This window comes from Pseudarthrobacter sp. SL88, assembly GCF_026672455.1.
Classification (GTDB): Bacteria; Actinomycetota; Actinomycetes; order Actinomycetales; family Micrococcaceae; genus Arthrobacter.
The window spans coordinates 2,281,430-2,338,973 of record NZ_JAPPRD010000001.1; the positions used below are offsets into that span (position 1 = coordinate 2,281,430).

A 57,544-nucleotide genomic window follows, 5' to 3' on the forward strand; every position below is an offset into this window, starting at 1 on the left:
CAGCGGCGGATCAGCAGGGTGTTCATCGCTTTGTCGTGCAGGCCGCGCTGGTCGGGATCAAAGATCACGGCCGGGATCACCAGGCACAGCAGTACGGCCCGCACCAAGGCGGCCAACGGCCCGGGCGTCCCGCCGCCGGGGCGCACCACCGAAATACCCACCACGCGGTGGCCGATGCTGTATCCGAGCGTGCCCACCAGGAGGATCTGCTCAAGGGCGAAGATTCCCAAGGTTGCCCATGCGTCGCCGGCGAAGGCGAAGTTGCTGATCAGCAGGGCGATGCCCCAATCGATCATGATGGCAACGATCCGCCGGCCCGCCCGGGCAATGGACCCCGGCCCCGATTCGGGCAAGCCCAGGCGCTCACCGGGGTACTTGGAAATGCCGGACGTGTCCGGCCCGGTGAGCCAGGAGCCAAGGTCTTTGCGATCTACCACCGTCCAAGTTTACCGGCCTCGACCCCCCGCGCCGGCCCGGTGCACGGCGCCCACATCGCGGATGGGGTTAGACCACAGTGTGGACACCCGATAGCGTGGTCATAACAGGGCATTCTGTAACCTGCCCGAAACAATGTGGACACGGACGGGAAATGCCGCGTCCATAGGCTGTTAGCAGTTTCAAGCAATCTCCCCGGCAGGTATCTGCGGCAGGGCCACAGCACGGAAAACCTTGCGTCTTCCCTGCTTTCGGATTGCGCTGGATCATATGGCTGAGGCCAGATATTTACATATGCGTTAGGAGCATAGATGTTCAAGACTGCGGACGAAGTCCTCAAGTTCATCAAGGACGAAGATGTAAAGTTCGTCGATATCCGCTTCACCGACCTTCCCGGCGTCCAGCAGCACTTCAACGTTCCGGCTAAGAGCGTTGATGCTGACTTCTTCGTCAACGGCCAGCTCTTCGACGGTTCTTCCATCCGTGGCTTCCAGGGCATCGCCGAATCGGACATGCAGCTGATCCCCGATGTGACCACCGCGTTCCTGGACACCTTCCGCATGGAAAAGACCCTCGCGCTGAACTTCTCCATCGTGAACCCGCGCACCGGCGATCCCTACCACCGGGACCCCCGCGGCGTGGCCGAGAAGGCCGAGGCGTACCTGGCTTCCACCGGCATCGCTGACACCGCGTTCTTCGCTCCCGAGGCCGAGTTCTTCGTCTTCGACAACGTCCAGTACCAGTCCTCCCCGCAGGGCAGCTTCTACAAGATCGACTCCGAAGAAGCGCACTGGAACACCGGCCGTGAGGAAGAGGGTGGAAACCTCGGTTACAAGACCCCCGTCAAGGGCGGCTACTTCCCGGTTTCCCCCACGGATAAGCAGGCCGACCTGCGCGACGCCATGTGTGTTGCCCTGGATGAGGCCGGACTTGAGGTCGAGCGCAGCCACCACGAAGTTGGATCCGCCGGCCAGGCCGAGATCAACTACAAGTTCACTACCCTGACCCACGCTGCCGATGACCTGCAGAAGTTCAAGTACGTCATCAAGAACACCGCTGACGCTTGGGGCAAGTCGGTCACCTTCATGCCGAAGCCGGTCTTCGGTGACAACGGCTCGGGCATGCACTGCCACCAGTCGCTGTGGAGCAACGGCGATCCGCTGTTCTACGACGAGAAGGGCTACGCCGGCCTGTCCGACACTGCCCGCTGGTACATCGGCGGCCTGCTGAAGCACGCCGACGCCGTCCTGGCCTTCACCAACCCGACGGTGAACTCCTACCGCCGCCTGGTCAAGGGCTTCGAAGCTCCGGTCAACATGGTGTACTCGCAGGGCAACCGCTCCGCCGGTATCCGCATCCCGATCACCGGTTCCAACCCGAAGGCCAAGCGCATCGAATTCCGCGCTCCGGACCCCTCCTCGAACCCGTACCTGGCGTTCGCTGCCCAGCTGATGGCCGGCATTGACGGCATCCGCAACCGCATCGAGCCCCCGGCACCGATCGACAAGGACCTCTACGAACTGCCCGCCGAGGAAGCCAAGGACATCCCCAAGGCGCCGGGCACCCTGGAAGAAGCCCTGGAAGCACTGCGCGAGGACAACGAGTTCCTGCAGGCCGGCGGCGTCTTCACCCAGGACCTGATCGACACCTGGATCGAGTACAAGTACGAGAACGAGATCCGCCCGCTGTCCCTGCGCCCGAACCCCTACGAGTTCGAGCTCTACTACGGCGTCTAGTCTCCACTCCGCCTGGCAGTACCGCCAGGCCCGCTGAGACAGCGAAAGGCGGCCACCGGTGATCCGGTGGCCGCCTTTCGCGTTCCCGGGCCGAATGCCCGGAGTGGTTAAAAGGTGGAGGCCCGGCTCCAGACGTGCTGAGACCGGGAGCCAGACCTCCTGACGAATGCCCCCCGAGACGAAGACTGTTCGAGCCTTCCCCCCAACAAGGTTGAAGAACACCGCCATTCCACATCATCGAATAAACGCTTTCCCAACGCAATAACGGCCCGCGGGTGTTACCTCATTGTGGCCTGGGCGAACGGCATGAACAGGGTCCGCTGCGGCCCCGCAGATCCGCCGGTGTACCGGCCGTGGTCCACGAAGCCGGCCTTCAGGTATGCGGCCAGCCCCGGGCCATTGGCCTCGTTGACGGAGAGTACGACGCCGGAAGCACCCGTTGGGTGCCGGCGCTCGAGTTTTCCTGCCGCCACCACGGCGGCGGCAGCTCCCAGCGTTCCCAGGCCTTTGCCCTGGTGGCGCCGGTCCACAAGGAATCCCCGGAGCAGCCAGGCGGAGCCGTCCTCCGGCCAGCCGGCCAGGGTGGCTGCTCCTGACTGCAGGGTGAGTACGCCTATGGCCCGCCCGCCGGCCTCCATCACGAAGGGGTGCCGCCCCTCTTCGGCCAGGCCCGTGAGGGCCATCCGCAAAGGATCACCCACGAATCTCTCCTGGCCGGGCCCGAGCTGGAGCCTTGCCACAGCGTCCAGCTGGATTGCCTGGGCGTCCGCATCCAGGTCCCGCAGCGGGATGATCCAAACTGACCCGAAGAATCCGTCAGTGCCCATAGAAAATGCGCTCAAAGACTCCACGTGCCCGCCGGCTGACCCGCAGGTAGTCCTCCTCCAGGGCTGCGGCGTGGCCGGGCTCGTAGCCGCACCACCGGGCCACCGCTTCCAGGTCGCGCCGGGATGAGGGCAGAAGGTCGGAGGCCTTGCCGTTCCAGATGACGTTCGCGGACCTGATCCTGCTGGCGAGCCGCCAGGCCTGCGCCAGCGTCCCGGCGTCGTCCCGGGACAGCAGCCCAAGCGCAGCCGCGGCCTCCAGCGCCGGAAGGGTGGACGTGGTCCGCAGCTCCGGGTGTTCTCCGGCGTGCTGGAGCTGGAGCAGCTGGACCAGCCATTCGACGTCGCTCAGGCCGCCGCGGCCCAGCTTCAGGTGCCGGGCGGGATCGGCGCCGCGGGGCAGCCGTTCCGACTCCACCCGGGCCTTGACCCTGCGGATCTCCCGGATGTCCTGCCCCGCGACGGACTCGGGATAGCGAATGGGGTCGATCAGGGCCAGGAAGTCGGCGGCGAGGCCGTCGTCACCGGCCATCGGACGCGCACGGAGCAGCGCCTGGGCTTCCCAGATCAGTGACCACCGCCGGTAGTACTCGGCGAAGGATTCCAGGGAGCGGACCATGGCCCCGTTCTTGCCTTCCGGCCGAAGGTCAGCGTCCATCTGCAGGACGCGTTCGGCCATAATGGCCGGTTTCAACGGCTGGGTCAGCAGGCTGGACACCTTGGCGACGATCCTTCCCGCCTGTTCCTGGGCCTCAGCCTCGGAAAAGCCCGGCAGGGCCCGGTGGACGTACATGACATCGGCGTCGGAGCCGTACCCGATTTCCCGCCCGCCCTGCCGGCCCATGGCAACCACCAGCACCGCGGTTTTCAGGGGGCCACCGGCGGACACGATCCCCTCGGCCACGCGCAGGGCGCCCAGGACGGCGGCCCTGTCCGTATCCGCGAGAGCAGAGCCCACCTGGTCCTGGTCCAGCAGCCCGGCCGAATCAGCCACGGCGATGCGGAGGATTTCCCTCCGGCGGATGAGCCGGATCAGGCGCATGGCGCTTTCCGGATCCGAGTGCCGTGACATCTTGGACGTAATTTCCTGCCACTGCGCATCGAAGGACACCGGAACAAGGTCCTTGTCCTGCCCCAGCCAGGCAACCGATTCCGGGGACACTTCCAACAGGTCGGCAATCAGCCGCGAGTTGGAAAGCATGTGGCAGAGCCGTTCGGCGGCGGCGTTCGAGTCGCGGAGCAGGCCAAGGTACCAGTGGGTGGTTCCCAGGGCCTCGCTGACCCGGCGGAAGGCCAGCAGGCCGGCGTCGGGATCCACCCCCTCGGCGAGCCAGTCGAGGAGGATGGGTAGCAGTTGGCGCTGCAGGGCAGCACGCCGGCTGACACCGGCCGTCAGGGCTTCGATGTGCCGCATGGCGCCCTGCGGGTCACTGTATCCCAGCGCCGCCAACCGGGCCTGCGCTGCCTCAGGGGTGAGCCTGGCATCCTCACTGCTGAGTTTGGCCGCCGTGTTGAGCAGTGGCCTGTAGAAGATCCGTTCGTGCAGTTCCCGGACGGACCGTTTGGTCTTTTGCCAGGCGGCCAGCAGGGCATCGGGGTGCGGCCGCTCATTGGAGAACGGGCCAAGAACCGCCTTCGCCAGGGCACGCAATGCCGGTTCGGCCACCGGCATCAGGTGGGTGCGGCGCAGCTGGAACAGCTGGATCCGGTGCTCCAGGAGCCGAAGGTACCGGTAGGCGTTGTCGAAGGCTGCGGCGTCCGTGCGTCCGATGTAGCCGCCCGCCGACAGTGCCGCAATCGCCGATGTGGTGTCCCGGCGTCGTAAAGTCTCGTCCGCCTTGCCGTGGACCAGCTGCAGCAACTGGACGGTGAACTCCACATCGCGCAGGCCGCCGCGGCCCAACTTGATCTGCCGCTGCTCCTCGGCAGCGGGGATGTGCTCGGTCACCCGGCGGCGCATGGCCTGCACGGACTCGACGAACCCGTCGCGGCTGGCGGAATTCCAGATCAGCGGGGCCACCGCTTCCTCATACCGGCGGCCCAGCCGGGCATCCCCTGCGATGGTGCGCGCCTTCAGCAGCGCCTGGAACTCCCAGCTTTCAGCCCAGCGCGCATAGTAGGCCTCGTGGGAAGCCAAGGTGCGAACCAGCGGCCCGGACTTGCCCTCCGGCCTCAGGTTCGCGTCGACCTCCCAGAGGCCGGGTTCGCGGGCCACGGAGGAGATGGCGCGGGAGATCCCACTGGCCAGCGCTGTTCCGATGGTGTTGGCTTGCGCGTCCTCCAGCTGCCCGGCATCAATGACGTAGATGACGTCGACGTCGGAGATGTAGTTCAGCTCGCGGGCGCCGCACTTGCCCATCCCGATGACCGCCAAACCCACGTCGGCGACGTCGGCGGCGGCGAACTGTTCTGCCGCCTCGGCCCGCGACACGGCAAGGCCGGCTTCGATGGCCGCGCCGGCGAGGTCGGCCAGCTCGCCTCCCACGGAGGGCAGGAAGTCCAGCGGGTCCGCTGCGCAGAGATCCTTGATGGCCAGGTCCACCACCCCCCTGCGGTACGCCGTGCGCAGGGCAGCGTACGCGTCAGGACCGGTGGTCGACGCCACCGGCCGTGATGCGCGCGGGTCGGCGCCCACGGCCTGCAGCAGTGTGGCCCGCAGGTCCGCGGGATCGGCCGGCAAGGGCTCCGGGCTGGTCCGGACGTCGAAAGCCGCCAGGTGCTCCGGGTGCCTGATGAGGAACTCGCCCAGCGCCTCGGAAGCGCCGAGCACCCGGTACAGCGGCTCGCTGGTCTCAAGGTCAGCTCCCGCGGTGGCCCGCAGGTCAGGATATTTCTCGATCAACCTGACCAGGGACTGCAGCGCGGCGTCAGGACTCGCCGCAATGTGCAGCCCGGCAAACAGCCGGTCCTGGTCCAGCCCCTCCAGCTCACGGGCCGCCAGGAAGCGTTCGCCTTTGTCCAGGTCGCTGAAACCGGCCGCGATGAGGCGGCGTGCCAGGCTCACGCCCGCCGCCTAGAGGATGCCGAGGTTGCGCTGCAGTTCGTAGGGCGTCACCTGCAGCCGGTAGTCCTGCCATTCCGCGCGCTTGTTGCGGAGGAAGTGCTCGAAGACCTGCTCGCCCAGGATTTGCGGCATGAGTTCCGAGTCCTCCATGGTGCGGATGGCGTCATGGAGGCTGGCCGGCAGGGGGTCGTGGCCCATGGCCCGGCGTTCGGCCGAGCTCAGCGACCAGACATCGTCCTCGGCTGCGGCGGGGAGGTCGTAGCCTTCCTCAATGCCCTTGAGCCCGGCGCCCAGGAGCACCGCATAGGCCAGGTAGGGGTTGGCGGCCGAATCGATGCCGCGGTATTCGATCCGGGCAGACTGGCCCTTGCCCGGCTTGTACAGCGGCACGCGGACCAGCGCGGAGCGGTTGTTGTGGCCCCAGCTGAGGTAGCTGGGCGCCTCGCCGCCGCCCCAGAGCCGCTTGTAGGAGTTGACGAACTGGTTGGTGACGGCTGTGAATTCCGGCGCGTGCTTGAGGATGCCGGCGATGAACTGTCGGGCGGTCTTGGAGAGCTGGTATTCCGCGCCGGCTTCGAAGAACGCGTTGCTGTCGCCTTCGAAAAGCGAGAAGTGGGTGTGCATGCCTGAGCCGGGGTGGGCGGTGAACGGCTTCGGCATAAAGGTGGCGTAGGTTCCCTGCTGGAGGGCGACCTCCTTGATGACCGTGCGGAACGTCATGATGTTGTCCGCCGTCTGCAGGGCGTCGGCGTAGCGGAGGTCGATTTCGTTCTGGCCCGGGCCGCCTTCGTGGTGGCTGAACTCCACCGAGATTCCCACCGACTCCAGCATGGTCACGGCCGTCCGGCGGAAGTCCTGGGCGACGCCCCCGGGCACATGGTCGAAATAGCCGCCCTCGTCCACCGGTACCGGCGCGCCGTCGGGGCCCGGTTCCTGGGACTTGAGCAGGTAGAACTCGATCTCAGGATGCGTATAACAGGTGAAGCCCATGTCCGCGGCTTTGGCAAGAGTCCGTTTGAGGACATTCCGTGGATCAGCGGTGGAAGGCTCGCCGTCAGGGGTCAGGATGTCGCAGAACATCCGTGAGGTCTGTTCCGTCTCGCCACGCCACGGCAGGATCTGGAAGGTTGCCGGGTCTGGCTGCAGCAGCATGTCCGATTCAAAGACCCTGGCCAGGCCTTCGATGGAGGAGCCGTCGAAGCCGAGGCCTTCCTCGAACGCCCCTTCAACCTCGGCCGGCGCCAGCGCCACAGACTTCAGCGATCCCACGACGTCGGTAAACCACAGGCGGACGAAACGTACGTCGCGCTCTTCGATTGTGCGCAGGACAAACTCTTGCTGGCGGTCCATGATGGCCTCTTCTCCGGTCAACGTCCATGCTCCGGGTCCACGCATGGGGAAAGCCGGCAGCAGTTCACAAACACTGTACTAAGCATTCGACGCCGATGCTTGAGCCTGCGCCGCACGTAACACAGCATTAACCTGCCGCACGGTCCACGGCAGCCCGCGGCGCCGGTTTTCCCGTTCCCCGGCAGCGGGCGGACGCCCTTGGGTATGACGGTTATCACCTTTGCCGCCCTCCCCCGCGGTAGCTTGGACGGCCGGTACCGCACTACGCTCGTCCCATGGCCTCCAACAGCTCCGATTCACGCGCGTCCGCCGAAGTACCCGCCCCCTACGGCAGCGGCCCTGCGCAGCCGGCGCCCGCAGCTGAGCGGAAGCCGGCCAAGGTACGCATCCACCACCTGCAGCAGGCCAAGCGGGACGGGACCCGGTTCGCGATGTTGACCGCCTACGAGCAGTACACTGCCGAAATCTTCGACGCCGCCGGGATCGAGGTCCTCCTGGTGGGTGACTCCGCTTCCAACAATGTCTTTGGGAACGAGACCTCCCTGCCCGTCACCGTTGACGAGCTCCTCCCCCTCTGCCGGGCGGTTGCGCGTACCGCCAAACGCGCACTGGTGGTGGCGGACCTGCCCTTCGGCAGCTACGAGGTTTCCGCGGAGCAGGCCGTGGCCACCGGCGTGCGCTTCCTGAAAGAGGGCCTGGCTCATGCGGTCAAGATCGAAGGCGGCGCCTACTACGCCCCCACCGTCCGGGCCATGGTCCAGGCCGGTGTACCTGTCATGGCCCACATCGGTTTCACCCCGCAGAGCGAACATGCCCTGGGCGGCTACCGGGTCCAGGGCCGCGGCGACGATGCACAGCGCCTGATTGACGACGCCGTCGCTTTGGCCGGGGCGGGCGCGTTCTGTGTCCTGATGGAGATGGTCCCGGCGGAGACGGCAGCCGCCGTGGACGCCGCCGTCGACGTTCCCACAGTGGGCATCGGGGCCGGCAAGGAAACCACCGGCCAGGTGCTCGTCTGGCAGGACATGGCCGGACTCCGCGGTGGCCGGATGGCCAAGTTCGTCAAGCAGTACGCGGACCTGCGCAGCACGCTGCTCGACGCAGCCACGCAGTACGGCGACGACGTCCGGACCGGGCAGTTCCCTGGACCCGAGCACTCCTTCTAGGCCGGCACCTGCTTCCGGGCGGGCACCTGCCCGTCAGTCGTCGTCGCCCTTTTCCCAGGTCTCGTTCCGGGCGCGGACCTTCTCGATCGCGTGCTCGGCCTCTTCCCTCGTCTTGTAGGGCCCGATCAGCTGGCTCCAGTCGGAAAGCCTGTCCTCTTCGACCTCGTGGGTATTGACGTTGTACCAGTACTCAGGCATTGCTGCTCCTCGGGTTCGGCCGGCGCGTCCGGAACGTGATCCGCGTAACGTTGATTCGTACGGCGGCATACCCGGCTTCGCGGTTGTTGGGCGTTCTGTGGTGCCTTATATGATCAATCTATGCCTTCCCTTGCCTCGACTGCACCCATCGGCACCCTCACCCCCGGTACCGTCAGCCCGCAGCGTCCCGTCCCGGCGTCCATCCCCCGCCCGGAGTATGTGGGCAAACCCGCCCCGGCCAAGTTCACCGGCTCCGAGGTGAAATCCGCCGAGACCATCGAAAAGATCCGCATCGCGGGGAAGATCGCGGCGCAGGCCATCGTCGAGGTGGGAAAACACATTCAGCCCGGTGTCACCACCGACCAGCTGGACAAGGTGGGCCATGAGTTCCTCCTCGACCACAACGCCTACCCCTCCACCCTCGGCTACCGGGGCTTTCCCAAATCGCTGTGCTCTTCGTTGAACGAGGTCATCTGCCACGGCATCCCGGACAGCACGGTGGTCCGGGACGGCGACATCATCAACATCGACATCACCGCCTTCATCAGCGGCGTACACGGCGACACCAACCACACCTTCCTGGTGGGGGACGTGGATGAGGATTCCCGGCTGCTGGTTGAACGGACGCAGGAATCCCTGAACAGGGCCATCAAGGCCGTTGCCCCGGGCCGCGAAATCAACGTCATCGGGCGCGCCATCCAGTCCTACGCCAAGCGCTTCGGCTACGGTGTGGTCCGGGACTTCACCGGGCACGGCGTGGGCGAGGCTTTCCACACCGGGCTGATCATCCCGCACTACGACGCCGCCCCGGCCTACAACACCGTCATCGAAGCCGGCATGGTCTTCACCATTGAACCGATGCTCACCCTGGGCACTGTGGAATGGGACATGTGGGCCGACGACTGGACCGTTGTCACCAAAGACCACAAGCGCACCGCCCAGTTCGAGCACACCCTCCTCGTCACCGATAACGGCGCCGAAATCCTCACCCTGCCGTAACGCGCCGCACTGCGACCTAACAGGTCCGCGGGAGCTGCACGCCACCTGCACCCTATTCCCTGCCCGTCCCCTGCCACGAACGGAAACCCATTGGCCAAGAAAGACGAGAAGTCGCACAAGAACGCCCCGCTGATCGGCATCGACATCGGAGGCACGGGAATCAAGGGCGGCATCGTCGACCTGAAAAAGGGCAAGCTCCTGGGCGACCGGTTCCGTGTGCCCACACCGCAGCCGGCCACCCCAGAGGCCGTGGCCGAGGCCGTGGCACTGGTGGTAGCTGAGCTTTCCGCGCGTCCGGAGGCCCCGGAGGCCGGCTCACCGGTCGGGGTGACCTTCCCCGGCATCATCCAGCACGGCGTGGTCCACTCCGCCGCGAATGTGGACAAGAGCTGGCTCGACACCGACATCGATGCCCTCCTCACTGCCCGGCTGGGCCGCCCGGTTGAGGTGATCAACGACGCCGATGCCGCCGGACTCGCGGAAGCCCGCTACGGCGCTGGCGAAGGCGTGAAGGGAACCGTCCTGGTCATCACGCTTGGCACCGGGATCGGCTCGGCTTTCATCTTCGACGGGAAGCTCGTCCCGAATGCGGAGCTGGGCCACCTGGAGGTGGACGGTTTCGATGCAGAGACCAAGGCTTCCGCCGTGGCCCGTGAGCGGGACGGGCTGTCCTGGGACGAATACAGCGTACTGCTGCAGCGCTACTTCTCCCACGTCGAGTTCCTTTTCTCCCCCGAACTGTTCATTGTTGGCGGCGGCATCTCCAAGCGTGCCGACGAATACCTGCCCAACCTCAAGCTCCGCACCCCGATTGTCCCGGCGGTGCTCCGGAACGAAGCCGGGATTGTGGGCGCCGCAGTCGAAATAGCCCTCAAGCACAAACTCGCCAAGTAGGCTGCGCCGCGACGCCGGCCCACCCGGCCTACGCAGAACACCCCTTCCGGATCCGGAAGGGGTGTTCTGCGTTTTGGTGTTCTGCCTTTTAGTAATCCACTGGGCGGCGGCAGTGCACGTTCACGGCTGGTCGTGCCGCGCCATGGGCGGGTGAGGTACCGGCGGCAGCTGCGGCTTCCCCTCCGCAGCTGCCGCCGGAAGTCTTATAGGGAAGTCTTTTCCGGCTTTCGCGGCGTGGCAGGGCTTTCAGTGGCATCTTCCTGCGCCTCGTGGCGGAGCTGGGCGATGGCTGCCTCAAAGTCCTCGAGGGATTCGAAGGCCTGGTAGACGCTCGCGAAGCGAAGGTAGGCGACCTCGTCCAGCTTCTGCAGCGGACCAAGAATGACCAGGCCCACCTCATGGGCGTCGATTTCCGCGGCGCCGGAAGCGCGGATCTGCTCTTCGACTTCCTGCGCCAGCATGGCGAGGTCGTCTTCACTCACAGGGCGCCCCTGGCAGGCCTTGCGGACGCCGTTGATGACCTTGCTGCGGCTGAAGGGTTCGCCGACACCGGACCGTTTGATGACCGACAGGCTGGTGGTCTCCACGGTGGTGAACCTGCGCCCGCACTCCGGGCACTGGCGGCGCCGGCGGATGGCGGACCCGTCGTCAGCCATCCGGCTGTCCACGACCCGGGAATCGGGATTGCGGCAGAACGGACAGTACATGGCGTCCCTCTCTCGCAGGGGTCCCTTCGGGGACTGTGGAATCGGCAGTCGGCAGGTGAAGACTATGGTGGCACAGGTTCGCGGCATTACTGCCGCGGCCTCCAGTTTACGGCGGCTCGCGGGTGAATAACAAGCGTGTCATTACTACATGTAGTGGGCGTACCAACTACATGTAGTGCCAATGCCCTGTCCGGGCTTAGCCGGCGGCGCCCGGGAAACGCGCCGTGACCGCGTCACCGTGGGCGGGCAGGTCCTCTGCGCGCGACAGGTTCACAATGTGGTTGCTGACTTCAGCAAGGGCGTCCCGGCTGTAGTTCACCACCTGGATGGCGCGCAGGAACGTGGTGACGTTCAGGCCGGAGGAGAAGGCCGCGGTTCCGCTGGTGGGGAGCACGTGGTTGGAGCCGGCGCAGTAGTCACCAAGGCTGACCGGGCTGTAGTCCCCCACGAAGATCGCCCCGGCGTTCCTGATCCGCGCCGCGACGGCAGAAGCGTCCTCGGTCATGATCTCCAAGTGCTCGGCGGCATAGGCATCACACGCCGCGATGCCCTGTTCCAGGCCGTCCACCAGCACCACGCCCGATTGGGGGCCGGACAGGGCTTGACGGACACGGTCGGAATGCCTGGTCGAAGCGGCCTGCACGTCCAGCTCCGCGCGCACTGCAGCGGCGAGGTCCTCCGAATCCGTGATCAGGACCGACGCCGCCTGGGGGTCGTGCTCCGCCTGGCTGATCAGGTCGGCCGCAACCAGGGCAGGCTGTGCGGTGGAGTCAGCGAGGATTGCAATCTCGGTGGTGCCTGCCTCGGAATCGATGCCCACCACACCCTTCACCAGGCGCTTGGCAGTGGCAACGAAGATGTTGCCGGGCCCTGTCACCACGTCCACGGGTTCCAGGGCCGGGCCGGCTTGCGCCGCCTCAACGCCGTAGGCGAACGCTGCGATGGCCTGCGCGCCGCCGATGGCGTACACCTCAGTGATTCCCAGCAGGGCGGCCGCGGCAAGGATGGTCGGGTGCGGCAAGCCGCCGAACTCCTTCTGCGGTGGCGACGCCAGGGCGATGGATTCCACACCGGCGGCCAGTGCCGGCACCACGTTCATGATGACCGACGACGGGTAAACGGCCAGGCCGCCGGGCACGTAGAGGCCCACGCGTGCCACTGGAACCCAGTTCTGGCTGACCAGGGCCCCGTCGCCGAGTTCGACGTCGACATTGCGGGGACGCTGGCCGTCAGCGAAGATGCGGGCACGCCGGATGGATTCCTCAAGGGCTTTCCGGACGGCGGGGTCCAGGTTGTCCAGGGCCGAGTCGAGGGCCTCCGCGGGCACCCGGGGGTGGGACTGCTCCACACCGTCGAACCGGAGGGCCAGCTCAGCCAGCGCCCCGAACCCGCGCGCGCGGACGGCGCCGATAATGTCGAGGACCTTCTCTTCGGCGTTGGCCACCGTCTGTCCCTGCGCGCGGGGCACGGCCGCGCGGAGCCCGGCGAGCGTCAGGTTTCGGCCCCGGACGTCCACCGTCCGGAAGTTCACGGCAGTGGCGGGGGTGGCGGGGAACTCCGATGAAATGGTCACCGGACCATTTTACGGGGCGCCGCGGCCACTGCTGCCAGCGGCATCCTCCAGCCGGTTCCCGGCGCCGGGCTTCCTGCCAAGCTGTTCCAGGAGTTCCAGGACAAAAACGGAAATGGCGGTGGCTGCCGGCCACAGGAGCAACACCGGCAGTGCGCGGAGCGAAAACGCCAGGCTTGCATTCACGGAGGTGTCCACCGGAGTGCCCCACAGGCGTCCGGCCAACATACCGGTCTGCCAGGCAAGGACGCTGCCAATCACCGCCCCAGCCAGGCCCAGCACCAACGACGCCTCCGGCCGGGGGCGCCGGCGGTCGGCCAGGAACACCGCAAGGAGGCAGCCGGCAAGGACCATCAGGCCAGCAAGCGTGAGGTCCCGCGGCAGCCAGACGGAGGGGTTGGAGCCGGTAGCCAGTGCCGGGTCCCGGGTGATCAGGTTGAGGCCGCCCGGCGCCAGCAGCCACCAGAGGATTCCGGCGGGAATGCCGGCAACCGCAGGAACGGCGAAGAGGGCCCACGGCAGGCGCGGCCGGTCCCGGCGGGGTGTAAGTGTCATGCCACAAACCTTAACAAATGTTCCTGCCCGCGGACCGCGGCCCAGCCACGGGATGTTGCCCTCCCGCCTGTGTCGGAATGTTGCCCTCCCGGGGAAGGCGGACAATAGGGTTAGGAAACAAGCAACTGCCCATCCAGCCTTCAGGAGTACCGGGTGACCGACAACAGCGCGCAGTTCGAGCGGACATTCAGGGAAATGTTCCGGCGCCACGCAGCCGGGGTGGCCATCATCACGGTCAACTACCAGGACGAGCCCTACGGCTTCACGGCCACGTCAGTGGCTTCGCTCTCCGCCCAGCCGCCACGCTTCACCTTCAACATGGCCCGCAGTTCGCGTTCCTGGCCGGCCGTGGCCAACACCACGTATATCGGAGTCCACATGCTGGGGCTCGAAAACCAGCAGCTGGCCGCACGGTTCTCGGCCGCCGGAAACCGTTTCGAGGGCGACCACTGGGCAACCGGGCCGCACGGGGTTCCCGTGCTGAAGGACGTTGCAGGTTGGCTGATCGGCGAAGTTCAGATGCGCCTTTCCTTCGAAAACAACGCCGTGGTGGTGGTCCAGGTGGTGGACGGCCAGGTGGGCGGCGAAGGCACTCCCCTCCTGTACCACGCCGGGGGTTACGGCCAACCTGTCCCCCTCGACTACGAAATCTAGCCCCGGCGAAGACACCTCCCGCAGAAGGGCGAACGACGGCGGAAGGCGACTTCCGCCGTCGTGCTTCCCTGGGGGAAGAGCGCCTAGGCGTCCAGGCAGGCGGGGCCCAGGAGGACTTTCAGGTCGCCGAACAGCGAGGGGCTCGGGTTGACCCGCAGGTGCACAGGGAGGCCCATGACCTCGGTGCGGGTGTCGCCCTGGAGGTGCAGCCGGACCTCGGAATTTCCCCGGTGGGTACGGAGCACATCGCCGAGTTCGGTCACTACAGCCTCGGTGGCCTTGTGCGTCTGCATGGTGATGACCAGGGGGCCGTTCAGGCCTTCGCTGAGGTCGGGGACGGACAGTTCCATGCAGTTCAGGGTGATGGCGCCGTCGTCGCGTTTCTGGAGGCGGCCCTTCACCACCACGATCAGGTCCTCGGCGAGCACTGAGGCGATGGGTCCGTAGACCTGGCCGAAGAACATGACCTCGATGGAACCGCCAAGGTCCTCCACCTCGGCGCGTGCGTAGGCGTTGCCGCTGGCTTTGGCGATCCTGCGGCTGAGCGAGGTGATCATGCCTGCGATGGTGAGGATTGCGCCGTCCTGCGGCCCGTCTTCACCCAGGATGGTGGTGATGCTCATTTCCGCGTGCTGGCTCAGGACCCCTTCCAGGCCCTGGAGCGGGTGGTCTGAGACGTAAAGCCCCAGCATGTCGCGCTCGAACGAGAGCTTGTCCTTCTTCTCCCACTCAGGCAAGTCCGGGATCTCGATGCTCAGCGACGCTTCGGACTCGGCCTCCTCGAAGCCCGCGAAGAGGTCGAACTGGCCAATCGCCTCGTTGCGCTTGAGCGTGATCACGGAGTCGATGGCTTCTTCGTGGATCATCGCCAGCGCGCGGCGGTGGTGGCCCAGGGAGTCGAAGGCGCCGGATTTGATCAGCGACTCGATGGTCCGCTTGTTGCAGACCACCGCCGGTACCTTCATCAGGTAATCCTTGAAGGATGTGTAGACGCCCTCGCTCTCACGCGCGGCAACCATGGCCTCCACCGCGTTGACGCCGACATTGCGGATGGCGCCCATGCCGAAGCGGATGTCCGTACCCACAGGGGTGAAGTTCAGGGCCGATTCGTTGACGTCCGGTGGCAGGACGGTGATGCCCATGCGACGGCACTCGTTGAGGTAGATGGCCGACTTGTCCTTGTCGTCACCCACCGATGTCAGCAGCGCAGCCATGTATTCGGGTGCGTAGTGCGCCTTCAGGTAGGCGGTCCAGTACGAAATGACGCCGTAGGCGGCCGAGTGGGCCTTGTTGAACGCGTAGTCCGAGAACGGGAGCAGGATGTCCCAGAGCGTCTTCACGGCCGCCATGGAGTAGCCGTTGTCCTGCATGCCCTGGGAGAAGCCGGCGAACTGTTTGTCCAGTTCCGATTTCTTCTTCTTGCCCATGGCGCGGCGGAGGATGTCTGCCTGGCCCAGGGAGTAGCCTGCCAGCTTCTGCGCCACGGCCATGACCTGCTCCTGGTACACGATCAGGCCGTAGGTGCCGCCGAGGATCTCCTTGAGGGGCTCCTCCAGTTCCGGGTGGATGGGGATGACTTCCTGGATGCCGTTCTTGCGGAGCGCATAGTCGGTGTGGGCGTTGGCACCCATGGGACCCGGCCGGTAGAGCGCAAGGACAGCGGAAATGTCTTCGAAGTTGTCAGGCTTCATCAGCTTGAGCAGGGACCGCATGGGTCCGCCGTCGAGCTGGAAAACGCCCAGGGTGTCGCCGCGGGCCAGGAGCTCGTAGGACGGCGCGTCGTCGAGCTCCAGGTTTTCGAGGTCCAGGTCGATGCCGCGGTTCATCTTGATGTTCTCGAGGGCGTCGGAAATGATCGTCAGGTTCCGCAGGCCCAGGAAGTCCATCTTGATCAGGCCCAGGCCCTCGGACGTGGGGTAATCGAACTGGGTGATCACCTGGCCGTCCTGGAAGCGGCGCATGATGGGGATCACGTCGATGATCGGGTCCGAGGACATGATGACGCCGGCGGCATGCACACCCCACTGGCGTTTCAGGCCCTCGATGCCCAGGGCTGTCTCGAAGACCTTGGCGGCCTCCGGATCCGTGCTGACAAGCTGCCGGAAGTCCCCTGCTTCGCTGTACCGCTTGGCCTCCGGGTTCTGGATGTCGGCCAGCGGAATGTCCTTGGCCATGACAGCCGGGGGCAGGGCCTTGGTGAGCTGCTCCCCCATGCTGAACGGGTAGCCCAGCACGCGCGAGGAGTCCTTAAGCGCCTGCTTGGTCTTGATGGTGCCATAGGTCACGATCATGGCCACGCGCTCGTCGCCGTACTTGCGCGTCACGTAGTCGATGACCTCGGAGCGGCGCCGGTCATCGAAGTCGACGTCGAAGTCGGGCATGGAAACGCGGTCCGGGTTGAGGAAGCGTTCGAAGATCAGGCCGTGCCGCAGCGGGTCGAGGTCCGTAATTCGCATGGCGTACGCCACCATGGATCCGGCACCGGAACCACGGCCGGGGCCGACGCGGATGCCGTTGTTCTTGGCCCAGTTGATGAAGTCCGCCACCACAAGGAAATAGCCGGGAAAGCCCATCGAGGTGATGACGCCCAGCTCGTAGTCCGCCTGCTTGCGGACCTCGTCAGGGATGCCCTTGGGGTACCGGTACTGCAGTCCCAGGTCCACTTCCTTGACCAGCCAGGAGGTTTCATCCTCGCCCGGCGGGCAGGGGAACCGCGGCATGAAGTTGGCGTTCGTGTTGAACGACACTTCGCACCGCTCGGCGATGAGCAGCGTGTTGTCGCAGGCCTCGGGGTGGTCGCGGAAGAGTTCGCGCATTTCCTGCGGGGACTTCAGGTAGTAGCCGCTGCCGGAGAACGCGAACCGGGAGCCGCCGTTGTCATAGGTGGGCTCCAGCAGGGTCGACCCGGACTGGATGGCCAGCAGCGCCTCGTGCGCCTTCGCGTCGTGCTCGTGCGTGTAGTGGAGGTCGTTGGTGGCCACCAGCGGCAGGTTCAGCTCCTTGGCCAGCCGCAGCAGGTCACCGGTGACGCGCCGCTCGATGTCCAGGCCATGGTCCATCAGTTCGCAGAAGTAGTTCTCGGCACCGAAAATGTCCCGGAACTCCGCCGCGGCTTCCACGGCTTCGCGGTACTGGCCAAGGCGCAGCCGGGTCTGGACCTCGCCGGAGGGGCAGCCGGTGGTGGCGATCAGGCCCTCGGAGTAGGTGTTGAGCAGTTCCCGGTCGAGCCGCGGCCACTTTCCGAAGACAGAATCCAGGGATGCGATGGAGGATGCGCGGAAAAGGTTCCGCATGCCCACGTTGTTGTAGCTCAGGAGCGTCATGTGGGTATACGAACCGCCACCGGAGACGTCGTCCTTGCGCTGCGATTCGTCGCCCCACCGCACGCGTTCCTTGTCAGTCCGCGCTGTTCCGGGAGTCACATAGGCTTCGACGCCGATGATGGGCTTGATGCCCTTGGCTTGGGCTTTCTGCCAGAAATCGAACGCACCGAACAGGTAGCCGTGGTCCGTGGTAGCCAGCGCAGGCATGCCCAGCCGTTCGGTTTCGTCGAACAGCTCCCCCAGCCGGGCGGCTCCATCCAGCATGGAGTATTCGGTGTGGGTGTGCAGGTGGACAAACGAATCATTGCTGGAAGTCACCGCACTATTCTATGCGCTGGCTGGTTACGGCACTGCCAGGACGATGCCGCTCAGGCCTGTCCCGAGGCGAGCACGTCGAGGGCGAAGGCCAGGTCCTGGGGATAGTCGCTGGCCACGCGCACCCGCTCACCCGTCACCGGGTGGTCGAAGCCGAGTTCCCGCGCATGGAGCCACTGCCGCGTGAGTCCAAGGGTTGCGGCCAGACGCGGATCGGCGCCGTACGTGAGGTCGCCCGCGCAGGGATGGCGGAGTGCGGAGAAATGGACGCGGATCTGGTGCGTGCGGCCGGTCTCGAGGTGCACTTCCACGAGGGACGCCTTGCCAAAGGCTTCCAATACCTCATAGTGCGTCACGGATGGCCGGCCCTCTTCCGTCACGGCAAACCGCCAGTCGTGCCCCGGGTGGCGGCCGATGGGGGCATCGATGGTTCCGGTCAGGGGATCCGGCAGGCCCTGGACCACGGCGTGGTACACCTTGTCCACCGTGCGTTCCTTGAACGCCCGCTTGAGGGCTGTGTAGGCCCTCTCGGACTTGGCCACCACCATCACGCCGGACGTGCCGACGTCGAGCCGGTGGACAATCCCGGCCCGTTCCGGCGAACCGGACGTGGAGATGCGGTAGCCGGCACCGGCCAGCCCACCCACCACGGTGGGCCCAACCCAGCCGGGAGAAGGGTGCGCGGCGACCCCCACCGGTTTATCGACGACGACGAAATCGTCGTCGTCCAGCAGGATCTTCAGGCCTTCCACAATTTCCTCCACGACTTCCAGCGGATCGCGCCGCTCCGGAATGGTGACCTCCAGGGTGTCGCCGGCCGCCAGTTTCGCTGACTTGCCAAGGGCTTTACCCCGGCTGAGTACGTGCCCTTCCGCGATCAGGGCGGCGGCAGCTGAGCGCGAGATTCCCATAATGGCTGCAAGGCCTGCATCCGCGCGGGTGCCACCATATTCTTCCGTGACGATGAACTGCTCAGGCATCAGCGTCCGTGCCCTTCCGCTCGGCATGCACCCGGGTTCCGTCCAGGGAAATGCCGCGGAGAGTCAGGATGCAGATGATGGCCACAGCGGAGACCACCGCGGAATCGGCGATGTTGAAGATGGCGAAGTTGGGCAGCTGGATGAAGTCCACCACATGGCCCATGCCGAACGAGGGTTCCCGGAAGAGCCGGTCCGTCAGGTTGCCGAGCGCCCCGCCCAGCAGCAGGCCCAGCGCAAGGGCCCACCAGACAGAACCCAGCTTCCGGACCTGGAAAAGGATGGCGACAGCGACGGCGGCCATGATGATGGAGAACACCCACGTGACGTTCTCGCCGATGGAGAAGGCTGCACCGGAGTTCCGGATGAAGTACCAGTGCAGGAGGGGCGGCAGAACCGGGATGCGTTCACCCTCCACCATGGTGGATGTCACCCACACCTTGGTCAGCTGGTCGAAGACGTAGGCAAATACTGCGAATCCGGCGAAGAAGGACAGCAGCACCCCGCGTCGTGGGCGGGGTGACGGCGGGACAGGGCGTGCAGCGCCGGCGGCAAGTTCGTCAGTCATGGTGCTTTCATTCGTAAACCGGGTCAATGCCAAAAGCCGGTGGCCGAGGAATCCTCAGCCACCGGCTTTCAGAATACGTGCTGTACGTGCTAGTTGGCTTCGCTGACTTCCGGCGTCGCCACGGAGCCACGGGCATCCAGATCGCGCAGCTGGCCTTCGATGTAGGCCTTCAGGCGTGAACGGTAGTCGCGCTCGAAGCCGCGGAGCTGCTCCACCTTGCGTTCCAGGACGGAGCGCTGCTGCTCGAGTGCACCGAGGATCTTGCGGGACTTTTCCTGGGCGTCGTTGACGAGGCTGCTGGCTTCGATCTGCGCCTCGGCGATGATCTTGTCCTTCTGCGACTGGCCGTCGGCGACGTGGCGGTCGTGCATCTGCTGCGCCATGGCCAGCAGGCCGGCAGCAGATTCAGCGGAGGGGGTGGACGTGGAGGCCGCTGCGGCTGCAGGGGCTGCGGCGACGGGAGCGGCCGGCTGGACGTCCTTCTTCTTCGCTTCGGCAGCCTTGGCCTCAGCCTCGGCCTTTTCGCGGGCTTCGTCCTTGTCAGCCTTGACGGGCGCGGGAACCTTCTCCACCACAGGGGCTGTAGCGGCGGTTGCCGGAACGCTGGAACCAGCCTCGGAGAGCTTCTTGCGGAGCTCGTCGTTCTCCTGGTTCAGGCGGCGAAGTTCAACGACGATCTCGTCCAGGAAGTCATCAACTTCATCCTGGTCGTAGCCCTCGCGGAACTTGGTCGGCTGAAAGCGCTTGTTGACAACGTCTTCTGGCGTCAAAGCCATCTGGTCACCTCACTGGTCTGGTTAGTCAGTAGGCCTTCCGGCCGTCAAAACTACGGTACCTAAATTTGGTCTGCTATCTCTAATTCAACACTGCAGTGTCAAACTCGAGTTTCCCTGCTTTACACTATCCGGTCCCGGTGGCACCGTCTTGCGTTGCATGGGTGTAAATCTCTGAATCAGGCGAAGCTCCTGGTGATTCCCATCGCAATGCTGACAGCGACGAAGAGGATCAGGAAGCCAAGGTCCAGCGAGATGCCGCCCAGTCGCAGCGGCGGAATCAGCCGGCGCAGCACTTTGAGGGGCGGGTCCGTGATGGAGTAGACAGCGTGCGCCACCACCAGGGCAACGCCGCGCGGCCGCCATTCCCGGGCGAACATCTGCACCCAGTCGAATACCAGGCGGATGATCAGGGCAACAAAAAACAGCAGGAGCGCGAGATAGACAAGTCCGAAAACAATTCCCATGCCTTAACTCATATCTCCATGTTCAAAAAGCCGATGCCGCGGTGGCGCCGATGTGTTGTGTCTATTTCAGCACAGATGCCAGACAGGTGTCCCGGCCTGGCATCTGTTCAACGTCTGCGGGTCAGCTCTGGTTGAAGAAGCTGGCCTGGGTGTCGCTGGCCTTCTTGTCGTCGCCGATGACCTCAACGTAGGACGGCGACAGGAGGAACACCTTGTTGGTGACCCGCTCGATGCTGCCGCGCAGGCCGAACACCAGCCCGGCGGAGAAGTCCACCAACCGCTTGGCATCCGACTCACCCATGTCGGTAACGTTCATGATCACAGGAATGCCGTCCCGGAAGCTCTCACCGATGAGTTTGGCATCGTTGTAGGAGCGGGGATGGATAGTGGTGATCTGTCGGAGGCCTGAGGTCTCTTCGCGGCTGGAGGCCGCACGCTTGATGGGGGTCACAGGGGCCCGGTATTCCTCTTCGGGGGTGTAGGACGTTTCACGGCTGACCTCGCGGACGGGTGCAGGTGCACGGCGTTCCTCGCGGTCTGCTTCCATCGTTTCGTCCTCATCCTTACGTGTGTTCAGTTCCTCGGACTCGTAATGCTCATCGCCGTCGGCGAGCCCAAGATAGATCATTGTCTTGCGCAGAGCGCCGGCCATGGTCGACTCCTAATCGTGTCCCGTAAGCGGGCCGCCCAATGACTTGAACAGCACTGGAGTCCCCCGCCCATCACTTCCAACAGTCCCGACGCTACCCCACGGCCGGACGCGATCCGAGAATATCGGAGCCGATCCGCAGGTGTGTCGCCCCAAATTTGATCGCAGCTTCAAGGTCCTGGCTCATGCCGGCCGAAATGCCGGATGCCGCCGGGTGGGCCTGCACCAGCAGTTCCGAGACCCGGCGGAGGTTTTCGAAGGCCGGTTCGGGTGCGGCACCGAGCGGAGCCACCGCCATGACACCTGCCAGGCGCAACCCCTCCGCTGCGGCGATCCGATCGGCCAGCGCCGGAACGTCAGCGGGCAACGCGCCGCCCCGGTGCGCTCCGGCGTCGTCTTCGAGACTGACCTGGATGAAGCAGTCCAATGGCGCCCGCCCTGTGGCGTCCTGTTCGTTGAGCACCGCTTTGGCCAGCGCATCAACGAGCTGGGGCCGGTCCACCGAGTGCACGGCAGCTGCATAGCGCACCACCGACTTGGCCTTTTTGGTCTGCAGCTGGCCGACGAAGTGCCACGCCAGGCCAGCCTCAGCCAGCTCGGCCGCCTTGGCCGCGGCCTCCTGGTCCCTGTTCTCGCCGACGTCCGTGACGCCCAGGGCTGCCAGCCGGCGGATGTCATCCGCCGGATGGAATTTGGTGATCACGATCAGCCTGGGCGGTTGGCCTTCGCGCCCGGCCGACCCGACTGCCCTGGCGATGCGCTCCCGTACCGCGTCCAGACGCCCGGCGAGTTCACGGAAGCGGGGATCACCAGCTGTTGCGGCGTCAGTCATGGCACCACACCAGCCCTGCAAATCGGCCGGTGTGGCGGTCCCGGCGGTAGGAGTACAGGGACGGCGTCTCAAGGGTGCAAGGCCCGCTGTATTCGACAGTCACTCCGGCGTGTTCCAACTGGCTCCGCGCACCGGCCGGCAGGTCGAGGCCGGGAGTGCCCCAGGAGGTTGTGCTCCGGGTGGCAGGCACTGCGGCAACTACTTCCTCCTGCATGGCACCAGGAACCTCGTAGCAGCGCCCACAAATAGATGGCCCAAGCCAGGCCCGGATGCCGGTGGCCCCTAATGAAGCCATGCGCTCCAGGGCCGCGGGGATGACTCCGCCGGCAAGGCCGGGACGGCCGGCGTGGACTACCGCCAGGACGGGTCCGTCGGCCGACGCACCAACGAGGACCACGGGGATGCAGTCCGCCACCATCACGGCCAGCGGAGTGCCGCATGACACCATCGCATCCGCCTCGGGAGCGGGACTGACAGCATCCATCAGGGCCACGTCAGTTCCGTGGACCTGGTTCATGAACCGGAGGCTGCCGGCACTGACGCCGAGCTCCTGTTCGAGCCGTGCCCGGCGTTGCCGAACCGATTCGGGATCGTCTCCGACGTGGAGTGCCAGGTTACCGGCGTCGCTGTTCGTGAAAGCGGCCGACACCCCCGGAAGGATGCCGGCCCGCCAGTGGAACAAGCCGCTGCCTACTTCAGGAAGTCGGGGACATCCAGGTCGTCCTGGTGGTTGCCGGTAAGGTCCGGCTCCACGACGGACGGCAGGTCCACGTCGAAACCGGAGTCTGCGGGTACCGCCGTGGGGCGCTGCTGGCCCCAGTTGCTCAGGCCGGCCGCACCGACGCCTGCGTGGACCGGCTGGACGTTCGACTGGTGGCTGCCGCCCTGGTGGTTACCGGCGGACGGCGCCTGCGACGGCGCAGGTGCTGCCGGCCGCTGCGGCGCAGCCTGTGCCTGCGGCTGGGACTGGTCCATGGACGGCGAGGTGGCCTTGACGTCGTCGAAACCTGCTGCGATGACGGTGACCCTCGCTTCGTCGCCGAGGGCGTCGTCGATGACGGCACCGAAGATGATGTTCGCTTCGGGGTGGGCAACTTCCTGGACCAGGCGTGCGGCTTCGTTGATCTCGAAGAGGCCGAGGTCCGAGCCGCCCTGGATGGACAGCAGCACACCGTGGGCGCCGTCAATGGAGGCCTCCAGCAGCGGCGAGGCGATGGCAAGCTCCGCGGCCTTGACGGCGCGGTCTTCGCCCCGTGCGGAGCCGATGCCCATGAGCGCGGAGCCGGCACCCTGCATGACCGACTTGACGTCGGCGAAGTCGAGGTTGATCAGGCCCGGGGTGGTGATGAGGTCGGTGATGCCCTGGACGCCGGAGAGCAGCACCTGGTCGGCTGAGCGGAAGGCGTCGAGGACCGAGACGTTGCGGTCGCTGATGGAGAGCAGGCGATCGTTGGGGATCACGATCAGGGTGTCCACTTCGTCGCGCAGCGCGTCGATGCCGGATTCGGCCGAGCCCGCGCGGCGGCGGCCTTCGAAGGTGAAGGGACGGGTAACGACACCGATGGTCAGGGCGCCAAGCGAACGTGCAATGCGGGCGACGACGGGCGCGCCGCCAGTGCCGGTTCCGCCGCCTTCGCCGGCGGTCACAAAGACCATGTCGGCTCCGCGCAGCACTTCCTCGATTTCGTCGGCGTGGTCCTCGGCAGCCTGCTTGCCCACCTCCGGGTTGGCGCCGGCTCCGAGGCCGCGGGTCAGTTCCCGGCCTACATCGAGCTTGACGTCGGCGTCGCTCATCAGCAGTGCCTGGGCGTCGGTGTTGATGGCGATGAATTCAACACCTCGGAGGCCGACCTCGATCATGCGGTTGACTGCGTTCACGCCACCGCCGCCGATGCCGACGACTTTGATGACGGCCAAGTAATTCTGCGGAGCTGCCACGTTACGTGTCCCTTGTTCGTGTCTTATTGCGAAAAACTGATGGTGAGCTTGAAGCCTGTAACCTTAACCTTCGAGTTGAAGGTTATAGTTATGTCAAGTAACTCATGTCTGTGACGGTATTTCCTCTGGTTCCCACATTCAATAACCGGGTCCGCGTGTCGGATTAATACCGGAAAAGAAAGCGGCTCACCGTGTCACCGGATGCCGCGGAACACTGACGTCGTAGACCCTTACGGGGTTCTTCGCATCAGCCGGAACCTTCAGCAACGCGGCCAGGACCTTGGCTTTGAGTTCCTTCTCGGAGGCGTTGCCCCACACGATGGTCTGGCCGTCCACCAGCTTGAGCTCCACCGCATCAACGGACTTGGCGGAAGCGTTCGACAACTTCGCCAGGACATCCGCGGGCAGGGCGCCCAGCACAGCGGCGGTGGCTTTGAACAGGTCCTGTCCAATGGCACCGGCGCCGCCGTCGATCAGCGGCAGGGATACCGACGCCGGGTCCGCGGTGGTAGCCAGCTGCACGCCGTCCACGTCCACCAACTGGTACTGCTCCCCCTGCTTGACCAGGGCCACGGGCACCCGTTCGTGCACGGTGACGGCAAGCCCGGAGGGCGGCCTGGCCTCGGCGGACACGGACTTGACCTGGACCAGTGGCTCGAGGAGCCGGCTGACGTCGTCGTCGCCGATCTGCGGCAGCGGCTTCCCCTGCAACGGTTCGAGCGCCGCCTGGACCTGGGCCGGGGTCAGCAGTGACGTGCCGGACACGGAGATGGTGCGCAGCGCAAGCACCGGCGAATACACGGCACCGGCCAGGAGGGCAGCCACCAGCGCACACACAGTGCACACCACCACAAGCAACCTCCGCCTGCGCCGCTTTCCCCTGGGTTCCGGGAAGGCGAGGACGTTGGCGGCCGGGCCGGAATCAGCTGCTGGCGCTTTCCTGCCGCCTGTCCCGCTGGTGCGTGCGGGCGGCTTCTCTGATGCCTGGACCGGTACGCTCCGCGACGCCGAAATCACCTCGTCCGCATCCGGGGAGCCTGCGGCATCCGTTTTGCTCCGCCCGGTACCGGACGCGGGGCCTTTACGGCCCGTCGGGGTGTAGGTGGGACGGCGCGTGCTAGCCACGCAGTGCCTCCACGATCCGCGGACCGTATCCGGTCACATCGCCGGCGCCGGCGGTCAGCACAATGTCCCCGTCGGTGGCCGCGTCCGCGACGGCGGCGACGGCCTCGTCTGCACTCACCAGGCGTCCCCGGCCGGCCATGTGGTCGGCAATGAGCTTACTGGTGACGCCGGGGATGGGGTCTTCGCGGGCAGGGTAGATGTCCAGGACCAGCGCAGTATCCGCCAGGTCCAAGGCCTCAGCGAACTCCCGGGCAAATTCCCGGGTACGGGAGAACAGGTGTGGCTGAAACAGCACATGCACCTTGTGCTCCCCCGCGACGGAGCGCGCGGCGGAAAGGGCAGCGCGGACCTCGGTGGGATGGTGTGCGTAGTCATCGAACACCCGCACGCCGCGGGCTTCGCCCTTCAGTTCGAACCGGCGGGACGCGCCGGAGAAGGAGGAGAGGGCTGACGCGGCAGCGCCGGGTGCAACCCCGAGTTCAAGCGCGACGGCGAACGCGGCCGCCGCGTTCAGCGCATTGTGCCGGCCGGGTACCTGCAGAGCGAGGTCGAACCGCCCTTCTGCGGTGGACACCGCAACGCTGCCGGGGCCGTCGTCGTGAAGCTTCAGGTCGGCGTCGCCGGCGGTGCCGTACAGCAGGACCCGGGTGTTGCCAGCTTGGCGGGTGCGGTCGGCCAGTGCCCGCGCGCCGGGGTCGTCGGCGCAGGCCACAAGGAGTCCGCCGGCGGGCAGCAGGGCGGCGAACTTGTCGAATGACTCGTACACGGCTTCGGCTGTGCCGTAGTGGTCCAGGTGGTCGGCTTCGACGTTGGTCACGACGGCGATGCGCGGCCGGTAGTTCAGGAACGAACCATCGGATTCGTCGGCTTCCGCCACAAAGATTCCAGACGTGCCGTTCGCGGCATTAACGCCCAGGGACGGGACGTTGGCGCCGATGGCAAACGATGGGTCCAGGCCGGCGCCCTGGAGCAAAACCGTGACCATGGACGTAGTGGTGGACTTGCCGTGGGTACCGGCGATGGTCACCACCGTGTCCTCCCCCATCGTGGCAGCCAGCGCTTCGGACCGGTGCAGCACGGGCAGCCCGGCCTGCCGGGCCGCAGCCAGCTCGGGATTGTCCGCCCTGATCGCCGAACCCGCCACAACGGTCTGGGCATCGCCCAGGTTGCCGGCGTCGTAGCCGATGGCGATCCTGGCACCCTTTGCGGCGAGGTCGCCCATGACGGGAAGGTCCTTGGCATCGGATCCGCTGACGGGGACGCCGCGCGCCACCATGATCCTGGCCACGGCGGACATACCGACTCCGCCCACCCCGATGAAGTGAACCCGGCCCAGGGATGCCAGGGAACCCTGGGCTTTACTGCCGGAAAGGTCACGGTTGCTCATGCGGACACCGCTTCCAGGATGAGGGCAGCCATCCGCCGGTCGGCGTCACGGACGCCCAGCCGGTAGGAGTTGGCCTCCATGGTGGCCAGCCGTTCCTTGTCGGTAACCAGCGGGACCAGTTCCTTGGCCAGCCATTCGTCAGTAAAGTCGCGGTCCTGGACCAGCAGGGCGCCGCCGGCGGCCACCAGGCCGGCTGCATTCAGTGCCTGTTCCCCGTTCCCGATCGGCAACGGCACCAGGACGGCGGGCACGCCCACTGCTGCCACTTCGCAGACGGTCGCCGCGCCGGAGCGGGCCAGCAGCACGTCTGCGGCCGAGTAGACGAGTTCCATTCCGTCCACGTACTCCACCTGGCGGTAGCCCGGTGCGGCCAGCGGCTGGCCGGCCCCGTCCAGGACTGACTTGCCGCGCCCGGTGATGTGCAGGGTTTGGATCCCAGCGGCAGCCAGCTGCCCCACAGACGCAGCGATGGTGCGGTTGATGCTTTGGGCACCGGAGGATCCGCCGGTGACTATGAGGGTGGGCTGCCGGGGATCAAGTCCTAGGGCCTCCCGGGCGGCATTCCGCGCAGCGTTCCGGTCCAGGCCCGAGATTTCCGTCCGCATGGGCATGCCGACGTGGACGGCGTGCCGCAGCGGAGTTCCTTCGAAAGCGACGGCCACGCGCGAAGTCATCAGCGCGCCCACCCTGTTGGCGAGCCCGGGGCGGGCGTTCGCCTCGTGGATGACGATGGGGATCCTGCGCTTCCGGGCCGCGAGGTACATCGGCGTGCACACGTATCCGCCCACGCCTACCAGCACGTCGGCGTCAGCGCGGTCCAGGATGTCGCCGGCCTGGCGGACCGCCCCGGCGAGCCTGGCCGGGAGCCGCAACAGGTCGGCCGACGGTTTGCGCGGGAACGGGACCCGGTCGATCGTCGCCAGTTCAACCCCCGCTGCCGGGACGAGGCGGGTTTCCATCCCGGACGGCGTGCCCACGGCGAGGATGGCGGCGTCCGGCGAGGCATTCTTCACGGCCGCGGCGATGGCAAGGAGGGGACTGATATGGCCGGCTGTGCCGCCGCCCGCGAGGACGATGGAGGGGTTCTTCGGGTTCATGTGGGATCAGGCACGCTTTCTTGCAGTCTTCTTGTTCCGGGGGGCTTTCTCCCGCCCTGTGGCCTTGAACTTCAGCATCCGCTTGGGACGGATGGCAGGCGCCATCTGCTCCCTGGCCAAGGAAAGCACCACGCCAATGGCGCAGAGGGACATCAGCAGCGCGGAGCCGCCATAGGAGATGAAGGGCAGGGGTACGCCGATCACCGGCATGAGGCCGGTCACCACGGACATGTTGACAGTGGCCTGGCCCAGGAGCCACACCATGATGGTGCCGGCCAGGACGCGGTGGAAGGTGTCTTCCTGCGCCACCACCACGCGGTAGATGGCCGCGCCGAGGATCGCGAAAAGGATGAGTACGACGACGGTGCCCACCAGGCCGAGTTCCTCGCCGATGATGGCGAAGATGAAGTCGTTGTGGGCCTCGGGGATCCAGCTGTACTTCTGCCGGCTTTGTCCCAGCCCCACACCGAACCAGCCGCCCGAAGCCAGCCCGTAGAGACCGTTGGTGGCCTGGTAGTTGGCGTCGATGCCGTCGGCGCAGGATTCGCCTGTCCACCAGGAGGTGATGCGGCACATCCGGTTGGAGCTGGTGATGGCCATGACTGCCGCCCCGGCGGCCCCCAGCAGCCCGGCGATGCCGAAGAAGTAAAGGGGTACGCCCGCGAAGAACAGCGCGGCAGCGGCGATCATCATGATGATCATGGCCGTACCGAGGTCGTTGCCGATCAGCACCAGCCCGATAACGATGACCGCCACCGGGATGGCCGGGACGAAGACGTGCTGCCAGCGCCGGAGCAACTTGCCCTTCATGGCCAGTACGGTGGCCATCCATAGTGCCAGGGCGAGCTTCGACGCCTCGGAGGGCTGGAAGGTGATGCCGCCGAGGTCGATCCAGTTCTTGTTGCCGTTGACTTCCGCGCCCACCACCTGCACCAGGGCCAGCAGGACCATGGCGGCGATGATTGCGGGCCAGGCGAGGCGCTTGAGCCACACCACGTTGATCCGGGAAAGGACGAACATGGTGAAGATGCCGATGCCCGCGAACATGCCCTGCTTCAGGGCGTCTCCATACGGCGATTTTCCGGCGGCAATGGATTCCACGCTGGAGGCCGACAGGACCATCATGATCCCGATCGCCGTCAGTGCCAGGGTGGAGCCGAGGATGAGGTAATACGTGGAACCGTTCCGCGACGTTCCGGTGCCTTCGAGGGCTGACCAGAACCTGCGGTAGCCGTTCCTGAGCCGGACCGTGACGGGTGCCGGGCGCTGCGCCTTTGTGGCGGTGGAGCCGGTGCCGGCCGGACGGCCTGGCCGCCCGCTTGGTTGCCGGCGCGTTGGCGTGCTGACCATTCTTACTCCTCGCCGGTCTTGGCCTGCCCTTCCACCAGCCCGCGGACAGCTTCGATGAATGTGTTGCCGCGGTGTGCGTAGGAAGAGAACTGATCCATGGAAGCAGCTGCGGGAGCCATCAGCACAGTATCGCCGGAGCCGGCCAGCTGGGCTGCTGTCGCAACGGCCAGGGACATGACATGTTCCCCGGGAAGGGGGGAACGGGTACCGGTGGCACCTTCCGCTGCAGCAGTCTGCACCTCTTCAGTGTCACCCGGCGCCGCCGCGATCACGGGGACATCCGGCGCGTGTCGCTGGAGGGCCCCGGCAAGCTCCGAGGAGTCCGTTCCTATCAGTACCACGGCCTTGAGCCGGTGTGCCTGCTCGCGGACCAGGTCGTCGTAGGTGACGCCTTTTGAGAGGCCGCCGGCAATCCAGACGACGTTGGTGAAAGCCGCCAGTGAAGCTGCGGCGGCGTGGGGGTTGGTGGCCTTGGAATCATTGATCCACAGCACGCCTTCGTGGCGGGCTACCGGCTGGATGCGGTGGTCGCCGGGAACGTAGTCGCGGATCCCCTGGCGGACAGCTGCGGCGTCGACCCCGTAGGCGCGGACAAGTCCCGCGGCGGCAAGCGCGTTGGCCACCATGTGCCGGGGAGCGATCGGACCAAGGTCTGCCATGGCCGCGAGTTCCGCGGCGCTGTCCCGCCGCTCTTCGATGAAGGCCCGGTCCACCAGGAGGCCCTCCACGACGCCGAGCATGCTGACCGCCGGAGTGACGGTGGTAAAGCCGACGGCACGGCACCCTTCCACGACGTCGGCGTTCTCCGCCATGCGCTCGGTTTCGAATTGCTCGGCGTTGTAGATGCAGGCCTTTTGGGTCTGTTCGTAGACCTTGGCCTTATCCGCCAGGTAGGAGTCGTAGGAGCCGTGCCAGTCCACGTGGTCTTCGGCAACGTTGAGGCACACGCTGGCCAGCGGCGACAGGGATTCCGCCCAGTGCAGCTGGAAGCTGGAGAGTTCGACGGCGAACACGTCGTATTCGACGGGTTCCCGGATGGCGTCAAGGATGGGCTTGCCCACGTTGCCCACCGCGATGGCCTTCAGCCCTGCGGCCCGCAGCATGGATTCGGTGAGGCCCACGGTGGTTGTCTTGCCGTTGGTGCCGGTGATGGCCAGCCAGTCGGCGGTCTTGCGTCCCTCGCGCTGGCGGACCCGCCAGGCAAGTTCGACGTCGCCCCAGACCGGGATGTGTGCACGGGCTGCTGCAGCCAACAGTGCCTGGTCCGGACGCCAGCCCGGCGAGGTGACGATCAGTTCCGGCAGTTCACCGTCGATCCGCGGAATGCGGGTAACAGCTTCTTCGCCAAGAAGGACATCGGCGGCACCGACGATTTTCAGGGTGTCTGCTGAGGCCTTGGCGGTGTCGCTGGTGGCGGCGTCGACCACCACTACCCGGGCGCCCAGTTCGATCAGCGTGTCCGCGGCGGCAAAGCCGGAGACGCCGATGCCGGTGACTGCCACGCGCAGCCCGGACCAGTCAGAGTCCCAGGTAACGAGGTTTTCCAGGCGGGGGGAAACGGTCACAGCAACACAACCCATTCAGCGTAGAAGATACCCAGCCCGACGGCGACGAAGAGGCCGCCAAGGATCCAGAACCTGACCACCACCGTGACTTCGGCCCAGCCCTTGAGTTCGAAGTGGTGCTGCAGGGGTGCCATTTTAAAGACCCGTTTGCCGCCGGTGGCTTTGAAGTAGCCCACCTGGATGATGACGGAGAGGGTGATGAGGACGAAGAGTCCGCCAATGATGCCCAGCAGCAGTTCGGTGCGCGAGAGGATCGCGAACCCGGCAATGGCACCACCGATCGCCAGGGAGCCGGTGTCGCCCATGAAAATCTTGGCCGGAGAAGTGTTCCACCAGAGGAAGCCCACCAGGGCTGCGCTCATGATGGCCGCCAGCAGGGCGAGGTCCAGGGGGTCGCGGACGGAGTAGCAGCCGCTGCCGGCTTCCCGCGGCGAACCGCAGGCCTGGTTGCTCTGCCAGATTCCCATCAGGGTGTAGGCGCCGAAGACCATGACGGAGGCGCCGGCCGCCAGCCCGTCCAGGCCGTCGGTGAGGTTGACGCCGTTGGTGGCGGCAGTGACGATCAGGTTGGACCAGACCACGAAGAGGATGGCCCCGAGGACGGTCCCCCCGAAGGCGAGGTCGAGCCAGGGCAGGTCACGGACCAGCGAGATCTTGGTGGAGGCGGGTGCGAGCCCGGATTCGTCCGGGAAGTTCAGTGCCAGTACGGCGAAGATGACGCCGACGGCGGCCTGCAGGATCAGTTTGGCCTTGGCGTCCAGGCCCAGGCTTCGCTGCCGCGAGATTTTGATGAAGTCGTCGAGGAACCCGACGAGGCCCATGCCCACCATGAGGAACAGCAGGATCAGGGCGGAGGCGGACGGCCCCGGAGAATCCGGGTTCATCAGGAACATGATGAGGTGTGTGAGCCCGTAGCTGAGCAGGACGGCGGCCACCACCACGGTGCCGCCCATGGTGGGCGTTCCGCGCTTGGTGTGGTGGGACGTGGGTCCGTCGTCGCGGATGAACTGGCCGTAGCCGCGGCGGACCAGCAGCCTGATGAACAGCGGCGTTCCGACGAGGGCGCAAAGCAGGGCCAGCCCGGCGCCGATCAAAAGTGCAATCACAGCAGTGTGCTCCTTTCATCGGCGTTCAGGGGGGTTTGTGGGGGTAATGCTATCCGATCGCCCAGATGGCGCAGGCCCACGCTGTTGGAGGACTTGAAGAGGACCAGATCGCCCGGCTGGAGTTCGGCATTGAGGAGTTCATAGGCCTCCTCAGGAGTTTCGGCGAACAGGCATTCGTCGCCCCAGGAGCCTTCCTGGACAGCTGAGACATACAGGGCCCGCGCCTCCCGGCCCACCACCACCAGCCTGGAGATGTTGAGCCGGACCACCTGCGTGCCCACGGCGGTGTGCTCCCGGATCGAGTCGGCACCGAGTTCAAGCATGGCGCCAAGCACCGCCCAGGTGCGCCTGCCGCGCCCCAGGTCGGCGAGCGTGCGCAACGCCGCCCGCATGGATTCGGGATTGGCGTTGTAGGCATCGTTGATCACCGTGACGCCGTCCGCACGTTCGGTGCGTTCCATCCGCCAGCGGCTTACCGCGCCCTGGCGGCTCAGGCCGGCGGCGATGTCTGCGCCGGACATGCCGGCTGCGAAGGCCGCAGCCGCCGCGGCGAGCAGGTTGCCGGTGTGGTGGGACCCGATGAGCTTGCTGGCCACGTGGTGCGGGCCGTCACCACCGGGCAGCTGGAGGTCGAATTCCGGGTTGCCCTGTTCGTTGGTGTCGGCGCCAAGGGCCTGCACGGCGGCTCCGTCGCGTCCTTCAGCGCTGAAGCCGAGCACGGCGGCCGCTGTGCGGCTGCGCATGGCGGCCACCCTGTCGTCGTCGAGGTTGATGATCGCGGTCCCGCCGGCGGAGAGGCCTTCAACCATCTCCCCCTTGGCGAGGGCGATGTTCGCCACTCCCCCGAATTCGCCGGCGTGGGCTGTGCCGACGGCCAGGACCACGCCAATGTCCGGCTTCACCATGTCGGCGAGGTACCGGATGTGCCCGATCCCGGTTGCTCCCATTTCGATCACGAGATAGCACGTGCCCTCGTCCGCCTGAAAGACGGTCAGCGGGACGCCCACCTCGCCGTTGTAGGAGCCTTTCGGCGCCACCGTTGAGCCTTGGGAGGCGAACAGCCCCGCCAGGAGGTCCTTGGTGGTGGTCTTGCCTGCCGAGCCGGTGATGCCGACGACGGTGAGTACCTGGCCCGCTGCGGCGCGGGCGGCACGGATGCGCCTTACGGCCTCCGCGGCCAGTGCACCCATGGCAAGTACGGCGTCTTCCACCAGTACAGATGGGTAGGAGCTGCCGTCAGGCCTGGCCACCGGGCGCTCCACGAGAGCCAGGACGGCGCCGGATTCGAACGCTGCAGCGATGAAGTCATGCCCGTCAGCGTGTTCTCCGGGCTTGGCCACGTACAGCGAGCCCGGTGTGGCTTCGCGGGAGTCCGTCACTACCGATGTAGGCGTGATTCCGGGATCGGCGTCCAGGCGCCCCTTGGTGATGTCGGCGATTTCGGCCGCAGTAAAAGCAATCATCTCGGTCTAGGACTCTATCCGGTCGTCTTGGAGAACGTTGAATCCCCTGGCTGTCAAGGCGCTGCGCAGTTCCACGCGGTCGTCAAGGGCAAGATTGACGCCTTTGACTTCCTGCCAGACTTCATGGCCGCGTCCGGCCACAAGGATGCTGTCCAGCGGGCCTGCGAGCTCCACTGCGCGTCGGATGGCTTCATCGCGGGGGAAGACCTCCAGGATCTCGCAGGGCAGCGCGTCGCTGCTCCGCGCGTCTTCCGCACCTGCCAGGACGTCGGCGCGGATGGCAGCTGCGTCCTCGTCGTGGGGGTCGTCGTCAGTGATGATGACAGTGTCCGCCAGGCGGGCGGCCACCGCGCCCATGGCGGGGCGCTTGCCCTGGTCGCGCTGGCCGGTGGCACCGAAGACGACGATCAGCCGGGAGCCCGGCGCCGGCGGGCGGACGGCTTCGAGGGCACGGGCCAGCGCATCGGTGTTGTGGGCGAAGTCGACGACGGCGGCCGGCTGCTCGGCGACGAGTTGCATGCGTCCGGGGACGGCAACGGTGAACGGGTCGGCTGTGTCCAGGGCGTCCTGGAGCACAGCGGGGTCCACACCGCCGGAGAGGACCATGACCGCCGCCAGTGCGGCGTTGGCGACGTTGAAGCTGCCGGGCAGCCCGGTGTGCAGGCGCAGTTCTGCTCCGTCCGGGCCTTTGAGGGTGAACGAGGTGCCGAGGCCCCGGGGTTCTGTGGCGGCCACCGCCCAGTCTGCGGCTGCCTGCCCGTCCGTGCTGAGGGTGGTGACCGGGATGCCGGCGGTGCCGGCCAGGCGGCGGCCCCACTCGTCGTCGACCGTCACTACTGCCCTGCGGGCGCGCGCCGGTGTGAAGAGGTCGGCTTTGGTGGCGAAGTAGTCATCCATGGTGCCGTGAAGGTCCAGGTGGTCCTGCGTCAGGTTGGTGAAACCGGCCACGTCAAACAGCACGCCGTCCACGCGCTGGTATGAGATGGCGTGCGAGGAAACCTCCATGGCTGCCGCCCCCAGTCCCCGTTCGCGCATGAGTGCGAGCAGCCCGTGCACTTCGGTCGATTCGGGGGTGGTCAGCAGGCTTGGAATGGGCTCCGTGCCGGCGAGGATCTCGATGGTGCCGATCAGGCCGGACCGGGTGCCGAGGGCGCGCAGCAGTGAGTTGATGAAGTACGTGGTGGTGGTCTTGCCGTTGGTGCCTGTCACTCCGAACAGCGTGAAGTCCTCGTCGGCGCCGTCGGTGCTGCCGTAGATGGCCGCGGAGAGCGGGCCCACCACGTTGCGGGGTTTGTCCACCACGAGGACCGGCACCGGGGTGTCATTGCCCAGCGCCAGCAGGCGCGCACCGGCGTCGTCGGTCAGGACGGCCACCGCCCCTGCTTCCACGGCCTGTGCCACGAAGTCCGCACCGTGGCGGGACGCTCCGGGAAGGGCGACGTACAGGTCTCCGGCTTCGACGGCCCGGGAGTTCAGGGTGATTCCCGTGACCGTGACGCCTGCTGCATGTCCGGGAACTGCGACGCCTACGGCGACGCCGATGCTCTCCAGCCGGACCGGTTCGACGGCGGCGGGCCGGAACCTGGCTTTGCTGGCAGGAGCGGCCGGAACGGCGCTGCTGTGGGACGGCGTGAACTCTGACAAGGAATCTCCGATGGTGCTAGTGGACCGTGCCCGGCTGTGGCCGCAGCGGGCGCTGCTGCAGCGTGGTGGCGCCGGGGTGCTACTTGGCGAACTGGGGCAGCCTGGCCGGTTCGCCGGTGGACGGCTGGACGTTGTAGGTCCGCAGTGCCTGGCTCATGACCGACCGGAAGACCGGCCCGTTGGTAATCCCGTAGATGCTGCCCTTGGGCCGCTGGAGTACCACCTCAACAATAAACCGCGGATCATCCATCGGCGCCATGCCCACCATGGAGGCGGTGTAGCCGCAGAAACCGGACTTGCCGTCGTCGCAGGGCGATTCCGAGGTGCCGGTCTTGGCACCGACCCGGTAGCCGTCGATGGAGGCATCCTTGATCTGGCCCTCGGTGACGGCGCTTTCCAGGATGTCCTGGACCTGCTGGGCGGTGCTGTCAGAAACAACCTGGGTGGCGGGTGCTGCCGGTACCTTTTCCTCGGTTCCGTCGGGGGAAACATACGAGTCGATCAGTCGCGGCTGGAGCATCACCCCGTTGTTGGCCACTGACTGGAAGGCCCGCACGGTCTGGAGGGTGGACTGTGACACCCCCTGACCGAAGAGGACGGTGAATTCCTGCCGCCCGTCCCACTGGTCTGCGGGGGTCAGAATTCCGGAGGCGGTAGCGGGGAGCCCGATGTCCGGGGCCTCGCCAATGCCGAACTTCTGCAACCAGTCATGGCGCTGGTCCTTGCTCAGGGCCTGGCCGGCCATCACGGTGCCCGTGTTCATGGAGTAGCCCAGGATACCCGCGAGGGTGCGCTTCTCGGTGCCGTGTGAAAAGGAGTCGGTAAACGTTTGGCCGTTGACCGTATACGAGGGTGGCAGCGTGTATTCGCTGAGCGGGTTGGCCTTGCCTTCCTCGATCAGGGCCGCTGCGGTCAGCATCTTCTCCACCGAACCCGGCTCGTAGGCTGCGGTAACGGCGCGGACGCCGCGGTCCTTGGCCGCCACGAGGCCCGGGTTGTTCGGATCCGGGGAGTTGGTGTCCGCCATGGCCACCAGGTTGCCGGTCTTGACGTCCATCACAATGATGACGCCCCATTCGGCGCTGAGCTTGTCCGCCTGGCTTTGGATGGCCTGCTGCGCAAAGTACTGGAGGTCGGAGTTGATGGTGAGCTTGACGTTCTTGCCGTCCTGCGGTGCGGTCAGCTCGTCCACGCCCACCGGAATCCGGAGTCCGTCGGCCCCGATTTCGAACAGGCGCTTGCCATCCGACCCCTTCAGGAGGGCGTCCTGCGTCTGTTCGATTCCGGCCTGTCCGCTGCCACCCTCCTGCAGGAAGCCGATGATGCCGCCCGCCACGGAGCCGTTGGGGTAAACGCGCTTGCTGACGCCTTCGGTCACGATGCCGGGCACCTGGAGTTTGGAAATGCGGTCCTCGACGTCCGGCTTTACGTCCTTGGCCACGATGTAGTAGCGCGACTCACCGGTAACGGCTTTGACGATGGCGTCCTTGTCCATGCCAAGGACTGCTGCCAGCTCGGTGAGGCCCTGGTCGCGGCTGACCTCGACGAGTTTTTCCTTACCGTCTACATTATCCAGGCGCCGGTAGGTCTCGGTCTTTGTATTGAGCTGCTGGTCCACCACCACGTTGTAGCGGATCACACTGTTTGCCAGGACCGTGCCGTTGGCGTCCAGGATACTGCCGCGCTCGGCAGGCAGGACCGTTTCTGTCATCCGCTTGTTGAGGGCGGCTTCAGCCATGCCACCGACGTCCAGGCCCTGTACCAGGAACAGCTTTCCGCCAACCACCAGCAGGAGCGTGAGCATGATGCCCAGGCCCAGGCGCAACCGCCTGGTGGGGTTGGGCGCTTTGCCGTTCGCTGCCTTACCGGTCCTCTGCGCCACTGATCTTCCTTGCTGTTCGTCCCTCGTGCCTGCCAGTCCCGCTCTTACTGTCCGGGCACCTTTTGCTGCGGTGCGGGAACCGTGCCGCCGTTAAGTTCTGCCGCTGAGGCCTGGCGGGCGGGCGCTGCCGCTGCGGGCGCCTCAGCGGCAGGAGCCGCTGCGGCGGGCGGGGTTTCTGCCGCCGGTTTGCGGCTTGCCAGGGGTTCACCCGTTGAGGCCGGCGGCACGACGATCAGCTGCCCGGGGACGGCCGGGGCAGGAATGACGGCACCTTCAGTGGCGCCCTTCACTGCCGGCGTGGCCTTGCCAGTGACGGACAGCGTGGAAAGGTCAATCTGGCCCTTGACGGTTGAAGCCACCATTCCCAGGTCCTTGGCCTTGGCCGCAAGGTTCTGCGGGGCCTCGAAATTCTGCACCTGCTGGGTGAGGTCCTGGTTCTGCTTGGTCAGCGTGCTTTGCTTGGCGCGCAGTTCAACCAGCTGGTACTGCGCAGTGGATACCGAGATATTCAGGACCAGGACTGCCACCAGTGCTACCGCAAGCATGGCGAAGCAGAGGACGACGAAAGGAGCACGCCGCTTGCGGGGCATGCTGCGCACCACGGACAGCGGGGTACGGCTCTTCCGTTCCTCGCGCTGCGCCGGATTGCCGGGAGCGGCGGGAAAGTTCTTGACGGCAGCGGTGCTCATGCAGCTCTCCTGGCTCTGATTCGTTCCGCCGCACGGAGCCTGGCTGAGGCGGCACGGGGGTTCTCGGCGATTTCGACGGCGGTGGGCACCTCGGTGCCCTTGGTCACGATCTTGAGTTCGGGTTTATGCTCTTCCAGTTCCACCGGAAACCCGAGTGGGGCGGAGGACTTGGAGCGGCCTTGGAGGACGGCTTTGACGATCTTGTCCTCCAGGGAGTGGTAGGACATGACCACGATTCGCCCGCCCATGGCCAGCGCATCCACGGCGGCCGGGACGGCGCGCTCCAGGACGTCGAGCTCCTCGTTGACTTCGATCCGCAACGCCTGGAAGGTCCGCTTGGCCGGATGTCCACCGGACTTGGCAGCTCCGGCAGGGACGACTGACCGGATCTGCTCCACCAGCTCTCCGGTGGTGGAGAATGGCTTCCCGCCACGTGCAGCGACGATTCGGTTCGCGATGCGGCCAGCGAACTTCTCCTCGCCCCACTTCCGGATGATCCGGACCAGCTCTTCCTCGCTGTACGTGTTGACGACGTCAGCAGCAGTCTGGCCGCGGCTGGTGTCCATCCGCATGTCCAGGGGAGCGTCGAAGGAGTAGGCGAAGCCGCGCTCCCGTTCGTCAAGCTGGAGCGACGAAACGCCAAGGTCCATCAGGATGCCGGAAATTTCGGTTACGCCGAGGTCCGCGAGGACTTCGGGGATTTCGTCGTAAACGGCGTGGACCAGGTCCGTCCTCGCGCTGAACGGTGCAAGCCGCTCCCCCGCAAGGGCGAGTGCTTCCTCGTCACGGTCGATGCCGATCAGGTGAAGGTCCGGGAACCGCTGGAGCATGGCTTCGGAGTGCCCGCCCATACCCAGCGTGGCATCGATGACGATCGGGGCCCTGCCCTGCTGCCGTGCAGCTTCGAATCCGGGGGCCAACAAATTGATGCACCGGTCCCGCAGGACCGGCACATGGCGTTCGGACGTTGGCTTCGGTTGTTCGTTCATGCCTCGTCCTTTCTCGCCGTTGTGGTAGCTGCTTTTCGTTTCCGGGATCAGATCCCCATCCGTACCTACCGTCCCGCCTGCCTGGCTCCGGGGAAGTGAGTCAGGTTGGCTGGCCGATCGGCCGGCTGGAGATCTCATCCAGGAAACTTCCTGCGTGAAACTCCTGCGTACCGCTCCGGGATTCAGAGAATGCCCGGAATGGGATCGTCCGTTTCAGAGAAGGCTGTTTCCTTCTCCGCGAGGTATTCATTCCAGGCCTGGGCGTCCCAGATCTCGGCACGGGAGCCTGCGCCGATGACGGCCAGTTCCCTTCCGAGTCCTGCGTACTCCCGGAGCGCGGGAGGAATTGTCACGCGCCCCTGCTTGTCAGGTACCTCGTCAGAGGCCCCAGAGAGAAAGACACGGATATAGTCACGTGCCTGCTTGGAGGAGATTGGCGCCTCCCGCATCTGCTCGTGGACCCGTGCAAATTCCTTCTCGCTGAAGACGTAGATGCAACGTTCCTGGCCCCTTGTGAGCACCAGCCCGCTGGCCAGTTCCTCACGGAACTTGGCGGGGAGAATGATCCGTCCCTTCTCGTCCAGGCGCGGCGAGTGAGTGCCCAGAAACACTGGCCCACCGCCTGTCCGATATCAGGAAATGCACATCCCCTATGTTGCAACCACCCTCTTATGTCCTCCACATTACTCCACTTTCCCCCACAGTCAACGCAAAATCGGGCGTGGTGAACCGCGAAATTGGGATATCGGCCGCGGAATGGCGCCATTTTCTGCGGGTGGGGGGAAGTGGAGTGGATTTCCAGGGCGCAGCGGGAAGCGGAAAGCCGGCAACTGCGTGAAATGGCCGCTAACAGCGTTAAACAGGAAAAGACCCGCCGCAGCGGGTCTTTCTGTTGTTCGCTCGCCTGCCGGGGAGCGAAGTGGAGGCTCCGGGTGAGGCCCGGTTACCGGCAAGCCCTAGGGCTCACCGCGCCGGCGTTCGTCCCAACGCTCCTCAAGGTTGCTCATGAAGGAACTCCGCGGTTTGCCCGGCTTGCCGGTACTGCCCTTGGCGCCATCCTTTGCTGCCGTGGAACTGCGCATCGTCGCAAAGTACACGCCACCACCCATGACGATAAATCCGAGGACACCGACGAAGATGCTCTGCAGCGTGACGCCAACCAGCAGCAGGAACACGCCTGCCAAGGCACCGAGGACGCCGATCACCACATGCCTGGTTGACCACGAACGCCCGGGGTCCGACCCCATGGAGTTCGCAAACTTCGGGTCATCCTCGTGAAGCTGCTTCTCCAACTGCTCAAGCAGCTTCTGTTCGTGCTCCGACAGCGGCATCACGACCTCCTTCGTAGGCCAACGTCCGGGCTGGTCCCAGAAATTACTCCTGCACCCTTAACGGCTGGTGCGCCTGTTCGGTTCCCGTCTTCCCGCCTGGGCAGGAAGTTGAACCGGGCGCACAGCCGCCGGAGCGGAAGTATGTCCAAAACGGTCCGGCAGTAGTCCAATCACTCAAAAACTATGTATCTCTAAGGATAGTTTGTTGCGGTCCGTTCTGAAAGACGGCGATTTCTTCCGAAACACGGGAACGGCCGCTTTTTGGTCCGTTTTAGCCCGCACCGTTTCCCGGTTCCATCAGACGGGCCGGAAGGACCGACTTGGAGCCGAATTTTCGAGTGACCTCGTCGAGGACCTGCTCTGCGGCGCGCCAGTTCTCATCCCGCCGGTCGATGGTGAGCTGCACCGAGGTTGTTGCCGTGTCCTCCAGCTGCTCGGCCCGCACCCCCACCAGCCGGACGGACATGGCACGGTGCCCGACTGACTCCAGCAACTGGACCGCCACAGCATAGATCAGCTGTGCACTGTCAACGGGAGCCTGCAGCGTGCGGCTGCGGGTGATGGTGGAAAAGTCCGCAAAGCGCAGTTTCAGGGCCACGGTCCTTGCCACCATGCCGGAGCTTCGCAGGCGTCCGGCCGTGCGGTGCGACAACCGAAGGAGCTCGCGGTGGAGGAGGGCGTCATCGGAGGTGTCAACCGCAAAAGTCTCTTCAGCTCCGATGCTCTTTTCCAGCCGCACGGGCGTAACCGGCCTGGGGTCGATGCCCCAGGAAAGCCGGTGCACGTGCTCACCCCCGGCGCCGAGCATCCGGCGGAGAGTGGAGACGGGAGTGGCAGCCACATCCGCCACCGTCCGGATTCCCATTCGTGCCAGGACTTCAGCTGTCTTTGCCCCCACACCCCACAGCGCTCCCACCGGCAGGCTGTGCAGATACGGCACGGTTTGATCGGGGCCGATGAGCAGCAGGCCGTCCGGTTTGCAGCGGGTGGAGGCGATTTTCGCCACGAACTTCGATTCGGCGATGCCCACAGATGCCGTGATGCCGAGCTCGGAAGCGACCCGGCGCCGAATGAGTTCACCGATTTCCCTCGGGGGGCCCAGCCTGCGGATCGCTCCGGTGACGTCCAGGAAGGCTTCATCAACGCTGAGCGGCTCCACGAGTTCAGTCACGGATTCGAAGATGGCCATCAGCTGGGCCGAGACCTCGTAGTACAGCTTGTGCCGCGGTTCGATGATGACAGCCTGCGGGCACATCCGGGCGGCGACGGCCATGGGCATGGCTGACTTAACGCCAAAGGCGCGCGCCTCATAGGAGCCGGACAGGACCACTGAGCGCTCCCCCGGAAAGCCGACGATCACTGGCTTGCCGCGAAGTTCGGGGCGTGTCCGCAGTTCGACCGAGACGAAGAAGGCGTCCATGTCCACGTGCATGATGCACTTCCGCCTGCCGCCCGGAAGGCGTGCTGCGGCTGGCTGGTTTCTAGCGTCGGGCCCCACGGCTGCAATCCTATCCGTAGGTACTGACTAAACTGGAGGCTGAATCCGGCATCAACACCAGGAGGAAAGTCCCTGTGACGGTCATTGGAAACTTCAAACCGGCTGGCCTGGCCGTTCTTGCCGCAGGTGCGGCACTGGCCCTGGCAGCCTGCAGCCCGGCCCCGTCACCGGCACAGCCGTCACCATCCTCCCCCGCCACTGTGCCTGCAACTGCACATGCGACTAATACTGCGTCGGCCAGCCCCAGCGCCTCGCCCAGCACCTCAGCTACGGTGGGGGCCCTCGTTGACGGCTTCCCGCAGCAACTCCTCCCCCTGATGCCGAACGCGACCGTTGTATCCAGCAGCTTTGACAAGTCGTCCGCGCCCGCAACCGCCGCCCTGGTGGCGACAGTCGCCGGGCCCACGTCCGCCGTCGTCGACTTCTACACGAAGGCGCTGGAAGCGCAAGGCTTCAAAGCGGTGCCCGGTGACGCCGTCGGGGCCGTGGCCTCCAAGGACTTTGTCCGCGGTGACAGCGAGACTGTTAACCTCTCGGTGGTTGAGGCGTCCGGAGTGGCGACTTTCACTATCGGCGCCAACGTGGCTGCTGAGTCCGCCAAGTGACGGGCGCCGAGCAGCTAAGGAACGAACAGGCCGACTTTGTGGCTTCGGTGGCCGGGGAATTGACTGGTTTCCTCACCTCCCGCCAGGGGATCATGTCCGGCATCTCCCCGGACATCGACCCCATCATGGGGTCAATTTCGAACCTCGTCACCGGCGGTAAGCGCCTGCGCGCCCTGATGTGCTACTGGGGCTGGCGCGGGGCGGGCGGAGACGCCGGCGCCGCTGAGGTGGTGGCGGCAGGTGCAGCCCTCGAACTCTTCCAGGCCGCCGCCCTGATCCATGACGACATCATCGACCGCTCGGATACCCGCAGGGGCGGACCCAGCGTCCACCGCAGGTTCAGCCAACTCCACGAAGCCCAGGGTTGGGCCCTGGACAGCGGGCGGTTCGGGCAGGCAGCAGCAATTCTCGCCGGCGACCTGTGCCTGTCCTTCAGCGAAGAGGCATTCACGGATATCGGCGAACGGGCGGCTTCGGGCAGCCGGGCACGGTTGATCTTCAACCTCATGCGGGCGGAAGTCATGGCGGGGCAGTACCTGGACATCCTGGAAGAGGTGGCCGGTCCGGTCCGCGACCGCGCGGGCGCCGTCAGCCGTGCGCAATCGATCATCAGGTTCAAAAGCGCCAAGTACTCCACGGAGCACCCCCTGGCCCTGGGCGGCGCCCTGGCCGGCGCCACCAACGATCTTCTGCGCGGCTATTCAGCGTTCGCCCTTCCCTTGGGCGAGGCATTCCAGCTTCGCGACGACGTCCTGGGCGTTTTCGGGGACCCCCTCACCACCGGGAAACCGGCCGGAGATGACTTGCGCGAGGGCAAGCGCACGGTACTCGTGGCGCTGGCCCTGGACCAGGCTTCTCCGGCCGAGTCCGCCTTCATCGATTCCAGGCTGGGAAGTCCGGAACTGGACGACGGGGACGTCCAGGAGATCCGCCGGATCATCGAAGACTCAGGAGCGCTGCAGGCCACCGAAGTGCTGATTGGTGAATACGGCAACGCGGCCTACGGGGCCCTCGAGGCGCTGCAGCTGGATGAGCTGCCCAAGACCGCACTCAGGAGGCTGGCCGAGGCTACCGTCAGCCGGGCCTCCTGAGGACAGCAGTTACCAGGCCAGCGTCTGCGCCCTGCGCCGGATCTCGGTCTTCCGCCCCTCACGCAGGGCGTCAATCGGCCGGCCGCGCAGCGACTCGTCCGGAGTGAAAAGCCACGTGATCAGGTCTTCGTCGGAATAGCCGGCGTCGGCCAGCACCACGATGGTGCCTTTAAGGCTGTCCACCACCTGGCCGTCCTGGAGGAATTCTGCCGGTACTGAGCGGATATTCCGTTCGCCCACACGCGCAGCCACGAGGGCACGCTCATCAATAAGGCCATGGACCCTGGTAATGGAAACATTCAGCAATTGGGCGACATCGGGGAGGGGCAACCATTCGCCCACGAGGTTTTCTACGTTACTCACGAATCAAGGTTGCCACGGTGCGCGGTCCGGCGCCTAGTCGATTCATGCGCCCAGTGCTCCTGCCCTGCGGACACTCCGAAATTCTTCCTTACGGCAAAAGCGCGAATTCTTGTGCTAACCGCGAATTCATGAGAGATTCTCACTGTTCACACTCGTAACAAAGATCACTCGAGTAACAGTAGTATCAAGCACTAATGCGGCACCCCCGTCCGCACCCGCAGTTGAGAAGAGGATCCCTTACATGACGATGTCCCGCTCGCCGAAGCAGCCCCCCAGGCCGAGCTTGCCGATGATTGCTGCGACGACGGCGGCACTGCCGGCGGTTGTCCTGTCGTCCCTGGCCCTCGCACAGCCGGCCTTGGCCCACCAGCCGGCCAAATCGCTCCCCGCGACCCTGACCGCGGCGATGAACGCGCAGGCGGCAGCCAAGGCCAAGGCCACGGCAACGGTCATTCCGGCCTCGTCCGTTTCCACCACGATTCCGGCGGCCTTTAAACCGGCACAGAATTCTGCGCCTGCCGAATATACAGTCGCCCGCGGAGACACCATCAGCGCCATCGCCGGAAAATTCAACCTGAACACCGGGGAAGTGCTCAGGCTGAACAATCTGCAGGCGAACACCATCATTTACCCGGGGCAAAAGATCAAGCTGTCCGGCAGTCCTGCCGCAGCAGCCCCGGCCCCCGCCGCGCCGGCCGCTGCGCCCGCTTCGGCCGCCGGCGCCACCTACACCGTCAAGCCAGGTGACACGTTGGGCGCCGTCGCCGCCCGGCACAACGTGAGCCTTGGGGATGTCTTCAGCTGGAACAACCTCAACATGAGGTCCATCATCTACCCCGGCCAGAAGATCAAGGTGGGCGCCGGTTCGCAGGCACCTGCTGCCCCCGCGGCCGCAGCGGCACCGGCGGCCTCACTCGCCAACACATCAGCCCCGCAGGCTCCGGCGGCGGGCTCCTACACCGTCAAGGCGGGCGACACCCTCTCAGCCATCGCATCGCGCCATGGGGTGAAGCTGCCCGAACTGCTTTCCGCGAACGGGCTGAACCTCGGCTCCATCATTTACCCGGGCAACAAACTGAACGTCCCCGGCTCAGGCTCGCAGCCTGCTGCTGCGCAGCCGGCAGCGCCCGCAGCCCCGCTGGTACCGAGTTCCTTCCTTGGGTTCACCTACCCGCCGGCAGTGGTGAGCTCCGCGAATGAGAACAAGGCACTGCTTAATGCTTCCCCGGTCCCGTCCCGGGCAGAGATGCAGAACATCGTGGCAGACACCGCCCGCCGCATGGGTGTTGAGCCGTCACTGGCCCTGGCGTTCGCCTACCAGGAGTCCGGCTTCAACCAGCGCGCGGTCTCCCCCGCCAATGCCATCGGAACCATGCAGGTTATCCCCAGCTCCGGCAAGTGGGCCTCGGACTTGGTGGGCCGCAAACTGAACCTGCTCGATCCCTACGACAACGCCACGGCAGGAGTTGCGATCATCCGCCAGCTGTTGGCTACCAGCAAGGACCGGGATACGGCGATCGCAGGCTACTACCAGGGCCAGTATTCGGTAAGCAAGTACGGGATGTACGACGACACGAAGGCCTATGTGGCGGCCATCAAGGCACACCAGAAGAACTTTGGCTAAAGCCTTGGCCGGCCCGGTGTGACCGGGCCGGCAGCAGCTGATGGAACGGGTTCGGGCCGGTTGACGGCCCGGACCCGTTCCATTGCAACTAGGATCGGAGGGTGCAGGAAAACGTGTCTGACCCCCTTGTAGGAACGCTGGTGGATAACCGCTACGCCATCAGGTCCAAGCTGGCGCGGGGCGGCATGTCCACTGTGTACCTTGCCGAGGACCAACGGCTGGAACGTGATGTGGCGCTGAAAGTGCTGCATCCCCACTTCTCCGCCGACGAAAGTTTCCTGGGCAGGCTGGGCCGTGAAGCCAAGGCCGCCGCGAAGCTGTCCCATCCCCACGTGGTGGGTGTCCTCGATCAGGGCAACGACGGCCACACGACGTATCTGGTGATGGAGTACATCAAGGGACACACCCTGCGGGACGTCATCACTGACAAGGGCGCCCTGCCGCCACGGCTGGCGCTGGCCCTGATCGATCCGGTGGTGGAAGGCCTTGCGGCAGCGCACGCAGCCGGTTTTATCCACCGGGACGTCAAACCCGAGAATGTCCTCATCGCCGACGACGGCCGGATCAAGGTGGGAGACTTCGGCCTTGCCCGGGCCGTGACGACGTCCACCAGCAGCGGGGCGCTGATCGGAACGGTTGCCTACCTCTCCCCTGAGTTGGTTTTGGGCCGGCCCGCCGATGCCCGCAGTGACGTTTACTCCGTTGGCATCATGCTTTACGAAATGCTGACCGGCAAGCAGCCCTTCGGCGGAGACGTTCCCATTCAGGTGGCCTACCAGCACGTTAACAGCACGGTGGGTCCGCCGTCCGCGCTCGTTCCGGGCCTGGCAGCTGAAGTGGATGAACTCGTACAGTGGTGCACCGCAAACGATCCCGAGAACCGTCCGGTTGATGGAAGCGCACTGCTGCAGGAACTCCGCCATATCCGCACCAACCTGACAGACTCCGAACTCGACCTGCAGCCACCGGCAGCGCTGGGAGCCTCCCCTCACGGCATGCCCGGGTTCACGGGGCTGCCCGGCGCAACGGATCCCTCCGCCGGGCCCAGCCATACAGAGTTCATCCCGCACATCAGCAATCAGACGTCCGTCATGCCCGCCGGCCGTCCCCTGCCGCCTCCCTTCCAGCCGGCAGGCCACGTCACGGCCGCCCGCAACCCGACGCCGGCACCCCGCACCGGCCACACCCTCACCCCGCCCGGCGAAGACGAGAGTCCGGCCTGGGCCCCGGTTCCCCCGGCGTTGAGCAAGCGGGCCCAGCGCAAGGCGGAAAAGGACGATGAAAGGGCCCGCGCACGGGCTGCAGCAACACCGGCCCGAAGCCTGCGTGAAGGCAGCCCACGGCGGAGGGGCATTCTCTGGATCATCGTCCTGGTCATTGCTGCGCTGCTTGCCACCGGAGCCGGCTGGTTCTTCGGGATGGGGCCGGGTGCAGCGGCAGCCATACCGGCGGTGGCCAACAGGACCGTAGCGGAGGCTCAGCAACTGCTGAGCGATGAAGGATTCCATTCGACCACCAGCGACGTCTTCGACGATGCCGTTCCTTCAGGCCGGGTGGTAGGCAGCGACCCGCAGGCGGGAGCGGAGATCCGCAAGTTCCAGCCGGTTTCACTGCTCGTATCGAAGGGCCCCCAGCTTTATCCCCTGCCGGAACTGACGGCCGGCTCCCTCGACGAGGCCAAAAACGCCCTCAACGCCGCCGGAATGGCGCTGGGCAAAGTAACCGAACAGTTTGATGAAGGGACCTCGGCGGGAACCGTGCTCTCCCAGGATCCTGCAGCCGGTACTCCTGCCCGGCGGGGCACTGCGGTGGCAATGGTTGTCTCCAAAGGCCCCGAGCCCATTGCCGTCCCCTCAGTGGTGGGGAAGGCGGAGAACCAGGCCGTTGACGCCATCGAGGCAGCAGGCCTGAAGGCGGAGGTCGCCAAGGACGAGGTCTTCGACAGGAAGGTCCCCGAAGGCGCCGTGGTCAGCCAAAGTCCTGCCAACGGGACGTTGACCCGCGGCGGAACGGTCACCTTGACCATTTCGAAGGGTCCCCGGATGGTGGAGGTCCCAAGTTATATCGGCAAGCAGGCCGGGGAGGCCGAACAAGCTTTGCGGAAGCTTGGATTCGAGGTCCGTCTTAACAAGGTCCTGGGCGGATTCTTCGGCACCGTCAGGGACCAGGATCCAGTGGACACCGAAGTTCCTGAAGGGTCCGTCATCACCCTGACAGTGGTGTAGGCCGGGTAGTGCAGGAGGGGCGCCTCGCGGTGCCCCTCCTGCAGCGCCGTCGCAGCGCGGAAAACGCGCGGCCCACGGGGTTTCCAGTCAGTTTTTGGCGAGTGCCCCGGCCACCAGGAAGGCCATTTCGAGTGACTGCATGTGGTTCAGGCGGGGATCGCAGACAGACTCGTAGCGGTCCAGGAACGCGTCCTGGTCGATCGGGTCCGCGCCGCCCAGGCACTCCGCAACGTCGTCACCGGTCATCTCGGCGTGCAGGCCGCCCGGTACCGTGCCCAGGGCGTGGTGCACCTCGAAGAAGCCGCGCACCTCGTCGATGACATCGTCGAAGTTGCGGGTCTTGTACCCGTTCGGTGAGGTGACCGTGTTGCCGTGCATGGGGTCGGTGACCCACAGGACCTGAGCGCCGGACGCCGTGACCTTTTCGACGACGGCGGGCAGCTTTTCACGGATGTTGCCGGCTCCCATGCGGGTGATGAAGGTCAGGCGGCCCGGTTCGCGTTCCGGGTCCAGCTTGTCGATGAGCCGCAGGGCGTCGTCGCCGGTGGTGGACGGGCCGAGTTTCACGCCGATGGGGTTGCGCACCCGCGACAGGAAGTCGACGTGGGCGTGGTCGAGTTCGCGGGTCCGCTCCCCGATCCACAGGAAGTGGGCCGATGTGTCGTAGGGGAAGCCCGTCCGCGAGTCGATCCGGGTCAGTGCGCGTTCGTAGTCGAGCAGCAGCGCTTCGTGGCTGGCGAAGAACTCCACCCGCTTGAGTGCCTCGAAGTCCGCGCCGCAGGAGTCCATGAACTTAATGGCGCGGTCGATGTCGCGCGCCAGGGATTCGTAGCGGGCGTGCGCCGGGTTCTCGGTGAAGCCCTTGTTCCACTGGTGGACGGACCGGAGATCGGCGAAACCGCCCTGCGTGAAGGCCCGGATGAGGTTCAGGGTGGACGCGGACGTGTGGTAGGCCCGCAGCATCCGGGACGCGTCGTGGCCGCGGGACTCGGGGGTGAATTCATATCCGTTGACGATGTCGCCCCGGTAGGCCGGCAGGGTCACGCCGTCCCGGGTCTCATGGTTGGAGGAGCGGGGCTTGGCGAACTGTCCTGCCATCCGGCCCATCTTGATCACTGGCATGGCCGCGCCGTAGGTCAGCACCACCGCCATCTGGAGGATGGTCTTCACCCGGGCGCTGATCTTGTCTGCCGTGGCTGCCTCGAAGGTCTCCGCGCAGTCGCCGCCCTGTAGGAGGAACGCCTTGCCTTGCGCTGCGGCGGCCAAGCGCTCCCGGAGTACGTCCACTTCGCCGGCGAACACCAGCGGCGGAAGCACCGAAAGCTCCTTCACGGAGGCATCGAACACGTCCCTGTCCTGCCAGCTGGGCTGCTGCGAGATGGGCAGCCCGCGCCAGTCGTCAAGTCCGGGATAGGTGGCGGCGCCGCTTTGGGAGTTGCCGGACAGCGGAAAGGCGGGGTTTGCAGATAGCTGAGTCACCATCTAAGACTAGCGTCCGCGCAGGTCGGCTGGACACCGTGCCGTCACGGTTCCCGGCCCCTGCGTCACAACGGATGGGCGGCGCCGGGACACCCATCCTCCGGGCACCCGATCAGTGTGCCGCCGGCTCCCCGCCGGACTCTCCGCCAGCCGGCGGCGACTCCAGTGGCTCCGCTGAGGCGGCAGGCTCGCCGGGCTTGCCGGCGAGGCGCAGCTTCACCACGGCAGCGTATTCGTCCACGTATTCCTGCCCCGACAGCCGCTGCAGTTCCAGCATGATGCGGTCCGCCACCGTCCGCTGGGTGCCACGGTCCCCGGCCTGGTCCTGGTAACTGCTGAAGTCGAGCGGTTCACCGAAAATCATCCCAATCCGCCGGATGTTGGGGAGCCGTTTTCCGATGGGCTGCACCTTGTCCGTGCCGATCATCGCCACGGGGATAACGGGGACCCCGGCCTCGAGGGCCAGCCTGGCAACACCCACCTTGCCCCGGTACAGCTTGGCATCGGGGCTCCTGGTCCCTTCCGGATAGATCCCCAGCAGGCCGCCGTGGGTCAGCACGTCCATGCCGGCACTGAGGGAGGCCGCAGAAGCTGCGCCGCCGGACCTGTCCATGGGCAACTGGTTGGTGAGCCGGAAAAAGAGCGCGGTCAGGCGGCCCTTGATTCCGGTGCCGGTGAAGTATTCCGACTTGGCCAGGAAGACCACCGGGCGGCGGACCATCAGTGGCATGAAGATCGAGTCGGAAAACGAGAGGTGGTTTGAGGCGATGATCGCGGCGCCCTCGGCCGGAATGTTGTCCAGGCCCTTGACCCAGGGGCGGAAAAGAAGCTTCAGAACAGGACCGAGGAAAATCCTCTTCATGACCCAATAAAACACGCGGTGAACCTCTCGGAAGGTCGGCCCCAGGCTCCGCTCCGGGCCTGTTTCAGCAGTTCAGATGCAACCCTACTCTAGTGAGATTTATCCGGAACAGTGACACGATGTAGGCATGACTGAAAGCAGCACACCGCCCCGCCCCGCCGCGTTCAGTTATCCCGGCCATGGCCCCAATGCGGACATCGGCATCGCCATTTGCCACGGCTTCACGGGCAGCCCGCTCAGCGTGCTGCCGTGGGCGGAGCATCTCGCCGCCCAAGGCTATGCGGTAACCGTCCCCCTGCTGCCCGGCCACGGAACGGACTGGCGGCAACTCGCCCAGACGGGGTGGCGCGATTGGTTCGGCAGTTTCGAGGCGGCCTACCTCGATCTTTCCGCCAAGACATCCACCTGTTTTGTGGCGGGCCTGTCCATGGGCGGTGCGGTGGCCCTGCTCACCGCCGCCCGGCATAAGACGGCCGGCGTGAGCATCGTCAACCCCGGCCTGAGTTTCTATGACCGGCGCGTCCGGGTGATCGGGCTGCTGAAGTTCTTCCAGCGCACCACCATTCCCGTTCCGGAGGAACATTCGACGGCGCCCGCCACGGAAGACGGCGACTACTCGCGGACACCCCTGGCGGCAGTGCACGAACTCAAGAAGCTGTTCAACGCAACACTTCGGGAACTGCCTGCGGTCACGGCACCGGTGCAGGTCTTCAAATCCGTGACCGATGAGGTGGTACCGCCCACCTCCCTGGAACTGCTGAGGGCACGGCTGCGCGACAGGGTGACAGAGGTGATTGAACTTGCGGGCAGTGGCCACGTGGCTACGCTGGACGTTGACGCGCCGGAAATCTTCACCCGATCAAGCGGGTTCTTCCGCGACCATGCCCGCCAATCCAGCCCTTCGGAGACCCCATGACTGCCGGCCCGGACCACAGTCCCTTTAGCAGTGCCACCAGCGGCTCGGGGCCACGGGCAGGCGTAGTGCTGTCGCATGGGTTCACAGGCAGCCCGCACAGCCTGCGCGGCTGGGCGCAGGCGCTTGCCGGGGCCGGCTTCGCGGTGCGGATGCCGCTCCTGCCGGGCCATGGCACGAGCTGGCAGGAACTGTCGCGCACGCGGTGGCAACAATGGCACGGCGCCTTGGATGATGCGTTCCTTGAACTCGACGCCGAATGCGACCATGTTTTCGCTGCCGGGCTGAGTATGGGCGGGGCACTTGCGCTGCGGGTCGCTGCCACGCGGCCGGTGGCCGGCGTGGTCCTGGTCAACCCCGGGCTGGTGATTGATGACCCGCGCGCTCCGTTGGCAGGCATCCTGAAGCTGGTCATGAAGAGCACCCCTGCCATCGCCAACGACATCCTGAAGGCGGGTATCGACGAAGGCGCTTATCCCCGCACTCCCGTCGCCGCAGCACACGAACTGAACAAAATGTTCAAGGACACCGCCCGGCTGCTCCCCCGCATCACGGCACCGGTGCAGGTCTATCGGTCCGCCGTGGACCATGTGGTGTCGGACTCCAGCATTTCCGTCCTGCGCCGCGGCTTGACCCATGCGCCCCTGGACCTGGTCCGGCTGGATAACAGCTACCACGTGGCCACCATGGACAACGATGCCGAACAGATATTCCAGGGTTCGGTGGACTTCATCCGGGCAACGCTTGCTGCGCTGGCACCCGGCGTGGCGGCTCCCGCGGGCTCCGGGGAGGCCGGAAATGAACAGGCCTGATTCCGGATCCGCGGACCAGGGCGCCAACCAGGACGACGCCGTCTGGCTCGACCTGGTGGCGCGGCTGGAGGCGGACACTCCTCCGCCGGAGCGCAACGTGCCGGATTCTGTTGCCAAGCCGCCCGGGCCGGCGTCCTTCCGTGACTTTGATCCCCTCAATCTGTCCGGTGCCGCACCCATGGAACGTTCGGCCGCCGAGCGCCTGGACAGCCAACGCGGAGAGCCGCGCGATGACGATACGCCGGAGGCGCCGCCGGCCGGCCCGCGCGACTACGGCGTTGAGGATGACGGAGGCGACTTCGTGCCCGGTGAGCCGCCCAGCCTTTCCGGGACAGACCCCATGACAATGCTGGCCTGGCTGGCCGCAGTCGGCGGGCCCATTGCGCTGCTGCTGTCCACCATGTTCTGGCGATCGGCGCCCGTGCTGGCCATTTGGGGCATCGTTGCTGCATTTGTTGCCGGCACGGTGTACCTCATCATGAAGCTTCCGCAGGAGAAGGACGAGGACGACGACGGCGCCCGGGTCTGAGCAGTCAGCTGCGGACCCTGCCGCTCACGCGGGAGAGGTCGGCGGCACCGATCAGGCCGGCGTTGGGTCCAAGGTGGGCCAACTGGATACCGGCGGCCGGCCGGAAGCCACGGCCCGTCAGGTTCCTGGCAAATGCCTTCCTGGCGGGCTCCACGAGGAGATCGCCTGCTGAACACAGGCCTCCGCCGATGACGAACAGTCCTGGGTCGAGGGCGGCCGCCAGGTTGGCAAGCCCCAGGCCGAGCCACTCCCCTACCTCTTCGATCAGTTCGCGCGATGCCGTATCCCCGGCGAGGGCGAGTTCGGTGACGATGGCTCCGGTAATGGTCTCTGCGCGGCCACCGACCGCAGCCAGAAGGTCCTGGGCCATGGGCGAGTTGCTGCTGGCAAGGATCCTCGCTTCCCGGCCGAGGGCGTTGCCGGAGGCATATTGTTCCCAGCAGCCGCGGTTGCCGCATTCGCAGCGGTGGCCGCCGGGCATGATGACCTGGTGGCCGAACTCACCGGCCACGCCGAAGCGGCCGCGTTCCACCCGGCCGTCCATCACCATGGCCCCACCGATTCCGGTGCCAAGGGTGATGCATACCAGGCGGCTTTCCCCTTGCCCGGCGCCGAACCGCCACTCGGCCCACGCGGCGGCGTCGGCGTCGTTGGCCAGCAGCACCGGGCGCCGCAGGAGCTGCTGGAGGTTGGCGCGCAGGGGCTCGTTCCGCCAGGCGAGGTGGGGACTGAAAAGGACAGTGCCGCCGTCGAGGTCCATCCAGCCCGCAGCCCCGATGCCCACCGACCGGATCCGCCGCCCGCTGCCGAGCTCTTCGACCAGTTCCACGATGACCCGTTCCACAGCCCGGGGATCGGTGCCGGGCGTGGTGCGGCGGGCTTCGCTGAGGATCCGGCCTTCCTCGTCCACAACACCTGCAGCCACCTTGGTGCCGCCGATGTCGATACCGATCGCCAATCCCCTGCGGCCCAGGCGCGCCCGCCCCCGGGAACCTTTTCCCTGCCCTGATGTGGCACGGTACGGGGCGGACCGCCGCTTCCACGGCGCGGATCGACGGAGGTGGCCGGCCTGGTCGCCGGAGGGCGGTGCGTACATAGTCCCCAAGTCTAGGCTCGCGGCCGGGCCTCCGGAGCCGGGGCACGCTGGCTCCGGACCCGCCGCTGCCGCATTGACGGCTAAGTTACTGGCCAGTAACTTTAGATACAGCACTGTCCTGCGGCGGCATACTAGGCTTGTTACATGCCCCCTGCGGGACGACGGATATCAAAGGAGCTATAGTGCGCCAATTCAGTGTTCCGCCCCTTGTTGTTGTTCCACCGGAGACCAACATCACCGACCTGCTGCTGCGGCAGGCCAAAAAGGCCAGCAACCCGGCACTGTTTTCCCGCCTTGACGCATCCGGCTCCTGGCAGAACGTCTCCGCCACCGATTTCCTGGCTGACGTTAACGCCTTGGCTAAGGGTCTGATGGCCAGTGGCGTGGGTGCCGGCGACCGCGTGGGAATCATGTCCCGGACCCGCTACGAATGGTCCCTGGTGGACTTCGCCATTTGGTTTGCGGGCGCCATCTCGGTTCCAATCTATGAGACCTCGTCCCCGTCCCAGGTGGCCTGGAACCTTGGTGATTCCGGGGCCGTCGCCGCATTCGGCGAATCCGCACACCACGAAAACATCATCCTGCAGGCTGTCAACGCCGAAGGCCTCACCGACTTGAAGCACGTCTGGCAGCTGGAAGGCGACGGCCTGGATGCCCTCCGCGAGGCCGGGCGCGGCGTCAGCGATGAAGAGCTCGAGTCGCGGCGGAGTACTGCCGGCCTCGCCGATACGGCCACCATCATCTACACATCCGGCACCACCGGGCGGCCCAAGGGTTGCGAGCTGACGCACGGGAACTTCGTGGAGCTCTCGGACAACGCCCTGGCCATCATCGGCGAAATCGTCCACGAGGACGCCAAGACCATCATGTTCCTTCCGCTGGCACATGTCTTCGCACGGTTCATCTCCGTCCTTGCCATGGCTGCCGGGACCACCGTGGCGCACACGCCGGACATCAAAAACCTGCTCGCGGACCTGCAGAGCTACGAGCCCACCTTCATCCTGGCCGTGCCACGGGTTTTCGAAAAGGTTTACAACTCGGCCATGACCAAGGCGGAGGACGGCGGCAAGGGCGCCATATTCCACCGGGCCGCCGATACCGCCATCGCGTACTCGAAAGCACGCCAGGAAGGCCGCATCGGGCTGGGCCTCAAGCTCCGCCATGCGCTGTTCGACAAGCTGGTGTACGGCAAGCTGCGCGCAGCGATGGGCGGCCATGTGGCCCACGCCGTGTCCGGCGGCGGCCCGCTCGGCGAACGCCTGGGCCACTTCTTCCAGGGCATCGGCATGCAGGTACTCGAGGGGTACGGCCTGACCGAAACCACTGCCCCCATCTCGGTCAACACCCCGTCCCGGATCAAGATAGGGTCCGTGGGCAAGCCGCTGCCCGGTAACGCCGTAAAGATCGCCGAAGACGGTGAAATCCTCACCCAGGGCGTCTGCGTGATGCGCGGCTACTACAAGCGCGACGACCTCACCGCGGACACGTTCGACGACGGCTGGTTCCGTACCGGAGACATCGGCCGGCTCGATGAGGACGGCTTTGTCTGGATCACCGGCCGCAAGAAGGAGATCATCGTAACGGCCGGCGGCAAGAACGTGATCCCCGCCCTGCTGGAAGACCAGATCCGGGCCGACGCCCTGGTCTCGCAGGTCCTCGTAGTGGGTGACAACCGCCCGTTCATCGGCGCCCTGGTCACCCTTGACCAGGAGGCGCTGCCGGGCTGGCTCCAGCGGCACGGGCTTCCAGCCGGCACCTCGCTGGAGGAGGCAGCAGAGAACCCTGTGGTCAAGGCAGCGGTGCAGGACCTGATCACCGCCGCCAACGGGTCTGTGTCCCAGGCCGAGGCCATCAAGTCGTTCCGGATCGTTCCGGCCGACTTCACCGAGGCGTCCGGACACCTGACGCCGTCCATGAAGGTAAAGCGGGCACAGGTGATGAAGGATTTCGAGGCCATTATCGAGGAGATGTACTCGGCACCCCGCTCCTGACCCAAGCACTGCTGCGCTCAGGACGAAAAGGTCCTCCCGGCTGCTGCCGGGAGGACCTTTTCATTGCCTTACGTGCTGGACCGGGCTACTGCTCCACAACCAGGAGCAGGTCTCCGCCCTGAACCTGCTCCACCGCGGAGATGGCCAGCCTGGACACCTTGCCGCCCACCGGCGTCGTAATGGAAGCTTCCATCTTCATCGCCTCGATAGTGGCCACGGTATCGCCGGCGTTCACCGTGTCTCCCGCCTTCACGGTGACGGTGACGGCCCCGGCGAACGGCGCGGCGACGTGGCCCTGCTGCGCCGGATCCGCCTTCTCGGCAGCCTTGACGTTGCTGACCACTGACCGGTCCCGCACCACCACGGGCCGGGACTGGCCGTTGAGGGTGCACATCACGGTGCGCATGCCCTTCTCGTCCGGTTCCGAGACTGCTTCGAGTGAAGCAATCAGCCGGACGCCGCGCTCCAGCGTGATCTCGTGCTCGGTGCCCTGCTGCAGCCCGTACAGGTAGTCGCGGGTGTCCAGGACAGAGATGTTGCCGAAGGTCTCGACACTCTTCAGGTAGTCCTTGGTGGGGCCGGCAAACAGCAGCCGGTTCAGGGTGTGCTGGCGGGTCTTGGAGTCGGACTTGAGCGCGGCACTGTCCTCGGCGCTGAGCTCGACGTCGCGGACCTTGATGCTGCGTCCCTGGAGGGCCTTAGTGCGGAAGGGCTCCGGCCACCCTCCGGGAGGGTCCCCGAGTTCGCCGGAAAGGAATCCGATGACGGAGTCGGGGATGTCGTAGTTCTGCGGGTTCTCGTTGAAGTCCGCGGGATCGGCGTTGAGGCCCACCAGGTGCAGGGCGAGATCACCCACCACCTTGGATGAGGGCGTCACCTTTACCAAGTGGCCGAGGATCCGGTCAGCGGCCGTGTACATGTCCTCGATGGCTTCGAACCGCTCCCCCAGGCCCAGTGCCATGGCCTGCTGGCGGAGGTTGGAAAGCTGGCCGCCGGGGATCTCGTGCTTGTAGACCCGGCCGGTGGGACCGGGCAGGCCCGACTCGAACGGTGCGTACACCCTGCGGACGGCCTCCCAGTACGGTTCCAGGGAACTGACGGCGTCAAGGCTCAGACCGGTGTCACGCGGCGTGTGGGCCAGCGCCGCCACCAGGGCCGAGGCCGACACCTGGCTGGTAGTGCCGGCCAGGGAGGCTGAAGCCACGTCCACGGCGTCGACACCGGCGTCCACGGCAGCCAGCAGGGTTGCCAGCTGGCCGCCCGCGGTGTCGTGGGTGTGCAGGTGTACGGGCAGGTCGAAGCGTTCGCGGAGTGCGGCCACAAGTTTGGCGGCCGCAGCCGGGCGAAGCAGGCCGGCCATGTCCTTGATAGCCAGGATGTGGGCGCCGGCATCAACGATTTTTTGGGCCAGTGCCAGGTAGTAGTCCAGCGTGTACAGCTTTTCCGCCGGATCCAGCAGATCGCCGGTGTAGCAGAGTGCCACTTCCGCGACAGCGGTACCGGTGGCGCGGACGGCCCGGATGGCGGGGGCCATCTGGCTGACGTCGTTCAGGGCGTCGAAGATCCGGAAGATGTCGATGCCGGTGGCCGCAGCCTCATTGACGAAGGCCTCTGTGACTTCCTCAGGGTAAGGGGTGTAGCCCACGGTGTTGCGGCCGCGGAGCAGCATCTGGATGCAGATGTTCGGCAGGGCTTCCCGCAGTGCTGCGAGCCGGTCCCAGGGGTCTTCGCCGAGGAATCGGAGGGCGACGTCGTAGGTGGCCCCGCCCCAGGCTTCAACGGACAGCAGCTCCGGCGTCAGGGCGCTGACTGCCGGTCCGGCAGCCACAAGGTCGCGGGTGCGGACCCGGGTGGCGAGCAGCGACTGGTGGGCGTCGCGGAAGGTGGTGTCGGTGACGGCCACGGCGGTCTGCCCCCGCAAGGCCTTGGCGAAACCTTCCGGTCCCAGTTCACGCAGTTTCTGGCGGGAACCCGGCCCTGCCTCCTGGCCCTTGACGGACGGAAGCTTGTCGGCCGGGTTGGAGTGGACGGTCAGTTCACCGTTCGGCTTGTTGACGGTAACATCGGCCAGCCAGGTCAGCAGCTTGGTGCCGCGGTCTGCGGACACCCGCGCCTTGAGCAGTTGCGGGCGCTGGTCGATGAAGTTGGTGGCGACGTCGCCTGCGATGAAATCGGGGTCGTCCAGCACGGCCTGCAGGAAGGGGATATTGGTGGACACGCCGCGGATCCGGAACTCGGCGAGGGCGCGGCGGGCGCGGGCCACGGCGGCGGGATAGTCCCGGCCCCGGCAGGTGAGCTTCACCAGCAAGGAGTCGAAGTGCGGGCTGATCTCGGCGCCGGAGTAGACGGTTCCGCCGTCGAGCCGTACGCCTGCGCCGCCTGCGGAGCGGTAGCCGGTGATCTTTCCAACATCGGGCCGGAAGCCGTTGGCCGGGTCCTCGGTGGTGATGCGGCTCTGCAGGGCAGCACCCTTGAGGTGGACGGTCTCCTGTGAGAGCCCAAGGTCGGCGAGGGTTTCGCCGGAGGCGATCCGCATCTGGGCCTGGACCAGGTCCACGTCCGTGACTTCCTCGGTGACCGTGTGCTCCACCTGGATGCGCGGGTTCATTTCGATGAAGACGTGCTGGCCTGCCCGCTCGCCTTCGGTGTCCACCAGGAATTCAACCGTGCCCGCATTGACGTAGTTCAGGGCCTGCGCAAACTTGACCGCATCACGGTACAGGGCCTGGCGGATGTTTTCGTCCAGGTTAGGGGCGGGCGCGATTTCGATGACCTTCTGGTGCCGCCGCTGGATGGAACAGTCCCGTTCGAAGAGGTGCATCACGTTGCCCTCGGCGTCAGCGAGAATCTGCACCTCGATGTGCCGGGGGCGCAGGACGGCCTGTTCCAGGAAC

At 65.9% G+C, this 57,544-nt stretch carries 49 protein-coding genes (2 of these 49 cut by a window edge); 13 read left to right on the top strand and 36 right to left on the bottom strand.

Annotation, left to right across the window (positions count from 1 at the left end; genetic code table 11):
- Positions 1 to 437 carry the 5' portion of an RDD family protein gene (locus tag OVA06_RS10395; protein ID WP_056077435.1) on the bottom strand. 1 nt of this gene lie to the left of the window's left edge, so the window shows 437 of its 438 coding nt (coding positions 1-437); its start codon is at positions 435 to 437; only part of the stop codon is in view: it crosses the left edge, with 2 bases visible at positions 1 to 2.
- A gap of 309 nt (positions 438 to 746) precedes the next feature.
- Between OVA06_RS10395 and glnA the strand changes: the two genes are divergently transcribed.
- On the top strand, positions 747 to 2,171 hold the full coding sequence (gene glnA / locus OVA06_RS10400) for a type I glutamate--ammonia ligase (protein ID WP_015936802.1): 1,425 nt from the start codon (positions 747 to 749) through the stop codon (positions 2,169 to 2,171).
- 278 nt (positions 2,172 to 2,449) lie between these two features.
- Here the strand turns inward: glnA and OVA06_RS10405 are convergent, their stop codons facing one another.
- From OVA06_RS10405 to OVA06_RS10415, 3 genes are read right to left on the bottom strand one after another with little or no spacing between them, the layout of a single operon-like run.
- Positions 2,450 to 2,998 (bottom strand): GNAT family N-acetyltransferase, encoded by a 549-nt coding sequence (locus OVA06_RS10405; protein WP_056077488.1) that lies wholly within the window; start codon positions 2,996 to 2,998, stop codon positions 2,450 to 2,452.
- Positions 2,988 to 5,999 (bottom strand): bifunctional [glutamine synthetase] adenylyltransferase/[glutamine synthetase]-adenylyl-L-tyrosine phosphorylase, encoded by a 3,012-nt coding sequence (locus tag OVA06_RS10410; RefSeq protein WP_268158113.1) that lies wholly within the window; start codon positions 5,997 to 5,999, stop codon positions 2,988 to 2,990. Before OVA06_RS10410 ends, OVA06_RS10405 begins: the two co-directional genes overlap by 11 nt.
- A gap of 9 nt (positions 6,000 to 6,008) precedes the next feature.
- Positions 6,009 to 7,349 (bottom strand): glutamine synthetase family protein, encoded by a 1,341-nt coding sequence (locus tag OVA06_RS10415; RefSeq protein ID WP_056077714.1) that lies wholly within the window; start codon positions 7,347 to 7,349, stop codon positions 6,009 to 6,011.
- 275 nt (positions 7,350 to 7,624) lie between these two features.
- Here OVA06_RS10415 and panB point away from each other — a divergent pair, with 275 nt between their 5' ends.
- The gene (panB, locus tag OVA06_RS10420; RefSeq protein ID WP_268158116.1) at positions 7,625 to 8,515 is read left to right on the top strand and encodes a 3-methyl-2-oxobutanoate hydroxymethyltransferase; all 891 of its coding nucleotides are present in this window, start codon (positions 7,625 to 7,627) and stop codon (positions 8,513 to 8,515) included.
- A 33-nt stretch (positions 8,516 to 8,548) separates the two neighbouring features.
- On the opposite strand, the gene OVA06_RS10425 is transcribed toward panB, so the two are convergent.
- Positions 8,549 to 8,713, bottom strand: a complete 165-nt coding sequence (locus OVA06_RS10425) for an SPOR domain-containing protein (protein WP_156368347.1) — start codon at positions 8,711 to 8,713, stop codon at positions 8,549 to 8,551.
- A 120-nt stretch (positions 8,714 to 8,833) separates the two neighbouring features.
- On the opposite strand from OVA06_RS10425, the gene map reads away from it, so the two are divergent.
- Together map and ppgK are read left to right on the top strand one after the other, a co-directional pair.
- A complete protein-coding gene (map, locus tag OVA06_RS10430; protein ID WP_268158120.1) occupies positions 8,834 to 9,712 on the top strand; it encodes a type I methionyl aminopeptidase in 879 nt (292 codons plus the stop codon).
- A 90-nt stretch (positions 9,713 to 9,802) separates the two neighbouring features.
- Positions 9,803 to 10,606: a polyphosphate--glucose phosphotransferase gene (ppgK, locus tag OVA06_RS10435; RefSeq protein ID WP_056077499.1), complete on the top strand. Its 804-nt coding sequence runs from the start codon at positions 9,803 to 9,805 to the stop codon at positions 10,604 to 10,606.
- 203 nt (positions 10,607 to 10,809) lie between these two features.
- Here the strand turns inward: ppgK and nrdR are convergent, their stop codons facing one another.
- The 3 genes from nrdR to OVA06_RS10450 all read right to left on the bottom strand — a co-directional run bounded on the left by nrdR (position 10,810) and on the right by OVA06_RS10450 (position 13,438).
- Complete coding sequence (gene nrdR, locus OVA06_RS10440) at positions 10,810 to 11,313, bottom strand: transcriptional regulator NrdR (RefSeq protein WP_056077502.1); 504 nt, start codon at positions 11,311 to 11,313, stop codon at positions 10,810 to 10,812.
- A gap of 196 nt (positions 11,314 to 11,509) precedes the next feature.
- On the bottom strand, positions 11,510 to 12,886 hold the full coding sequence (gene hisD, locus OVA06_RS10445; RefSeq protein WP_261620567.1) for a histidinol dehydrogenase: 1,377 nt from the start codon (positions 12,884 to 12,886) through the stop codon (positions 11,510 to 11,512).
- A gap of 9 nt (positions 12,887 to 12,895) precedes the next feature.
- Entirely contained in the window at positions 12,896 to 13,438 is a 543-nt protein-coding gene (locus OVA06_RS10450) for a hypothetical protein (RefSeq protein ID WP_056077510.1), read from the bottom strand.
- Positions 13,439 to 13,591: 153 nt separating this feature from the next.
- On the opposite strand from OVA06_RS10450, the gene OVA06_RS10455 reads away from it, so the two are divergent.
- Positions 13,592 to 14,092 (top strand): flavin reductase family protein, encoded by a 501-nt coding sequence (locus OVA06_RS10455; protein ID WP_056077511.1) that lies wholly within the window; start codon positions 13,592 to 13,594, stop codon positions 14,090 to 14,092.
- Positions 14,093 to 14,175: 83 nt separating this feature from the next.
- On the opposite strand, the gene dnaE is transcribed toward OVA06_RS10455, so the two are convergent.
- The 23 genes from dnaE to dinB all read right to left on the bottom strand — a co-directional run bounded on the left by dnaE (position 14,176) and on the right by dinB (position 40,994).
- On the bottom strand, positions 14,176 to 17,733 hold the full coding sequence (gene dnaE / locus OVA06_RS10460; RefSeq protein ID WP_268158123.1) for a DNA polymerase III subunit alpha: 3,558 nt from the start codon (positions 17,731 to 17,733) through the stop codon (positions 14,176 to 14,178).
- Between the two features lie 50 nt (positions 17,734 to 17,783).
- Positions 17,784 to 18,710 carry an RluA family pseudouridine synthase gene (locus OVA06_RS10465; RefSeq protein WP_268158125.1) on the bottom strand — a complete coding sequence of 309 codons (927 nt, stop codon included), beginning with the start codon at positions 18,708 to 18,710 and terminating at the stop codon, positions 17,784 to 17,786.
- Positions 18,703 to 19,275 (bottom strand): signal peptidase II, encoded by a 573-nt coding sequence (gene lspA / locus OVA06_RS10470; RefSeq protein ID WP_268158127.1) that lies wholly within the window; start codon positions 19,273 to 19,275, stop codon positions 18,703 to 18,705. The genes OVA06_RS10465 and lspA overlap by 8 nt, the downstream gene beginning before the upstream one ends.
- Before the next feature lie 89 nt (positions 19,276 to 19,364).
- Complete coding sequence (locus tag OVA06_RS10475) at positions 19,365 to 20,051, bottom strand: DivIVA domain-containing protein (protein WP_268158129.1); 687 nt, start codon at positions 20,049 to 20,051, stop codon at positions 19,365 to 19,367.
- A gap of 176 nt (positions 20,052 to 20,227) precedes the next feature.
- Positions 20,228 to 20,515 (bottom strand): YggT family protein, encoded by a 288-nt coding sequence (locus tag OVA06_RS10480; protein WP_268158130.1) that lies wholly within the window; start codon positions 20,513 to 20,515, stop codon positions 20,228 to 20,230.
- A gap of 121 nt (positions 20,516 to 20,636) precedes the next feature.
- Complete coding sequence (locus tag OVA06_RS10485) at positions 20,637 to 21,167, bottom strand: cell division protein SepF (protein ID WP_056077525.1); 531 nt, start codon at positions 21,165 to 21,167, stop codon at positions 20,637 to 20,639.
- Positions 21,168 to 21,258: 91 nt separating this feature from the next.
- Positions 21,259 to 21,996: a YggS family pyridoxal phosphate-dependent enzyme gene (locus tag OVA06_RS10490; protein ID WP_268158132.1), complete on the bottom strand. Its 738-nt coding sequence runs from the start codon at positions 21,994 to 21,996 to the stop codon at positions 21,259 to 21,261.
- Positions 21,989 to 22,678, bottom strand: coding sequence for a polyphenol oxidase family protein (locus OVA06_RS10495; protein WP_268158135.1), 690 nt, complete (start codon positions 22,676 to 22,678; stop codon positions 21,989 to 21,991). The genes OVA06_RS10490 and OVA06_RS10495 overlap by 8 nt, the downstream gene beginning before the upstream one ends.
- A gap of 8 nt (positions 22,679 to 22,686) precedes the next feature.
- On the bottom strand, positions 22,687 to 23,934 hold the full coding sequence (ftsZ, locus tag OVA06_RS10500; RefSeq protein ID WP_056077533.1) for a cell division protein FtsZ: 1,248 nt from the start codon (positions 23,932 to 23,934) through the stop codon (positions 22,687 to 22,689).
- A gap of 186 nt (positions 23,935 to 24,120) precedes the next feature.
- A complete protein-coding gene (locus OVA06_RS10505) occupies positions 24,121 to 25,059 on the bottom strand; it encodes a cell division protein FtsQ/DivIB (RefSeq protein ID WP_056077536.1) in 939 nt (312 codons plus the stop codon).
- A complete protein-coding gene (murC, locus tag OVA06_RS10510) occupies positions 25,052 to 26,446 on the bottom strand; it encodes a UDP-N-acetylmuramate--L-alanine ligase (RefSeq protein ID WP_268158137.1) in 1,395 nt (464 codons plus the stop codon). Before murC ends, OVA06_RS10505 begins: the two co-directional genes overlap by 8 nt.
- Positions 26,443 to 27,543: an undecaprenyldiphospho-muramoylpentapeptide beta-N-acetylglucosaminyltransferase gene (gene murG, locus OVA06_RS10515; RefSeq protein WP_268158139.1), complete on the bottom strand. Its 1,101-nt coding sequence runs from the start codon at positions 27,541 to 27,543 to the stop codon at positions 26,443 to 26,445. The genes murC and murG overlap by 4 nt, the downstream gene beginning before the upstream one ends.
- A 6-nt stretch (positions 27,544 to 27,549) precedes the next feature.
- Positions 27,550 to 28,893: a putative lipid II flippase FtsW gene (gene ftsW / locus OVA06_RS10520; RefSeq protein ID WP_056077546.1), complete on the bottom strand. Its 1,344-nt coding sequence runs from the start codon at positions 28,891 to 28,893 to the stop codon at positions 27,550 to 27,552.
- Between the two features lie 2 nt (positions 28,894 to 28,895).
- Complete coding sequence (murD, locus tag OVA06_RS10525) at positions 28,896 to 30,473, bottom strand: UDP-N-acetylmuramoyl-L-alanine--D-glutamate ligase (RefSeq protein ID WP_268158141.1); 1,578 nt, start codon at positions 30,471 to 30,473, stop codon at positions 28,896 to 28,898.
- Positions 30,455 to 31,564, bottom strand: coding sequence for a phospho-N-acetylmuramoyl-pentapeptide-transferase (gene mraY / locus OVA06_RS10530; protein WP_056077552.1), 1,110 nt, complete (start codon positions 31,562 to 31,564; stop codon positions 30,455 to 30,457). The genes murD and mraY overlap by 19 nt, the downstream gene beginning before the upstream one ends.
- Positions 31,561 to 33,027 (bottom strand): UDP-N-acetylmuramoyl-tripeptide--D-alanyl-D-alanine ligase, encoded by a 1,467-nt coding sequence (locus tag OVA06_RS10535; protein WP_268158143.1) that lies wholly within the window; start codon positions 33,025 to 33,027, stop codon positions 31,561 to 31,563. The genes mraY and OVA06_RS10535 overlap by 4 nt, the downstream gene beginning before the upstream one ends.
- A 6-nt stretch (positions 33,028 to 33,033) precedes the next feature.
- On the bottom strand, positions 33,034 to 34,671 hold the full coding sequence (locus OVA06_RS10540) for a UDP-N-acetylmuramoyl-L-alanyl-D-glutamate--2,6-diaminopimelate ligase (protein WP_268158145.1): 1,638 nt from the start codon (positions 34,669 to 34,671) through the stop codon (positions 33,034 to 33,036).
- Between the two features lie 79 nt (positions 34,672 to 34,750).
- Positions 34,751 to 36,553: a peptidoglycan D,D-transpeptidase FtsI family protein gene (locus tag OVA06_RS10545; protein ID WP_056077561.1), complete on the bottom strand. Its 1,803-nt coding sequence runs from the start codon at positions 36,551 to 36,553 to the stop codon at positions 34,751 to 34,753.
- A gap of 44 nt (positions 36,554 to 36,597) precedes the next feature.
- Positions 36,598 to 37,242 (bottom strand): hypothetical protein, encoded by a 645-nt coding sequence (locus OVA06_RS10550; RefSeq protein ID WP_045732409.1) that lies wholly within the window; start codon positions 37,240 to 37,242, stop codon positions 36,598 to 36,600.
- Positions 37,239 to 38,231, bottom strand: coding sequence for a 16S rRNA (cytosine(1402)-N(4))-methyltransferase RsmH (gene rsmH / locus OVA06_RS10555; RefSeq protein WP_261620555.1), 993 nt, complete (start codon positions 38,229 to 38,231; stop codon positions 37,239 to 37,241). The genes OVA06_RS10550 and rsmH overlap by 4 nt, the downstream gene beginning before the upstream one ends.
- 182 nt (positions 38,232 to 38,413) lie before the next feature.
- Positions 38,414 to 38,842, bottom strand: a complete 429-nt coding sequence (mraZ, locus tag OVA06_RS10560) for a division/cell wall cluster transcriptional repressor MraZ (protein ID WP_009358613.1) — start codon at positions 38,840 to 38,842, stop codon at positions 38,414 to 38,416.
- A gap of 345 nt (positions 38,843 to 39,187) precedes the next feature.
- A complete protein-coding gene (locus OVA06_RS10565; protein WP_261620554.1) occupies positions 39,188 to 39,562 on the bottom strand; it encodes a DUF3040 domain-containing protein in 375 nt (124 codons plus the stop codon).
- A 271-nt stretch (positions 39,563 to 39,833) separates the two neighbouring features.
- The gene (gene dinB / locus OVA06_RS10570; protein WP_156368348.1) at positions 39,834 to 40,994 is read right to left on the bottom strand and encodes a DNA polymerase IV; all 1,161 of its coding nucleotides are present in this window, start codon (positions 40,992 to 40,994) and stop codon (positions 39,834 to 39,836) included.
- A 140-nt stretch (positions 40,995 to 41,134) separates the two neighbouring features.
- On the opposite strand from dinB, the gene OVA06_RS10575 reads away from it, so the two are divergent.
- Positions 41,135 to 41,665, top strand: coding sequence for a hypothetical protein (locus tag OVA06_RS10575; protein ID WP_261620553.1), 531 nt, complete (start codon positions 41,135 to 41,137; stop codon positions 41,663 to 41,665).
- Positions 41,662 to 42,756, top strand: a complete 1,095-nt coding sequence (locus OVA06_RS10580) for a polyprenyl synthetase family protein (protein ID WP_056077577.1) — start codon at positions 41,662 to 41,664, stop codon at positions 42,754 to 42,756. The genes OVA06_RS10575 and OVA06_RS10580 overlap by 4 nt, the downstream gene beginning before the upstream one ends.
- 9 nt (positions 42,757 to 42,765) lie before the next feature.
- Here the strand turns inward: OVA06_RS10580 and OVA06_RS10585 are convergent, their stop codons facing one another.
- A complete protein-coding gene (locus OVA06_RS10585) occupies positions 42,766 to 43,119 on the bottom strand; it encodes an Rv2175c family DNA-binding protein (protein WP_056077580.1) in 354 nt (117 codons plus the stop codon).
- Positions 43,120 to 43,360: 241 nt separating this feature from the next.
- Between OVA06_RS10585 and OVA06_RS10590 the strand changes: the two genes are divergently transcribed.
- Positions 43,361 to 44,743, top strand: coding sequence for a lytic transglycosylase domain-containing protein (locus OVA06_RS10590; RefSeq protein WP_268158148.1), 1,383 nt, complete (start codon positions 43,361 to 43,363; stop codon positions 44,741 to 44,743).
- A 101-nt stretch (positions 44,744 to 44,844) separates the two neighbouring features.
- Entirely contained in the window at positions 44,845 to 46,968 is a 2,124-nt protein-coding gene (locus tag OVA06_RS10595) for a Stk1 family PASTA domain-containing Ser/Thr kinase (protein ID WP_268158149.1), read from the top strand.
- Between the two features lie 87 nt (positions 46,969 to 47,055).
- On the opposite strand, the gene OVA06_RS10600 is transcribed toward OVA06_RS10595, so the two are convergent.
- Together OVA06_RS10600 and OVA06_RS10605 are read right to left on the bottom strand one after the other, a co-directional pair.
- On the bottom strand, positions 47,056 to 48,450 hold the full coding sequence (locus OVA06_RS10600) for a class II 3-deoxy-7-phosphoheptulonate synthase (RefSeq protein ID WP_268158152.1): 1,395 nt from the start codon (positions 48,448 to 48,450) through the stop codon (positions 47,056 to 47,058).
- 109 nt (positions 48,451 to 48,559) lie between these two features.
- Positions 48,560 to 49,324, bottom strand: coding sequence for a lysophospholipid acyltransferase family protein (locus OVA06_RS10605; RefSeq protein ID WP_268158153.1), 765 nt, complete (start codon positions 49,322 to 49,324; stop codon positions 48,560 to 48,562).
- A 112-nt stretch (positions 49,325 to 49,436) separates the two neighbouring features.
- On the opposite strand from OVA06_RS10605, the gene OVA06_RS10610 reads away from it, so the two are divergent.
- Genes OVA06_RS10610 through OVA06_RS10620 form a run of 3 tightly spaced genes read left to right on the top strand, consistent with a single transcriptional unit; the run spans position 49,437 to position 51,563 of the window.
- On the top strand, positions 49,437 to 50,225 hold the full coding sequence (locus tag OVA06_RS10610) for an alpha/beta hydrolase (RefSeq protein ID WP_056077594.1): 789 nt from the start codon (positions 49,437 to 49,439) through the stop codon (positions 50,223 to 50,225).
- The gene (locus OVA06_RS10615; protein WP_268158155.1) at positions 50,222 to 51,034 is read left to right on the top strand and encodes an alpha/beta hydrolase; all 813 of its coding nucleotides are present in this window, start codon (positions 50,222 to 50,224) and stop codon (positions 51,032 to 51,034) included. Before OVA06_RS10610 ends, OVA06_RS10615 begins: the two co-directional genes overlap by 4 nt.
- Positions 51,021 to 51,563 carry a hypothetical protein gene (locus OVA06_RS10620; RefSeq protein ID WP_268158157.1) on the top strand — a complete coding sequence of 181 codons (543 nt, stop codon included), beginning with the start codon at positions 51,021 to 51,023 and terminating at the stop codon, positions 51,561 to 51,563. The genes OVA06_RS10615 and OVA06_RS10620 overlap by 14 nt, the downstream gene beginning before the upstream one ends.
- Before the next feature lie 4 nt (positions 51,564 to 51,567).
- On the opposite strand, the gene OVA06_RS10625 is transcribed toward OVA06_RS10620, so the two are convergent.
- Positions 51,568 to 52,659, bottom strand: coding sequence for an ROK family glucokinase (locus OVA06_RS10625; protein ID WP_056077603.1), 1,092 nt, complete (start codon positions 52,657 to 52,659; stop codon positions 51,568 to 51,570).
- A gap of 182 nt (positions 52,660 to 52,841) precedes the next feature.
- Here OVA06_RS10625 and OVA06_RS10630 point away from each other — a divergent pair, with 182 nt between their 5' ends.
- Positions 52,842 to 54,650, top strand: a complete 1,809-nt coding sequence (locus OVA06_RS10630) for an AMP-dependent synthetase/ligase (protein WP_268158159.1) — start codon at positions 52,842 to 52,844, stop codon at positions 54,648 to 54,650.
- A gap of 85 nt (positions 54,651 to 54,735) precedes the next feature.
- Here the strand turns inward: OVA06_RS10630 and OVA06_RS10635 are convergent, their stop codons facing one another.
- Positions 54,736 to 57,544: the 3' portion of a pyruvate carboxylase gene (locus OVA06_RS10635; RefSeq protein WP_268158161.1), read on the bottom strand. It continues 590 nt past the right edge of the window; only the last 2,809 of its 3,399 coding nucleotides appear in the window; the start codon falls outside the window, past its right edge — the gene reads right to left on this strand; it ends in the stop codon at positions 54,736 to 54,738.

Excerpts from the sequence above, each read along its gene's own strand:
- glnA (WP_015936802.1), top strand. The coding sequence starts at position 747 with ATGTTCAAGACTGCGGACGAAGTCCTCAAGTTCATCAAGGACGAAGAT.
- OVA06_RS10405 (WP_056077488.1), bottom strand. The coding sequence starts at position 2,998 with ATGGGCACTGACGGATTCTTCGGGTCAGTTTGGATCATCCCGCTGCGG.
- OVA06_RS10415 (WP_056077714.1), bottom strand. The coding sequence starts at position 7,349 with ATGGACCGCCAGCAAGAGTTTGTCCTGCGCACAATCGAAGAGCGCGAC.
- panB (WP_268158116.1), top strand. The coding sequence starts at position 7,625 with ATGGCCTCCAACAGCTCCGATTCACGCGCGTCCGCCGAAGTACCCGCC.
- OVA06_RS10425 (WP_156368347.1), bottom strand. The coding sequence starts at position 8,713 with ATGCCTGAGTACTGGTACAACGTCAATACCCACGAGGTCGAAGAGGAC.
- map (WP_268158120.1), top strand. The coding sequence starts at position 8,834 with ATGCCTTCCCTTGCCTCGACTGCACCCATCGGCACCCTCACCCCCGGT.
- nrdR (WP_056077502.1), bottom strand. The coding sequence starts at position 11,313 with ATGTACTGTCCGTTCTGCCGCAATCCCGATTCCCGGGTCGTGGACAGC.
- OVA06_RS10450 (WP_056077510.1), bottom strand. The coding sequence starts at position 13,438 with ATGACACTTACACCCCGCCGGGACCGGCCGCGCCTGCCGTGGGCCCTC.
- OVA06_RS10465 (WP_268158125.1), bottom strand. The coding sequence starts at position 18,710 with ATGCCTGAGCAGTTCATCGTCACGGAAGAATATGGTGGCACCCGCGCG.
- lspA (WP_268158127.1), bottom strand. The coding sequence starts at position 19,275 with ATGACTGACGAACTTGCCGCCGGCGCTGCACGCCCTGTCCCGCCGTCA.
- OVA06_RS10475 (WP_268158129.1), bottom strand. The coding sequence starts at position 20,051 with ATGGCTTTGACGCCAGAAGACGTTGTCAACAAGCGCTTTCAGCCGACC.
- OVA06_RS10480 (WP_268158130.1), bottom strand. The coding sequence starts at position 20,515 with ATGGGAATTGTTTTCGGACTTGTCTATCTCGCGCTCCTGCTGTTTTTT.
- OVA06_RS10485 (WP_056077525.1), bottom strand. The coding sequence starts at position 21,167 with ATGGCCGGCGCTCTGCGCAAGACAATGATCTATCTTGGGCTCGCCGAC.
- OVA06_RS10490 (WP_268158132.1), bottom strand. The coding sequence starts at position 21,996 with ATGACTGACGCCGCAACAGCTGGTGATCCCCGCTTCCGTGAACTCGCC.
- murC (WP_268158137.1), bottom strand. The coding sequence starts at position 26,446 with ATGAGCAACCGTGACCTTTCCGGCAGTAAAGCCCAGGGTTCCCTGGCA.
- murG (WP_268158139.1), bottom strand. The coding sequence starts at position 27,543 with ATGAACCCGAAGAACCCCTCCATCGTCCTCGCGGGCGGCGGCACAGCC.
- ftsW (WP_056077546.1), bottom strand. The coding sequence starts at position 28,893 with ATGGTCAGCACGCCAACGCGCCGGCAACCAAGCGGGCGGCCAGGCCGT.
- murD (WP_268158141.1), bottom strand. The coding sequence starts at position 30,473 with ATGGGTTGTGTTGCTGTGACCGTTTCCCCCCGCCTGGAAAACCTCGTT.
- OVA06_RS10535 (WP_268158143.1), bottom strand. The coding sequence starts at position 33,027 with ATGATTGCTTTTACTGCGGCCGAAATCGCCGACATCACCAAGGGGCGC.
- OVA06_RS10550 (WP_045732409.1), bottom strand. The coding sequence starts at position 37,242 with ATGAGCACCGCTGCCGTCAAGAACTTTCCCGCCGCTCCCGGCAATCCG.
- rsmH (WP_261620555.1), bottom strand. The coding sequence starts at position 38,231 with ATGAACGAACAACCGAAGCCAACGTCCGAACGCCATGTGCCGGTCCTG.
- OVA06_RS10565 (WP_261620554.1), bottom strand. The coding sequence starts at position 39,562 with ATGCCGCTGTCGGAGCACGAACAGAAGCTGCTTGAGCAGTTGGAGAAG.
- dinB (WP_156368348.1), bottom strand. The coding sequence starts at position 40,994 with ATGCACGTGGACATGGACGCCTTCTTCGTCTCGGTCGAACTGCGGACA.
- OVA06_RS10590 (WP_268158148.1), top strand. The coding sequence starts at position 43,361 with ATGACGATGTCCCGCTCGCCGAAGCAGCCCCCCAGGCCGAGCTTGCCG.
- OVA06_RS10600 (WP_268158152.1), bottom strand. The coding sequence starts at position 48,450 with ATGGTGACTCAGCTATCTGCAAACCCCGCCTTTCCGCTGTCCGGCAAC.
- OVA06_RS10610 (WP_056077594.1), top strand. The coding sequence starts at position 49,437 with ATGACTGAAAGCAGCACACCGCCCCGCCCCGCCGCGTTCAGTTATCCC.
- OVA06_RS10615 (WP_268158155.1), top strand. The coding sequence starts at position 50,222 with ATGACTGCCGGCCCGGACCACAGTCCCTTTAGCAGTGCCACCAGCGGC.
- OVA06_RS10620 (WP_268158157.1), top strand. The coding sequence starts at position 51,021 with ATGAACAGGCCTGATTCCGGATCCGCGGACCAGGGCGCCAACCAGGAC.
- OVA06_RS10625 (WP_056077603.1), bottom strand. The coding sequence starts at position 52,659 with ATGTACGCACCGCCCTCCGGCGACCAGGCCGGCCACCTCCGTCGATCC.